The organism is Vibrio sp. 811, assembly GCF_033339195.1.
The window spans coordinates 57,672-115,342 of record NZ_JAWOUB010000004.1 but is presented as its reverse complement, the minus strand read 5'-3'; the positions used below and the strand labels follow the sequence as shown (position 1 = coordinate 115,342).

Annotated in this window: 45 protein-coding genes and 1 other annotated feature (2 of these 46 cut by a window edge); of the genes, 25 read left to right on the top strand and 20 right to left on the bottom strand. The window is 44.9% G+C overall.

Going from position 1 to position 57,671, the window contains the following annotated elements:
* Nucleotides 1-993: the 3' portion of a cell division protein FtsZ gene (gene ftsZ, locus R7Q46_RS09015; RefSeq protein ID WP_017633617.1), read on the top strand. The gene continues 246 nt to the left of window position 1, outside the view; 993 of the gene's 1,239 nt are visible here — the last part of the coding sequence; the start codon falls outside the window, past its left edge; it ends in the stop codon at nucleotides 991-993.
* A 101-nt stretch (nucleotides 994-1,094) separates the two neighbouring features.
* Nucleotides 1,095-2,012 (top strand): UDP-3-O-acyl-N-acetylglucosamine deacetylase, encoded by a 918-nt coding sequence (gene lpxC, locus R7Q46_RS09010; RefSeq protein ID WP_005381871.1) that lies wholly within the window; start codon nucleotides 1,095-1,097, stop codon nucleotides 2,010-2,012.
* A 113-nt stretch (nucleotides 2,013-2,125) separates the two neighbouring features.
* On the opposite strand, the gene R7Q46_RS09005 is transcribed toward lpxC, so the two are convergent.
* A complete protein-coding gene (locus tag R7Q46_RS09005; RefSeq protein ID WP_005381869.1) occupies nucleotides 2,126-2,584 on the bottom strand; it encodes a DUF721 domain-containing protein in 459 nt (152 codons plus the stop codon).
* Nucleotides 2,585-2,991: 407 nt separating this feature from the next.
* Between R7Q46_RS09005 and secA the strand changes: the two genes are divergently transcribed.
* From secA to carB, 5 genes are all read left to right on the top strand, one after another.
* Nucleotides 2,992-5,721: a preprotein translocase subunit SecA gene (gene secA / locus R7Q46_RS09000; protein ID WP_005387389.1), complete on the top strand. Its 2,730-nt coding sequence runs from the start codon at nucleotides 2,992-2,994 to the stop codon at nucleotides 5,719-5,721.
* Nucleotides 5,722-5,876: 155 nt separating this feature from the next.
* A complete protein-coding gene (gene mutT, locus R7Q46_RS08995) occupies nucleotides 5,877-6,275 on the top strand; it encodes an 8-oxo-dGTP diphosphatase MutT (RefSeq protein ID WP_005387387.1) in 399 nt (132 codons plus the stop codon).
* A 110-nt stretch (nucleotides 6,276-6,385) separates the two neighbouring features.
* A complete protein-coding gene (gene dapB, locus R7Q46_RS08990) occupies nucleotides 6,386-7,195 on the top strand; it encodes a 4-hydroxy-tetrahydrodipicolinate reductase (protein WP_005381860.1) in 810 nt (269 codons plus the stop codon).
* A gap of 481 nt (nucleotides 7,196-7,676) precedes the next feature.
* Entirely contained in the window at nucleotides 7,677-8,816 is a 1,140-nt protein-coding gene (gene carA, locus R7Q46_RS08985) for a glutamine-hydrolyzing carbamoyl-phosphate synthase small subunit (protein ID WP_017633620.1), read from the top strand.
* Between the two features lie 16 nt (nucleotides 8,817-8,832).
* Complete coding sequence (gene carB / locus R7Q46_RS08980) at nucleotides 8,833-12,066, top strand: carbamoyl-phosphate synthase large subunit (RefSeq protein ID WP_005381854.1); 3,234 nt, start codon at nucleotides 8,833-8,835, stop codon at nucleotides 12,064-12,066.
* A gap of 75 nt (nucleotides 12,067-12,141) precedes the next feature.
* Here the strand turns inward: carB and R7Q46_RS08975 are convergent, their stop codons facing one another.
* Entirely contained in the window at nucleotides 12,142-12,561 is a 420-nt protein-coding gene (locus tag R7Q46_RS08975) for a hypothetical protein (RefSeq protein ID WP_169644219.1), read from the bottom strand.
* Nucleotides 12,551-13,357, bottom strand: coding sequence for a hypothetical protein (locus R7Q46_RS08970; RefSeq protein ID WP_213871841.1), 807 nt, complete (start codon nucleotides 13,355-13,357; stop codon nucleotides 12,551-12,553). Before R7Q46_RS08970 ends, R7Q46_RS08975 begins: the two co-directional genes overlap by 11 nt.
* A gap of 249 nt (nucleotides 13,358-13,606) precedes the next feature.
* Here R7Q46_RS08970 and R7Q46_RS08965 point away from each other — a divergent pair, with 249 nt between their 5' ends.
* Nucleotides 13,607-14,386, top strand: a complete 780-nt coding sequence (locus tag R7Q46_RS08965; protein ID WP_017821480.1) for a TSUP family transporter — start codon at nucleotides 13,607-13,609, stop codon at nucleotides 14,384-14,386.
* On the opposite strand, the gene R7Q46_RS08960 is transcribed toward R7Q46_RS08965, so the two are convergent.
* From R7Q46_RS08960 to gltB (R7Q46_RS08915), 10 genes are all read right to left on the bottom strand, one after another.
* Nucleotides 14,328-15,182 (bottom strand): LysR family transcriptional regulator, encoded by an 855-nt coding sequence (locus R7Q46_RS08960; protein ID WP_213871842.1) that lies wholly within the window; start codon nucleotides 15,180-15,182, stop codon nucleotides 14,328-14,330. The two genes, R7Q46_RS08965 and R7Q46_RS08960, sit on opposite strands and share 59 nt — an antisense overlap.
* Before the next feature lie 128 nt (nucleotides 15,183-15,310).
* Entirely contained in the window at nucleotides 15,311-15,931 is a 621-nt protein-coding gene (locus R7Q46_RS08955) for a TRIC cation channel family protein (RefSeq protein WP_005387377.1), read from the bottom strand.
* A 69-nt stretch (nucleotides 15,932-16,000) separates the two neighbouring features.
* The gene (gene btuF / locus R7Q46_RS08950; protein ID WP_213871844.1) at nucleotides 16,001-16,822 is read right to left on the bottom strand and encodes a vitamin B12 ABC transporter substrate-binding protein BtuF; all 822 of its coding nucleotides are present in this window, start codon (nucleotides 16,820-16,822) and stop codon (nucleotides 16,001-16,003) included.
* Nucleotides 16,822-17,775, bottom strand: a complete 954-nt coding sequence (locus R7Q46_RS08945) for a cobalamin biosynthesis family protein (protein WP_318077450.1) — start codon at nucleotides 17,773-17,775, stop codon at nucleotides 16,822-16,824. Before R7Q46_RS08945 ends, btuF begins: the two co-directional genes overlap by 1 nt.
* Nucleotides 17,776-17,786: 11 nt before the next feature.
* Complete coding sequence (gene mtnN / locus R7Q46_RS08940; protein WP_318077449.1) at nucleotides 17,787-18,482, bottom strand: 5'-methylthioadenosine/S-adenosylhomocysteine nucleosidase; 696 nt, start codon at nucleotides 18,480-18,482, stop codon at nucleotides 17,787-17,789.
* A 63-nt stretch (nucleotides 18,483-18,545) separates the two neighbouring features.
* Nucleotides 18,546-18,974, bottom strand: a complete 429-nt coding sequence (locus tag R7Q46_RS08935; protein ID WP_017633627.1) for a DUF1499 domain-containing protein — start codon at nucleotides 18,972-18,974, stop codon at nucleotides 18,546-18,548.
* Between the two features lie 91 nt (nucleotides 18,975-19,065).
* Nucleotides 19,066-20,478, bottom strand: a complete 1,413-nt coding sequence (locus R7Q46_RS08930) for an FAD-dependent oxidoreductase (RefSeq protein WP_005381833.1) — start codon at nucleotides 20,476-20,478, stop codon at nucleotides 19,066-19,068.
* A gap of 20 nt (nucleotides 20,479-20,498) precedes the next feature.
* A complete protein-coding gene (gene gltB, locus R7Q46_RS08925; protein ID WP_318077448.1) occupies nucleotides 20,499-24,962 on the bottom strand; it encodes a glutamate synthase large subunit in 4,464 nt (1,487 codons plus the stop codon).
* A 448-nt stretch (nucleotides 24,963-25,410) separates the two neighbouring features.
* The gene (locus R7Q46_RS08920; RefSeq protein ID WP_237306508.1) at nucleotides 25,411-26,880 is read right to left on the bottom strand and encodes a glutamate synthase subunit beta; all 1,470 of its coding nucleotides are present in this window, start codon (nucleotides 26,878-26,880) and stop codon (nucleotides 25,411-25,413) included.
* Nucleotides 26,880-31,430: a glutamate synthase large subunit gene (gene gltB, locus R7Q46_RS08915; protein ID WP_318077447.1), complete on the bottom strand. Its 4,551-nt coding sequence runs from the start codon at nucleotides 31,428-31,430 to the stop codon at nucleotides 26,880-26,882. The genes R7Q46_RS08920 and gltB (R7Q46_RS08915) overlap by 1 nt, the downstream gene beginning before the upstream one ends.
* Before the next feature lie 550 nt (nucleotides 31,431-31,980).
* On the opposite strand from gltB (R7Q46_RS08915), the gene R7Q46_RS08910 reads away from it, so the two are divergent.
* The 4 genes from R7Q46_RS08910 (at nucleotide 31,981) to R7Q46_RS08895 (ending at nucleotide 37,764) form a co-directional block, all read left to right on the top strand.
* Nucleotides 31,981-32,940 (top strand): TIGR01212 family radical SAM protein, encoded by a 960-nt coding sequence (locus tag R7Q46_RS08910; protein ID WP_017633631.1) that lies wholly within the window; start codon nucleotides 31,981-31,983, stop codon nucleotides 32,938-32,940.
* A gap of 35 nt (nucleotides 32,941-32,975) precedes the next feature.
* Nucleotides 32,976-34,721, top strand: coding sequence for a diguanylate cyclase (locus tag R7Q46_RS08905; protein WP_213871851.1), 1,746 nt, complete (start codon nucleotides 32,976-32,978; stop codon nucleotides 34,719-34,721).
* Nucleotides 34,722-34,958: 237 nt separating this feature from the next.
* A complete protein-coding gene (gene arcB / locus R7Q46_RS08900; protein WP_005381826.1) occupies nucleotides 34,959-37,313 on the top strand; it encodes an aerobic respiration two-component sensor histidine kinase ArcB in 2,355 nt (784 codons plus the stop codon).
* 1 nt (nucleotide 37,314) lies between these two features.
* Nucleotides 37,315-37,764 carry a hypothetical protein gene (locus R7Q46_RS08895; RefSeq protein WP_054574283.1) on the top strand — a complete coding sequence of 150 codons (450 nt, stop codon included), beginning with the start codon at nucleotides 37,315-37,317 and terminating at the stop codon, nucleotides 37,762-37,764.
* An 85-nt stretch (nucleotides 37,765-37,849) separates the two neighbouring features.
* Here the strand turns inward: R7Q46_RS08895 and arcA are convergent, their stop codons facing one another.
* Nucleotides 37,850-38,566, bottom strand: coding sequence for a two-component system response regulator ArcA (gene arcA, locus R7Q46_RS08890; protein WP_005381824.1), 717 nt, complete (start codon nucleotides 38,564-38,566; stop codon nucleotides 37,850-37,852).
* A gap of 361 nt (nucleotides 38,567-38,927) precedes the next feature.
* Here arcA and R7Q46_RS08885 point away from each other — a divergent pair, with 361 nt between their 5' ends.
* Entirely contained in the window at nucleotides 38,928-39,335 is a 408-nt protein-coding gene (locus R7Q46_RS08885) for a DUF3293 domain-containing protein (protein ID WP_053306886.1), read from the top strand.
* Between the two features lie 64 nt (nucleotides 39,336-39,399).
* Nucleotides 39,400-39,882: a putative 4-hydroxy-4-methyl-2-oxoglutarate aldolase gene (locus tag R7Q46_RS08880; protein WP_005381822.1), complete on the top strand. Its 483-nt coding sequence runs from the start codon at nucleotides 39,400-39,402 to the stop codon at nucleotides 39,880-39,882.
* On the opposite strand, the gene R7Q46_RS08875 is transcribed toward R7Q46_RS08880, so the two are convergent.
* The gene (locus tag R7Q46_RS08875) at nucleotides 39,879-40,349 is read right to left on the bottom strand and encodes a hypothetical protein (protein ID WP_047102035.1); all 471 of its coding nucleotides are present in this window, start codon (nucleotides 40,347-40,349) and stop codon (nucleotides 39,879-39,881) included. The two genes, R7Q46_RS08880 and R7Q46_RS08875, sit on opposite strands and share 4 nt — an antisense overlap.
* A 423-nt stretch (nucleotides 40,350-40,772) precedes the next feature.
* On the opposite strand from R7Q46_RS08875, the gene thrL reads away from it, so the two are divergent.
* The 5 genes from thrL (at nucleotide 40,773) to R7Q46_RS08850 (ending at nucleotide 46,473) form a co-directional block, all read left to right on the top strand.
* Complete coding sequence (gene thrL, locus R7Q46_RS08870) at nucleotides 40,773-40,850, top strand: thr operon leader peptide (protein ID WP_074192076.1); 78 nt, start codon at nucleotides 40,773-40,775, stop codon at nucleotides 40,848-40,850.
* Nucleotides 40,786-40,905 (top strand) — a sequence feature (Thr leader region). It overlaps the preceding gene by 65 nt.
* A gap of 54 nt (nucleotides 40,906-40,959) precedes the next feature.
* Nucleotides 40,960-43,419: a bifunctional aspartate kinase/homoserine dehydrogenase I gene (gene thrA / locus R7Q46_RS08865; RefSeq protein WP_065274188.1), complete on the top strand. Its 2,460-nt coding sequence runs from the start codon at nucleotides 40,960-40,962 to the stop codon at nucleotides 43,417-43,419.
* Nucleotides 43,420-43,439: 20 nt separating this feature from the next.
* A complete protein-coding gene (gene thrB / locus R7Q46_RS08860; RefSeq protein WP_017635074.1) occupies nucleotides 43,440-44,396 on the top strand; it encodes a homoserine kinase in 957 nt (318 codons plus the stop codon).
* Nucleotides 44,393-45,673: a threonine synthase gene (thrC, locus tag R7Q46_RS08855; RefSeq protein WP_318077446.1), complete on the top strand. Its 1,281-nt coding sequence runs from the start codon at nucleotides 44,393-44,395 to the stop codon at nucleotides 45,671-45,673. Before thrB ends, thrC begins: the two co-directional genes overlap by 4 nt.
* Nucleotides 45,674-45,813: 140 nt before the next feature.
* Nucleotides 45,814-46,473, top strand: a complete 660-nt coding sequence (locus tag R7Q46_RS08850) for an NAD(P)H-dependent oxidoreductase (protein ID WP_318077445.1) — start codon at nucleotides 45,814-45,816, stop codon at nucleotides 46,471-46,473.
* 111 nt (nucleotides 46,474-46,584) lie between these two features.
* Here the strand turns inward: R7Q46_RS08850 and grcA are convergent, their stop codons facing one another.
* Nucleotides 46,585-46,962: an autonomous glycyl radical cofactor GrcA gene (gene grcA, locus R7Q46_RS08845; protein ID WP_005381814.1), complete on the bottom strand. Its 378-nt coding sequence runs from the start codon at nucleotides 46,960-46,962 to the stop codon at nucleotides 46,585-46,587.
* 326 nt (nucleotides 46,963-47,288) lie between these two features.
* Here grcA and nfo point away from each other — a divergent pair, with 326 nt between their 5' ends.
* The 3 genes from nfo (at nucleotide 47,289) to R7Q46_RS08830 (ending at nucleotide 49,808) form a co-directional block, all read left to right on the top strand.
* The gene (gene nfo, locus R7Q46_RS08840) at nucleotides 47,289-48,173 is read left to right on the top strand and encodes a deoxyribonuclease IV (protein WP_053304353.1); all 885 of its coding nucleotides are present in this window, start codon (nucleotides 47,289-47,291) and stop codon (nucleotides 48,171-48,173) included.
* A 289-nt stretch (nucleotides 48,174-48,462) separates the two neighbouring features.
* Complete coding sequence (ung, locus tag R7Q46_RS08835; protein ID WP_318077444.1) at nucleotides 48,463-49,143, top strand: uracil-DNA glycosylase; 681 nt, start codon at nucleotides 48,463-48,465, stop codon at nucleotides 49,141-49,143.
* 113 nt (nucleotides 49,144-49,256) lie between these two features.
* The gene (locus R7Q46_RS08830; RefSeq protein WP_005381807.1) at nucleotides 49,257-49,808 is read left to right on the top strand and encodes a hemerythrin domain-containing protein; all 552 of its coding nucleotides are present in this window, start codon (nucleotides 49,257-49,259) and stop codon (nucleotides 49,806-49,808) included.
* Between the two features lie 236 nt (nucleotides 49,809-50,044).
* Here R7Q46_RS08830 and R7Q46_RS08825 read toward each other — a convergent pair whose 3' ends face one another.
* The gene (locus tag R7Q46_RS08825; RefSeq protein WP_005381805.1) at nucleotides 50,045-50,230 is read right to left on the bottom strand and encodes a DUF3545 family protein; all 186 of its coding nucleotides are present in this window, start codon (nucleotides 50,228-50,230) and stop codon (nucleotides 50,045-50,047) included.
* Between the two features lie 721 nt (nucleotides 50,231-50,951).
* Here R7Q46_RS08825 and R7Q46_RS08820 point away from each other — a divergent pair.
* Nucleotides 50,952-52,385, top strand: a complete 1,434-nt coding sequence (locus tag R7Q46_RS08820) for an alanine/glycine:cation symporter family protein (protein WP_005381800.1) — start codon at nucleotides 50,952-50,954, stop codon at nucleotides 52,383-52,385.
* Nucleotides 52,386-52,495: 110 nt separating this feature from the next.
* Nucleotides 52,496-53,272 (top strand): peroxide stress protein YaaA, encoded by a 777-nt coding sequence (gene yaaA / locus R7Q46_RS08815; protein WP_151514425.1) that lies wholly within the window; start codon nucleotides 52,496-52,498, stop codon nucleotides 53,270-53,272.
* 109 nt (nucleotides 53,273-53,381) lie between these two features.
* Here the strand turns inward: yaaA and srmB are convergent, their stop codons facing one another.
* Together srmB and R7Q46_RS08805 are read right to left on the bottom strand one after the other, a co-directional pair.
* Nucleotides 53,382-54,605, bottom strand: coding sequence for an ATP-dependent RNA helicase SrmB (gene srmB, locus R7Q46_RS08810; RefSeq protein WP_262647679.1), 1,224 nt, complete (start codon nucleotides 54,603-54,605; stop codon nucleotides 53,382-53,384).
* 107 nt (nucleotides 54,606-54,712) lie between these two features.
* Nucleotides 54,713-55,432 (bottom strand): tRNA1(Val) (adenine(37)-N6)-methyltransferase, encoded by a 720-nt coding sequence (locus tag R7Q46_RS08805; RefSeq protein ID WP_104975862.1) that lies wholly within the window; start codon nucleotides 55,430-55,432, stop codon nucleotides 54,713-54,715.
* A gap of 330 nt (nucleotides 55,433-55,762) precedes the next feature.
* Between R7Q46_RS08805 and brnQ the strand changes: the two genes are divergently transcribed.
* Nucleotides 55,763-57,073, top strand: coding sequence for a branched-chain amino acid transport system II carrier protein (gene brnQ / locus R7Q46_RS08800; protein ID WP_005381792.1), 1,311 nt, complete (start codon nucleotides 55,763-55,765; stop codon nucleotides 57,071-57,073).
* 85 nt (nucleotides 57,074-57,158) lie between these two features.
* Here the strand turns inward: brnQ and fldB are convergent, their stop codons facing one another.
* Nucleotides 57,159-57,671 carry the 3' portion of a flavodoxin FldB gene (fldB, locus tag R7Q46_RS08795; protein ID WP_005381790.1) on the bottom strand. It continues 6 nt past the right edge of the window, so 513 of the gene's 519 nt are visible here — the last part of the coding sequence; the start codon falls outside the window, past its right edge — the gene reads right to left on this strand; its stop codon occupies nucleotides 57,159-57,161.

Sequence of the window (57,671 nt, the reverse complement as noted above, 5' to 3'; positions counted from 1 at the left end):
CTCGAAGACAGAGATCGAATTAAAGATTCCCTGACTGGCGCCGATATGGTGTTTATCGCAGCTGGTATGGGTGGCGGTACCGGTACTGGTGCAGCGCCTGTTATTGCTGAAGTGGCTAAAGAGCTTGGCATTCTAACAGTAGCGGTAGTAACTAAACCGTTTAGTTTTGAAGGTAAAAAGCGTTTGGCATTTGCTGAGCAAGGTATCGATGAGCTGTCTAAGCATGTTGACTCTTTGATCACGATTCCAAACGAAAAGCTACTTAAAGTACTTGGTCGTGGTGTAACACTACTAGAAGCTTTTGCAAGCGCTAACGATGTTCTTAAGAATGCCGTTCAAGGTATTGCTGAGCTAATTACTCGCCCTGGCATGATCAACGTCGACTTTGCGGACGTAAGAACTGTAATGTCTGAAATGGGTCACGCAATGATGGGTAGCGGCATCGCCAAAGGTGAAGACCGAGCTGAAGAAGCGGCTGAAATGGCAATTTCTAGCCCACTTCTGGAAGACATCGATCTAGCGGGCGCTCGTGGTGTTCTTGTCAATATTACTGCTGGTCTGGATATGCGTCTTGACGAGTTTGAGACGGTTGGTAATACAGTGAAGGCATTCGCTTCTGACAATGCGACTGTTGTTATCGGTACTTCTCTAGACCCTGATATGACTGACGAAATCCGCGTAACAGTTGTAGCGACAGGTATTGGTAATGAGAAAAAGCCAGATATCACGCTAGTTGCGGGTGGTAAAGCTAAAGTGGCACCGACGCCGCAAGCTCAACCACAGCAACAAGCAGCGGCAACGCAAGCTGAAGAAAAACCGGCACAGACCTTGCAAAATAATCAAGTGCAAGAGAAGCCACAGGTAACTCCTCAGCCGACAAACACTGCTCCTTCTTCTCCAGCTTCGTCGAGCCAAAGTTCTGCGGCTCCAAAGCAAGAAAAGGAAAGTGGTTATTTAGATATACCGGCATTTTTGCGTCGTCAGGCTGATTAATCTTTAACCCATAAATTTGACATGGCTCAAAATTATGGTAGCATTCACGGTCGACGTTACAGACGGCCGTGTTTTGTAGCAAATTTTTGAGAGGCAAGCAGATGATCAGACAACGTACTCTGAAAGAAATAGTGAAAACAACTGGTGTGGGTCTCCACTCTGGTCGTAAAGTCACACTTACTCTGCGCCCGGCTGCTGCAAATACAGGTATCATTTACCGTCGTACAGATGTAAATCCACCTGTAGATTTTCCAGCTGATCCAGCTTCGGTTCGTGACACCATGCTTTGTACTGCATTGGTAAACGATGAAGGTGTGCGTATTTCAACTGTTGAGCACTTGAATGCGGCACTTGCTGGTATGGGCATCGATAACATTGTTGTCGAAGTAGACGCACCTGAAATTCCGATCATGGATGGTAGTGCAAGCCCATTTGTATACTTGCTACAACAAGCAGGTATCGAAACGCAAAATGCGCCAAAACGCTTCATCCGCATCAAAAAGCCAGTTCGTTTTGAAGATGGTGATAAATGGGCAGAATTTGTACCATTTAACGGCTTCCGTATGGACTTCGAAATTGAGTTTAATCACCCAGCGATTGAATCAGACGAGCAACGTTTGCTGTTTGATTTCTCGTCAAAAGGCTTTGTTCGTGAGATTTCTCGAGCACGTACGTTTGGCTTTATGCGTGATATCGAATATCTACAATCTCAAAACCTAGTTTTGGGTGGTAGTTTTGACAATGCTATCGTTTTGGATGACTACCGTATTCTTAATGAAGAAGGTCTACGCTTTGAAAATGAGTTTGTGACTCACAAAGTGTTGGATGCGATTGGTGACCTTTACATGTGTGGCCACCCAATCATTGGTGAATTCCGTGCCTTTAAATCTGGCCACGGTTTAAATAACCAACTGTTACGTGCTGTTCTTGCAGATCAGGAAGCGTGGGAGTGGACTACATTCGAAGAAGAAGTCGGCTCACCAGTAGCATTCGCAGAACCAAATATGGTGCTTGCGTAAATACTTGGCATTAGAATTAATAAAAAACCAGGCTTATGCCTGGTTTTTTGCTATTTGGCTTTAATCTTCGACTTATCAATAACATTCAAGCTTTCAGCATATTGAAATAACGTTCACTTACGATCTTCCTTTTCTGCCATATCGGCTAATCGTTTTAAACGCTCCTGAATTTTAGGTGGCGCCATGTCGGCAATCGTCATTAATGACTTTGCTGCAGATTCTGTTAGTGGTGGACGCTTAGGTCTGTCGTCTTGTTGAAAGCGGTTTCTATATAGTGAAGGATTGATCCTCACTTCAACGCTCATCAGCTTGGCAAAGCCTTGAGTACGAAGTTTATTTAGGATCATGAGGCGATCGTAATCGATCTTCATTTTGATCGCGGCACTAGAGACATCGATCAATAGATGGCCGTTACGAACATTCGCTACTCGGCAATGATCGGCCGTCCCCATGGGTAAGACCTCTTGCAAAGCTTGGTTAAGCTGTAAGATTTCTCCAGCATGTTCTTGAATCTGCTTGAACTGTGACTCAGCAATAACATCTTCAGTCGAGGTTGGACGGTGATCACGCATAGGTAAAATCTAATTTTGTTGAGATATAGCTATTCTAGAGCAGCTTTCTATCAAGGTATAGTTTACATTAACGTCTTTAGCTTCAGTTTTACAATGTAGCAAGGTAAAAAGCAAAGTTTGCTCTGGATGGATTACACATATTGCGGTATGCAATATCGGCTAATCAGTCACCACTTTAAGTAAAAACTTCAGAGTGCTTCAAACAAATACGTCTATTTATGGTTGTATCGATTAAAAATCCTTACACTAAGCCACATTGTTTCAAAACTTAGCCTTGAAATATGGATGTTTGAACTCAATATCTTTGATAAATGATTTATCTCAGTATTCTTAGTTCCAAACTGGCAGAGACTGAAGGCATTATGAGTAGATCGGGAACGGTCTGAATAAAGAGAGATTCACGAAAAATGATAACTAAGCTACTGACAAAAGTGATTGGCAGTCGCAACGACCGAACACTGCGCCGCCTTAGAAAAATTGTAAAAGAAATTAATAACTATGAGCCAACATTCGAGGCTCTAAGTGATGAAGAGTTAAAAGCAAAGACGGTTGAATTCCGCGAGCGCCTAGAGAAGGGTGAAACTCTTGATAAACTACTTCCAGAAGCTTTTGCTACGGTTCGTGAAGCATCTAAGCGTGTCTACGGTATGCGCCACTTCGACGTCCAGCTTATCGGTGGTATGGTTCTAAATGCGGGTCAAATCGCTGAAATGCGTACGGGTGAAGGTAAAACGCTGACGGCAACGCTTCCTGCTTACCTAAATGCCCTAGCTGGTAAAGGCGTTCATATTGTAACAGTGAACGATTATCTAGCTAAACGTGATGCAGAGACAAACCGCCCTCTATTTGAATTTTTAGGTATGACTGTTGGCGTAAACGTGCCAAACATGCCTCCTCAAGAGAAAAAAGAAGCGTACCAAGCTGACATCTTGTACGGAACGAACAATGAATTTGGTTTTGACTACCTTCGTGACAATATGGCTTTCCGTAGCGAAGATCGCGTACAACGTGAACGCTTCTTTGCAGTTGTCGATGAGGTGGACTCAATCCTAATTGATGAAGCTCGTACCCCTTTAATCATTTCTGGTCCTGCTGAAGATAGCTCTGAGCTATACACCCGAATCAACCTTTTGATCCCGCATCTTAAAAAGCAAGACAAAGAAGACTCTGAAGAATATCGTGGTGATGGTCACTACACTGTTGATGAGAAATCAAAGCAAGTATACCTCACAGAAACGGGCCAAGAGTACGTTGAAGAACTGTTGGTGAAAAATGGTCTTATGGAAGAGGGTGACACACTTTACTCTCCGACTAACATCAGCATGTTACATCACGTGAATGCCGCTTTGCGTGCTCATGTGTTGTTTGAGCGCAACGTTGATTACATCGTTACTGACGAAGGTGAAGTAGTAATTGTTGATGAACATACTGGTCGTACAATGCCAGGTCGTCGTTGGTCTGAAGGTCTTCACCAAGCAGTAGAAGCGAAAGAAGGCGTTAAGATTCAAAACGAAAACCAAACTTTGGCTTCGATTACCTTCCAGAACTACTTCCGCTTATACGAAAAACTGTCTGGTATGACAGGTACTGCGGATACTGAAGCGTTTGAGTTCCAATCTATTTATGGCTTGGAAACGGTGGTTATCCCAACCAACAAACCAATGATTCGTAACGATATGCCGGATGTGGTGTACCGTACCGAAGCTGAGAAGTTTGCTGCAATCATTGAAGATATCAAAGAGCGCGTTGCGAAAGGTCAGCCAACATTGGTTGGTACAGTATCGATTGAAAAATCAGAACTTCTTTCTAACGCATTGAAGAAAGCGAAGATCAAACACAACGTATTGAATGCGAAATTCCATGAAAAGGAAGCGGAAATTGTTGCTGAAGCGGGTATGCCTGGTGCGGTAACTATCGCGACCAACATGGCCGGTCGTGGTACGGACATTGTGCTTGGCGGTAGTTGGCAATCAAAAGTGGAAGCTTTGGAGAACCCAACTCAAGAACAAATCGATGCGATTAAAGCAGAGTGGAAAGTGGTACATGATCAAGTACTAGATGCTGGTGGTCTACACATCATTGGTACTGAGCGCCACGAATCTCGCCGTATTGATAACCAGCTACGTGGTCGTTCTGGTCGTCAAGGAGATGCGGGTTCATCTCGCTTCTACCTATCTATGGAAGACTCTTTGTTACGTATTTTCACTTCTGATCGTATGGCGAGCCTTATCCAAAGTGGTATGGAAGAAGGTGAAGCAATTGAATCGAAAATGCTTTCTCGCTCAATTGAAAAAGCACAGCGTAAAGTGGAAGGTCGTAACTTTGATATCCGTAAGCAGCTACTAGAATACGATGATGTGGCGAACGATCAGCGTAAGGTTGTCTACGAGCTGCGCGACGAATTGATGAACGTTGAAGACATCAGCGGTATGATCGAGCAAAACCGTGAAGATGTACTAACAGCGGTTATTGATGAGTACATCCCGCCACAATCCCTAGAAGATATGTGGGACGTTGAAGGTCTGCAAGAGCGCTTGAAAGCAGACTTCGATCTTGATGCGCCAGTGAAGCAATGGCTTGAAGAAGACGATAAGCTTTACGAAGAGGCGCTACGCGAGAAGATCATCAATCTAGCCGTTGAAGTGTACAAAGAGAAAGAGGAAGTGGTGGGTGCGCAAGTACTTCGTAACTTCGAGAAATCGGTTATGCTTCAAACGTTGGATACGCTTTGGAAAGAGCACTTGGCAGCAATGGATCACTTGCGTCAGGGTATTCACTTACGCGGCTATGCGCAGAAGAACCCGAAACAGGAATACAAGCGTGAATCGTTTGAACTGTTTGAAGGTCTACTAGAAGCGCTGAAAACTGATGTGATTACTGTTCTATCTCGCGTTCGAGTCCAGCAACAAGAAGAAGTTGAACGTATGGAAGAGCAACGTCGTGCGCAAGCTGAAGAGGCCGCTCGTCGTGCTCAAGCGCAACACGCAGCAGCACAAAACCCTCTTTCTGAAGGTGAAGAATCTGAAGAAGGTTCAAGTCAGCCAATGGTACGTGATGAACGTAAAGTAGGTCGCAATGAGCCTTGCCCTTGTGGTAGTGGTAAGAAGTATAAACAGTGCCACGGCAAGATCGACTAACGTATTAGTCAGATAATTTTTTAAAGAGTCGCCTAGGCGGCTCTTTTTTTAAGCAAATTCTGTGGCTGTCGAATTTCATAAGTTTTGATAGCATCGGATAGTTTTAGAGATGCAAAGACCGTTGAAGTGTAACGGCTTGAGAGTTAGGAACCCCTATGAAAAGAATTCACATAGTCGCGGCTATTATTTTTAACCAAGACAAATCAAAAATTTTTATTACAAAGCGTCCAGACGACAAGCATAAAGGCGGGTTTTGGGAGTTTCCCGGCGGGAAAGTCGAGTCAGGAGAAAGTATTGAACATGCTCTAGCAAGAGAACTTGAAGAAGAAGTAGGAATTGAAGTTACTGAGCAAGCCCTTTTCGAGCATTTGGAATATGACTATCCAGACAAATCACTTAAGTTTGATTTTATTACGGTATCTAAGTTCAGTAATGAGCCTTACGGCCGAGAAGGTCAAGAAGGTCGCTGGGTTGAGATAAGAGAATTGGGTAACTATGCCTTTCCTGAAGCGAACGTGCCTATCTTGGAGCGTGTCGTAAAAGAGTTCGCTTAAGCCTGATGAACTTGCTTGTGGTAACCACGGTATGTTGTTAGTTTAAACAGATTAAGCGAAACGAGAGAACGAGAGCAAACCTCGTTATCCAGAGAAGGAGAGAAAGCGCAATGGTTCGTATTGCAATCGCAGGAGCAGCAGGCCGAATGGGCCGTAATTTGGTTAAAGCTTCACACCTTAACCCAGAGGCGACAGTGAGCGCGGGATCAGAACGACCTGAGTCCTCACTTGTCGGTGTCGATATCGGTGAACTTTGTGGTGAAGGCAAATTCGATGTGTTCTTAACGGATGATCTTGCTAAAGACGTCGATAATTTTGATGTAATCATCGATTTTACTGCCCCAGTAAGTACGTTGGCGAATCTTGAACTGTGTAAGAAGCATGGAAAGAGTATTGTGATTGGGACGACTGGTTTCAGTGATGCAGAGCGTGAACTAATTGACGAAGCCGCTAAGCAAGTGCCTGTTGTCATGGCTCCTAACTACTCTGTTGGTGTGAACCTAGTATTTAAGCTTCTTGAGAAAGCAGCCAAAGTGATGGGCGACTACTGTGATGTTGAGATTGTCGAAGCACATCATCGTCATAAAGTTGATGCTCCTTCTGGTACCGCTATCGGGATGGGCGAAGCCATTGCTGGTGCGATGGGCAACAAGCTGAATGATGTAGCTGTCTATGCGCGAGAAGGTATCACAGGTGAACGTACTAAAGATGAGATCGGCTTTGCTACAATTCGCGCTGGCGATATTGTCGGTGAGCACACAGCCATGTTTGCTGATATTGGGGAACGAGTGGAGATAACGCACAAAGCGACCGATCGTATGACGTTTGCTAATGGCGCCGTCAAGGCCGCTGTTTGGTTGAGTGCCAAACCAGCGGGCTTTTATACCATGACAGATGTTTTGGGATTGAATGAACTCTAAATACATAATTATTCGCCGGCGGTAGCCGGCTTTTTTATATCTATAGAATTATTTGTAAATGAAATGATTCTAACAGAAAGTATTTTGGTGCTTACTTTTGTTGTTGTTTTAGTTGTTTTGTGGGTGTTTTTGGTTTTAATGTCTAAAAACTAATATCTTTTTTGTTGAGTGAACGTTTGCGTGAAAAACTCATACTTTTTTGTGATCTCTAAAAAGTTCAAATTTGTAAAATTCATTAAACCTCTATGCCTCTGTATGTAATAGCATGTAAAAGTTATCTTTTTGGGCCTTACTGATTCAAAATGACCTTACTCGCTAGAAATTAATCATTTATTTTTGATTGTAGGTTGACAGGTTTCGAGTCCAACTTTAGAATACCGCCAATTTGTCTGAAATACCTATTTATGTAGATTTTATAGGTAAAGGAAGGCATGTTTGCAGTTTGATTTATTTTTTTTGCATTTTTATTCTGGAGGTTGTCTTGGGTAAATTAGCACTGTTGGTCCTAGAAGATGGGACAGTGTTCCGCGGAGTGTCCATAGGGGCAGATGGTCTTTCCGTTGGTGAAGTCGTTTTTAATACCTCGATGACGGGGTATCAAGAAATCCTCACTGATCCTTCCTATTCTCAGCAAATCGTCACTCTCACTTATCCTCACATTGGCAATACCGGAACCACTTCCGAAGATGAAGAATCCTCTTCCATTCATGCACAAGGCCTTGTGATTCGCGATCTTCCTCTAATCGCTTCTAACTTCCGTAACGAACAATCCCTCTCTGATTATCTTAAGTCTCAAAATATCGTTGGCATCGCTAATATCGATACTCGTAAGCTCACTCGTATCCTGCGTGAAAAAGGTGCTCAAAACGGCTGTATTGTTGCGGGCAACAACCTAGACGAAGCTTTGGCACTAGCGAAAGCAAAAGAATTCCCAGGCTTAAAAGGAATGGACCTTGCGAAAGAAGTTACAACAAAAGAAGCGTATCAATGGAAGCAAGGTTCGTGGACGCTTGAAGGTGGACTTCCAGAGGCGAAAGATGACAGCGAGCTGCCATACCACGTTGTCGCTTACGACTTTGGCGCAAAACGCAACATCTTACGAATGTTGGTTGACCGCGGCTGCCGCTTAACGGTTGTACCTGCAGAAACGTCAGCGGAAGAAGTTCTGGCACTAAATCCAGATGGCGTATTCTTATCGAACGGCCCTGGTGACCCAGAACCATGTACTTACGCGATTGAAGCAACCAAAGTGTTCCTAGAAAAAGGCTTGCCAATTTTTGGTATTTGTCTAGGTCACCAAATTCTGGCGCTAGCATCAGGTGCGCAAACGGTGAAAATGAAGTTTGGTCACCACGGTGCAAACCACCCAGTAAAAGATTTAGAGCGTAACGTTGTGATGATCACTTCGCAAAACCACGGCTTTGCGGCAGATGAAGCAACATTACCGGAAAACTTACGTGCTACTCACGTATCGCTATTTGATGGCTCTTTGCAAGGTATCCACCGCACAGACAAGCCAGCATTTAGCTTCCAAGGTCACCCAGAAGCGAGCCCAGGTCCACATGACGCGGCACCGCTATTTGACCACTTTATCGAACTAATCAAAAAACACAGCGCTTAATTCGGAGTAGTAGATAATGCCAAAACGTACTGACATTCAAAGTATTCTAATTCTTGGTGCTGGTCCGATTGTTATCGGTCAGGCATGTGAGTTTGACTACTCTGGCGCACAAGCGTGTAAAGCTCTTCGCGAAGAAGGCTACCGAGTTATCCTGGTTAACTCTAACCCAGCAACCATCATGACTGACCCAGAGATGGCAGATGCGACTTACATTGAGCCGATTCAGTGGGAAGTTGTACGCAAGATCATCGAGAAAGAACGTCCTGATGCAGTTCTGCCAACTATGGGTGGTCAGACAGCACTTAACTGTGCGTTAGATTTAGAGAAGCACGGCGTTCTCGCAGAGTTTGGCGTAGAGATGATTGGTGCAACGGCTGATGCAATCGACAAAGCGGAAGACCGTTCTCGTTTTGATAAAGCGATGAAGTCTATCGGCCTTGAGTGTCCTCGCGCAGATACAGCGAAGAGCATGGAAGAAGCTTACAAAGTTTTAGATATGGTTGGCTTCCCTTGTATCATTCGTCCATCGTTCACCATGGGTGGCACTGGTGGTGGTATCGCGTACAACAAAGAAGAGTTCGAAGAAATCTGTCGTCGCGGTCTGGACTTATCTCCGACCAACGAACTTCTTATCGATGAGTCACTAATCGGTTGGAAAGAGTACGAAATGGAAGTCGTTCGTGACAAAGCGGACAACTGTATCATCGTATGTTCAATCGAGAACTTTGACCCAATGGGCATCCATACGGGCGACTCAATCACGGTTGCTCCAGCACAAACACTGACTGACAAAGAATACCAGCTTATGCGTAATGCATCGCTAGCTGTTCTGCGTGAAATCGGTGTTGAAACAGGTGGTTCAAACGTACAGTTTGGTATCAACCCGAAAGATGGTCGTATGGTCATCATCGAGATGAACCCGCGTGTATCTCGCTCTTCTGCGCTAGCATCAAAAGCAACAGGCTTCCCAATTGCGAAAATTGCCGCGAAACTGGCTGTTGGCTTTACGCTAGACGAACTACAAAACGACATCACAGGTGGTGCAACACCCGCGTCATTTGAACCAACTATCGACTACGTCGTAACTAAGATCCCTCGCTTTAACTTCGAGAAATTTGCTGGTGCAAACGATCGTCTGACAACTCAGATGAAATCGGTTGGTGAGGTAATGGCGATTGGTCGTAACCAACAAGAATCTCTTCATAAAGCACTGCGTGGCCTAGAAGTTGGCGCAACTGGTTTTGATGAGATGGTCGATCTGGAAGCGCCAGATGCACTGACTAAGATTCGTCACGAACTTAAAGAAGCAGGTGCAGAGCGTATCTGGTACATCGCCGATGCATTCCGAGCGGGTATGTCAGTCGACGGTGTGTTCAACTTGACTCAAATCGACCGCTGGTTCCTGGTTCAAATCGAAGAAATTGTAAAACTCGAAGAACAAGTCAAGGCGGGCGGCTACGCAGGTTTGACCAAAGAAGTGCTTCGTCAGATGAAACGCAAAGGCTTCTCTGATGCTCGCTTGTCTAAATTGCTTGGTGTCGCTGAAAGTGAAATTCGCCGTGCTCGTGAGCAGTTTGATATTCATCCGGTTTACAAACGTGTGGATACATGTGCAGCAGAGTTTTCTTCTGACACGGCTTACATGTACTCATCTTACGATGAAGAATGTGAAGCAAACCCAACAGACAAAGATAAGATCATGGTTCTTGGTGGCGGTCCAAACCGTATCGGCCAAGGTATTGAATTCGATTACTGTTGTGTCCATGCATCACTTGCGCTGCGTGAAGACGGTTACGAAACCATTATGGTTAACTGTAACCCAGAAACGGTATCTACTGACTACGATACGTCTGATCGTCTGTACTTCGAGCCAGTAACTCTGGAAGATGTACTGTCTATCGCTCGCGTTGAAAAACCAAAAGGTGTGATTGTTCAGTACGGTGGTCAAACGCCACTTAAACTGGCTCGTGCTCTAGAAGCGGCTGGTGTGCCAATCATTGGTACTAGCCCAGATGCTATCGACCGTGCGGAAGACCGTGAACGCTTCCAAGCCGCTGTTGACCGTTTAGGTCTACTTCAGCCAGAAAACGCGACAGTAACAACGATGGAGCAAGCGGTTGAGAAATCGAAAGAAATTGGCTTCCCATTAGTTGTTCGTCCATCTTATGTACTCGGTGGTCGTGCGATGGAAATCGTGTACGACGAGCAAGACCTGCGTCGCTACTTCAACGAAGCAGTAAGCGTATCGAACGAGTCTCCAGTTCTGCTAGACCGTTTCTTGGATGATGCAACCGAAGTTGATATTGATGCTATCTGTGACGGTGAACGCGTCGTTATCGGCGGTATCATGGAGCACATCGAACAAGCGGGTGTTCACTCTGGTGACTCTGCATGTTCACTGCCTGCATACACGCTAAGTCAGGAAATTCAAGACAAGATGCGTGAGCAAGTTGAGAAGTTAGCATTCGAACTCGGTGTACGCGGTTTGATGAACACGCAGTTTGCTGTGAAAGATAACGACGTTTATCTAATTGAAGTGAACCCTCGTGCTGCTCGTACGGTACCATTCGTATCGAAAGCGACAGGCGCTCCTCTAGCGAAAATCGCTGCACGTGTAATGGCGGGTCAATCTCTAGAGTCACAAGGCTTTACTAAAGAGATTATCCCTCCTTACTACTCAGTGAAAGAAGTGGTTCTGCCGTTCAACAAATTCCCTGGTGTTGACCCTCTATTGGGCCCTGAAATGCGCTCAACAGGTGAAGTAATGGGTGTGGGTGCAACGTTCGCAGAAGCTTACGCGAAAGCAGAGCTAGGTTGTGGTGCGGTTTATCCTGAAGGTGGTCGTGCGCTACTGTCTGTACGTGAAGGTGATAAAGAGCGTGTTGTTGACCTAGCTTCTAAGTTAGTGAAACTGGGTTACCAGTTGGATGCGACACACGGTACTGCTGTAATTCTGGGCGAAGCGGGTATTAACCCACGTTTGGTAAACAAAGTACACGAAGGTCGTCCACACATTCTTGACCGCATCAAGAACAACGAATACACCTACATCGTAAACACGGCTGCTGGTCGTCAAGCGATTGAAGATTCGAAAGTTCTACGCCGTGGTGCACTGGCAGAAAAAGTGAACTACACAACGACACTGAATGCAGCGTTCGCTACATGTATGTCTCATACTGCAGACGCAAAAGCGTCAGTAACTTCGGTTCAAGAGTTACACGCTAAAGTGAAAGCGAGTCTAGACGCGTAACAGATAAAAATCAGTAAGCTCATTAATCAGGGCTTACATGACAACCTCATTGCCCGCTCATTTGAGCGGGCTTTTTTATATCGAGGTTTTTCTAAAATGAAGAGCATTAAAGTGTGCTAGGAACGATTGGTATGCTTCGCTTTTGAAGATCATTAAGCTAATGATGGCAAGCAATGTACCCAAAGATGAAGAAATAGTACTACCACTTGCTGCAACAAAATTAATGCTGCAAGTGAGAATGATAAAAGAGATAGTAAGTAAGTTTATTTTTGCAGCAATACTTAATCCTTTGCTTATTGTCAGAATGTTTGGAATGCATACAACAACAACCGTAATAGCTCCCAATGTAAGAAGGTAAGTATCTAGAGCAATGTGTTGAGTGAAAGAAAACCAGTCATTCCAAATGCTCAAGCTAATAGCCAGACCAATAGTCAATGCCAAGTATAAACATATACTTAGTGAGATGTTTGCTATGCTAATTGATTTAGTATTCAACTTTCAATTCCTCATAGATTCCAATTGCAAGATTTCTTAACTCTCCCGAATAACCACTTCCTACTATGCTAATTGAGCCTCCAATTGCATCTAGAAGCTGATGAGAAATGGATGCGGATATTGTTGCTTGCGAATACCTCTTAGGAATTTCTCCTGACAACATTAGCTGTTTACGAGCTTTATTCGAAATACTCGGAAGGTTTTTACGGATGATTTCTTTAGTTAATCTTGTTCTCTCTTGTCTGTTTAAGCCTTTTAGAATCTCGGGAACGCCTTTCTTAGTGGTTTGCTTAAGAGATTGAACCATTTTTATCGTTTGATATCCACTAGCGCCCGCTCCAGCTAAGGAGATGTAATCTAAAGCTTTAGTTGTATTTTGATACCACTCATTACTGTCTATATCCGATAATTTGTCTGGTGATTTAGATACCATACGGGTTCTTGCTACCCCAATCCAGCCAATCGCTGCACCAATACAGCTAATGCTCGCTGATAGAAGCTCTTGATTGAATCTTGATTTTGACTCTTCCTGTTTTATTTTTTTTGCAAATTCTTGAGATGATTGTAATTTTATCGGTTCTCGTAGAATGATAAAGGTAGGATTGATATGGCATGTGGATTTAAAGTCTCTTAAGCGTACAACGGTGAATTTGTTATCAATATAAATTACACCCGCACCGCTAGTCTCTGGTTTAGCGTCAATAACGCTGAATAGCTGATTAACATTCACTATCTGTTCGATTTTTAAGCGTAATTGCTGCTCTTTTATTGATGGTCGAGTTAGTAAGGCTTCCATTATTTTCGTTTTTTATCAGATTAAATATTTCCTATTAAGACAGCATTTTCTTTTTCTATCAAAATATTAAGAGGCTCTTGAGGTGAGGCTCTATATTTGGATGTAATTGATATTTTTAATGTATCATTCTCTAGATTTATTGACTGATGAAAATTAGGAATAGATTGGTGTCTTGACTTTCCATTGGTAGTTTTGTGAATAAGTGCTACCGTTTCTTCCTCTTTGATACCTCTTCAAAAAGGAAGTGTAGTGGAAATCACGGTTGAGATTTTGTTGGCCTTATTTTTGGTTGCGACTGCCGCAGGCTTTATTGATGCGATGGCTGGTGGGGGAGGGCTCATTACGCTCCCTGCGCTTTTGGCTGCGGGGTTGAGTCCGACTCAAGCTCTAGCAACCAATAAGTTACAAAGTTCGTTTGGCAGTTTCTCTGCTAGCTGGTATTTCGTGCGTAACGGTATTGTTAGCTTAAAGGAAATGCGTTTTGCGATACTCTGCACTTTTATAGGCGCTGCAATCGGTGCCGAGGCTGTGCAGTTTATTGATGCTAGCGTACTCACCAGTTTGATCCCTGTTCTTTTGATAGCCATTTCCCTCTATTTTTTACTCGCGCCAAGTACGCGAAAAATCGATGGAGAACCAAAGTTATCTGAAGCGATGTTTGCGCTATGCATTGGTGGCGGGATCGGTTTCTATGATGGCTTTTTTGGCCCTGGGACTGGATCTATTTTTACTGTTTGTTTTGTTGCACTAGGTCACTTTTCTTTGGTCGAAGCCACAGCTAGAACCAAAATCCTCAATTTCACGTCAAACATTGCGGCACTACTCTTTTTTATCTTAGCTGGGTTGCCAGTGTGGAAGCTTGGCTTAACTATGGCTGTTGGCGGTTTTCTTGGTGCTCAGTTAGGGGCGAAGGTCGTGGTAAGTAAAGGGCAAAAATGGATTCGTCCTCTAGTTATAGTGATGTCGATGCTTATGGCAACGAAACTTCTTTGGCAACAACATCAGCAATGGATTCTGTCAGTGCTTTAACTCGCTCGCTACGATATGTGCTGTGACGTAAGCAGATATGTATTGGTCGAACTAACTGATCTAGCTCTTCAAAGTCATAGCAGAACTTAGGTGTGATATTAAGTGTCGTTAGGATAGATTTAGGGATTAAAGCGGGAGCCATACCTCCCAAAGCCAGTTGTGCTGCCGCAGTATACGAATCCATTTCCATCAAAGGTTCGATTCCGTGTTTGGATAAAATAGCTTGTTGATATGTGTTGGCAGGGTTAGTTAGGTCATTGGTCAAAATAGCTTTAGGTAGTTGTGAAAGTGAATGTCGACTGACAATTGAGAAAGGTTCATCGGCGAGGTGAAGGCTCATTAATCCATGGTGAGGCGGTAAATAACCAGCGCAAAATCCCAGTGTCGCTTTACCTGATTTCACATTCTCAATAATGCGTGGCGTATGATTGGTCGATATTCGTATGTACTGATCATGGGCAAAGTGTTCTGCCATGATCATGCTGAGGTATCCCGCCACTAAGGTTTCAGAGCAGTCCATTTTGATTAAAGAAGTGTCTTCTATTTGTTGTTGATCGTAGATTTTTCCTCTTAACTCATTGAACGTGGGTTCTATTGTGTTTATGAGGGCAAGGCCATCGGAGGTCAGCTTTATGTGCCGACCATTTGGCTCTATCAATTTTTTTCCTAACTTCTTCTCTAGATTTGAAATACGTTTACTCACGGCAGACTGACTAATATAGAGTTGACTGCCCGTGCGGCTCATGGTTTTTTCTTTACTGAGGATAAGTAACGTTTCAATACCTTCAAGCAACATAATGATTAATGAAAGTTAGGAATGGTTGAGATAATTTAGCGAATTGCCCAAGAATTGGCGAATCAAATGAGCATAAATGAGAGGAGCCGACACTTGGTCGACTCCATGATGAGTGATGTTGTTGGTGTTTAACGGTTAATGGCGAAAGTTGGCAGGGATAGATGCCAACGAATCGCACCGAGACGTATAATGAGCGTTGAGATTACACCAGCGAGTAAAGCCGTTGAGTGGTCATAACCCATGTTTACCGCCATCGTATGGAAGATGCCGCCAATAATACATGCCGTAGCATAGACTTCACTTCTTAATACCATAGGAACTTCGCGAGCCAGCACGTCTCGTATAATGCCACCGCCACAGCCAGTAATAACCCCCATTATCACCGCGACCATCCCGGATGCATTGTAGGCGAGTGCCTTTTCTACTCCTATTCCCACAAACACAGCGAGACCGATGGCATCACAAACGGGTAATACCCACCATGAGAGTCGCTTGGGTCTTCGAATAACAAGCATGGTTAGTAGACACGTAACAAATATCACCCATAAGTAAGTCGTATCTGTTATCCAAAATACGGGAGTGGCACCAAGCGCCATGTCTCGGATTGTTCCGCCACCTATAGCAGTCACACTGCCGAGTACGATAACGCCGAATGGATCCATTTTTAAACGGCCAGCCAGTAATACGCCAGAGATAGCGAAAACAGCGGTACCGAACAAATCGATCATATAAAGCAGCATGGAGTCCATGTTACTTAGTACCTTTAAATAGTGTGAGAAAAAATGGGCGGAAATTGTACGGTATTTGCCACGAAATCGTTAGCGTTTTTGACGAACGCTTTTAAAGTGCTCACACACTTCCTTGATCGCGTTCAATGTGCGTGGTGTCGGACGGTTAATCCAATCAGAGTTTAGGGACCAGATGTGTTTGTTTTTAAGAGCAAGAAGCTCATTACTCCACTCAGCCCACATACCATCGTTACTCATTGCGTGACGAGAAGTAAAAATAACCTCTGGCTGGCGAGTAATGACTTGCTCGATGCTAACTTGAGGATAAGGCGCGCTAGATGTGGCGAAAATGTTCTCACCACCGCAAAAAGTAAAGACTTCACTTGGCCAGTTCTTTCCGGCGACAGTGATGATAGGCTTTTCACTCAACTGATAAAAGTAACGAACTTTCTCGTTCGTGTTGTACTGTTCTTTTAGTGTACTCAGCTGCGTTCTAAAATCTTCAGCGGCCTTTTTTCCTACTTGTGGAGTTTCGCTGTATTGGCTGAGTTGCTCGATATTATTGGCTATATCTTCTAATGAACCTGTATTGGAGTAATAGATAGGAACACCGAACTGTTTAATTTTCTCCAACTCTTTAGCTGGGTTTCCGGCTGGCCAAGCAATCACTAAGTCCGGTTGAAGAGCAATAATGCGCTCTAATTTAATTCCTTGATAATTTGAGACTCTTTCTAGCTGCTTTGCCTGTTCTGGATAATCGCTCATTTCGCTGACAGCAACAAGCTGGTCTCCTAGCCCTGCTGCAAAGGCAATTTCGGTGGCATGTGGAGCTAAACTTATAATGCGTTGAGCGGGTTGAGCGAAGGTCGCTGTCGAAACAAACAGCGTTAATGCGAAGCATAATTTATTCATCATAATCCTTGATAAATTATTCCTAAAAGCAAACTTTGGATTGCGATCCAAGCCAGGACGCGCCAAACGAGCAGCGTATGTATTTGTGAAAGGTGAATAGCCGATGGCGCTATGCGCCCACCGATTTTTGCGCGCTCTGCACGCACACCTTGATAGATAGCAGGGCCGCATAAAGACAGTTGTAGTTTGTGTCCGATAGTACATAACACCCAGCTAGGTCCTGGTAAGGGCCAAGACTTCGCTTGCTGTTGTATTCCAGAGAGCACATTACTTGTATTCTTTCCGGCAGCTAAAAGTATGGCAAAGAGACGAAGTGGAATAATATCCAGAGTAGCAACCAGTTGAATCACAGGTTTACCAAAGGGCAAATATTGGCGTCGGCTAGGGGACCACACTCGCGCTAATTCTGTTGTGAGTCGATACATTAACGCACCAATGCCACCTGTTAGTGCGTACCAAAATAGCACACCGATCACGTTGCGGCTGTATCCCATAATCAGTGTTTCTGAGCCAGCTTTACCTATGCCAACGATCGAGAGGTTACCAGTGTCGCGATTAAGATATGGTTGCAGTAATGCTCGACATTGGGCTTTGTCTTCCGAAGAGATACTTGTGACGAGCTGTTTCGTTAACGTTTCGCTGTTACGCCAGTCTAGCGCAAGGATCAATAGAACCAGTTCATATAAAGGGATTTGCCAAACAAGTGGCTTTACTGCAATCAGTAATATCAAGCAAGGAAACAGCATCAAGCCTAATGCAAGACTGCCTGAGATTACACTCTGTGAGTAATTGTGATTATTGTTCACTTTGTTAGCTAGCTGCTCTGCTAGCTTTCGCCATAAAGTGATGGGGTGCGCTGAATTGGGGATTGGCACTAGAAGGTGCAAGATCAGTGCGCCCCACATTATAAGGAGCGCACCGTTGGCATAAAATGACTGAAAAACTTCTTCCATGAATGAGTCGTTTACTTAATGAGTTCCAGCATTTTGAATACCATTTCGGAAGAGCTTTTTGCTGCTAGAGGTAGGAACTCATCAAAGCTCATTGGTGATTCTTTATCAGCGACATCAGAGATTGCACGCACAACAACAAACGGCGTGTTGAATTGGTGACAAGTTTGAGCGATAGCAGATGCTTCCATTTCTACAGCGATAACTGACGGGAAGTGTTTACGAATAAACTCTTGACGCTCAGCAGTACAAACAAACGCATCGCCAGTACAAATTAGGCCGCGAACCGCATGAGTGTTTTCCATTTGTGCTAGGGCTTTTTCGGCTAAGTCCATTAGCTTGTCATCCGCTTTGAATGCAGCTGGTTGACCGGCCATTTGGCCAATTGCATAACCAAAAGCGGTTACGTCTGCATCGTGATGACGAACTTCTGTAGAGATAACTACATCGCCAAGGTTTAAGCTTGAATCGAAACCGCCAGCAGAGCCTGTGTTAATCACAACGTCTGGTTGGTATTCATCAAGAAGGATTGTCGTGCCCACTGCCGCTGCAACTTTACCGATGCCCGATTGTAGTACGACGACTTCGACATCGTTAATTTGACCAGAGAAAAACGTACAACCCGCTTTATTTACAGTTTTGCAGTTTGTAATTGCTTGCTTCAGGATGGTCACTTCTTGTTCCATCGCACCGATGATACCAACTTTCATAACACTCTCTTTAAGTAAATATTTTAGTTGGCCGAGAGTATAGCACTCCCCGTTGGCAGTTTTCTATTTGATGAGCTTAGCTTGAGTGAGCTTTTCTCGTAATTGATCGGCGCGCTTTCTGTTTACGCCAAAGTCAGAGTAGCCCACACGAGATTCCGAGCGCACAATCAGTTGGTCTCCTGCTATTTTTAGTTCGAGGTCATCCACGAAGCGCATGATTTTAGATGTGCACTCGATACGAAGGTAGTTGCTTTCTTTCACCGCGGTTTTCGCGCCTGGCAGTTCAAGCGCAACTTGCTCAATAGCGTCGATGTTCGCTGAATCCACTAAGATGAATGGCGTTAGGTTGTATTTTTCTCGCGTGTCTTGGGTGGAGACGCAGTTTGGTTTGTCACCACAAGGTGATTGAGAACGATCCGTCATGGTTTTGACTCCTTGGCTACAAGCGGTTAAGCCGAGCAAAGTAATGGAAAGGAGAGCGGCTTTTTTCATTGGTTTTATCCCTTATCATAGGAATTTAATTATATGTAATAAAAGAAAAAAGGATCCAATAGTAGGATCCTTTTTGAGACGTTAACAGTGATTAAACTTCGAGGTAATCGAGAATGCCTTCTGCCGCTTTTCGTCCTTCATCAATTGCGGTTACGACAAGATCAGAACCTCGTACCGCATCGCCACCCGCGAAGATCTTTTCGTTGCTGGTCTGGAACTGGAACTCTTGCTTCGCTGGGGCTTTGATACGACCCCATTGATCCAAATCGACATCAAACGGTGCTAACCAGTCCATTTTGTGCGGCTGGAAACCAAACGCCATGATAACAACGTCTGCTGGTAGAACGTGCTCGCTGCCTTCAACGGGCTCTGGACGTCGGCGACCCGCTTCATCAGGTTCACCAAGTGCGGTTTTCACCACTTTGACCCCCGAGACTTTGCCTGACGCATCCACTTCCACTCCCAAAGGCTGAAGGTTGAACATGAACTTCACGCCTTCTTCCTTTGCGTTTTTTACCTCGCGACGAGAGCCTGGCATGTTGGCCTCATCACGACGATAAGCACAAACTACGTTGGAGGCACCTTGGCGAATTGAGGTACGAACGCAGTCCATTGCTGTATCACCACCACCCAGTACGACGACTTTCTTTCCTGCCATATCGATAAAGGGTTGGTTACTCTCAAGATCCATGACTTTGTAGGTGTTCGAAACTAAAAATGGCAGCGCGTCATACACACCCGGCGCATCTTCATTATCTAGACCTGCACGCATGTATTTATAGGTGCCAACGCCCAAGAAAACAGCATCGTATTCATCAAGCAGCTCTTGCATTTGGACATCTTTGCCTACTTCCATGTTCATGCGGAACTCGACGCCCATTTCAGTGAACACACGGCGGCGGTTTTCCATCACGCCTTTTTCAAGCTTGAAGGAAGGAATACCGAAGGTCAGAAGGCCTCCAATTTCAGGGTAGCGGTCAAACACGACTGGCTTAACGCCATTGCGCACTAGGATATCCGCGGCAGCCAAGCCAGCTGGGCCAGCTCCAATGATTGCAACCTTTTTATCGGTCCACTCCACCTTGGACATATCTGGCTTCCAGCCCATTTCAAACGCTTTGTCGGTAATGTACTTTTCTATGTTACCGATGGTGACGGCACCAAAGTCATCATTAAGCGTGCATGAACCTTCACATAGGCGGTCTTGAGGGCAAACGCGCCCACATACTTCCGGTAGGCTATTGGTTTGATGCGATAGTTCAACCGCTTCAAGAATACGACCTTCATTGGCAAGTTTTAACCATTGAGGGATGTAGTTGTGGACTGGGCATTTCCATTCACAATATGGGTTGCCACAATCTAAGCAGCGATCCGCTTGTGCAGTCGCCTGTTGTTTAGTGAACGGTTCATAGATTTCAACGAACTCGATCTTACGAACTTTTATAGGCTTTTTCGCAGGATCTACACGCTGCACATCGATAAATTGATAAACGTTCTGGCTCATGATTCAAACATCCTCCATGATTACTGTGCTTGAACACGCAGCTCTGCGACACTGCGGCTCTGGTGACCAAGTAGCGTGCGAAGATCTGCCGCTTGTGGTTTCACCAAATAGAACTTTGGAATCCATTCATCAAAGTTCGCCAAAATATTTTCTGCATGACTCGACCCTGTTTCTTCAAGGTGTTCCGCAATTAGGCCACGCAAATGTTCTTGGTGGATGTAAAGATCGGACAATGAGATGGCTTCGACAGACTCAGTATTAACTCGACCTTCAAAGCTTTGGTTCTCATCCAGAACATAGGCAAAGCCTCCAGTCATACCCGCGCCAAAGTTCACACCTGTCGCACCAAGAATGGCAACAATACCGCCAGTCATGTACTCACAAGCGTTATCGCCAGCACCTTCAATGACGGCTATCGTACCTGAGTTTCGTACGCCGAAACGCTCACCTGCTTTACCGGCTGCAAATAGTTTACCGCCGGTCGCGCCGTACAGGCAGGTGTTACCAATGATAGTTGCTTCATTGCATTTAAATGCGGTGCCAAGGTGAGGTTTGATAACCACTTTACCACCCGCCATGCCTTTGCCCACGTAGTCGTTCGCATCGCCCGTGAGGTAAAGCTCTACACCACCTGCGTTCCAAACACCAAAGGACTGACCTGCGGTGCCGTCAAGATAGATTTTGATAGGGGAAGCCGCCAACCCTTGGTTGCCATAGCGTTTTGCTATTTCGCCAGATAAGCGTGCACCAACAGAACGATCAGTGTTGATGACATTGTAGAAGAAACTTGCCGATTGACTGTTTTCGACCGCATGCATGGCATCATCAACAATCTTTTGGTTGAGTTCAGCTTTATCAAACGGTTTGTTTGGCTCTGTCCAAAATAGCGGATGACCCTCAGGTGATACTGGAGCTTCTAGAATATTGGATAGATCCAGCTTGGTCTGTTTCGCTGTAAATCCCTCTACTGCCTCAAGTAAATCGGTACGACCAATCAAGTCCGTCAGCTTTTCAACGCCAAGTTCTGCGAGTAATCCGCGCACTTCGTCTGCGAGGCCGATGAAGTAATTCATCACCATTTCTGGTAGACCTTTGAAGTATTCTTTACGCAGTGTCTCGTCTTGAGTCGCAACCCCAGTTGCACAGTTGTTGAGGTGACAAATTCGTAGGAACTTACAACCCATAGCGACCATTGGCGCAGTACCAAAACCGAAGCTTTCTGCACCTAAAATTGCGGCTTTAACTACGTCTAAACCAGTCTTTAGACCACCGTCTACCTGTAAGCGGATCTTATGACGCAGACCATTAGCAACCAGAGCTTGTTGTGTCTCTGCCAACCCCAACTCCCAAGGGCTACCAGCGTATTTTACCGAAGTTAATGGGCTTGCTGCAGTACCACCGTCGTAACCCGAAATGGTAATAAGATCAGCGTAAGCCTTGGCTACACCCGTTGCGATGGTGCCGACACCTGGCTCGGAGACGAGTTTTACCGAAACCAGCGCATTCGGGTTGACTTGTTTTAGGTCGAAGATCAGCTGGGCCAAATCTTCAATCGAATAGATATCGTGGTGCGGAGGAGGGGAGATCAGAGTCACGCCTTGTACCGAATAACGCAGTTTTGCGATTTCTGCGGTGACTTTGTGTCCTGGTAGCTGTCCACCTTCACCCGGTTTCGCACCTTGTGCCACCTTGATTTGCAGTACATCCGCATTAGTCAGGTAATGAGGCGTTACACCAAATCGGCCAGAAGCAATCTGTTTGATACGTGAGTTACGCTCAGTACCGAAGCGGCGAGGATCTTCACCGCCTTCACCCGAGTTAGAGTAACCACCAAGACGGTTCATCGCCGTTGCAAGTGCTTCATGCGCTTCTGGGCTAAGTGCGCCAATGGACATTGCCGCAGAGTCAAAGCGTTTGAACAGTTCAGTGCGTGGTTCTATTTGCTCAAGTGGCAGCGGTGAGTCTGATTTTCTCAGCGACATTAAGTCACGCAGCATGGCTACAGGGCGTTGATTTACCTGCTTAGCAAAGCTCTGATAGTCGTTACTTTCGCCAGATTTAACGGCCTGTTGCAGCGTGCCGACAACATCCGGGTTGTAAGCATGATACTCACCTCCATGGACGTACTTTAACAAGCCGCCATGATCAATCGATTTGCGTTTCGCCCATGCTTTACGAGATAAGTTTGTAAGATCTTGCTGGAAGTCTTCAAAATTCGCGCCTTCAATTCGAGTTGTGACGCCTTTAAAACACAGATCGACCACATTTTGGCTCAAGCCAACTGCTTCAAATAGTTGTGAGCAGCGGTAAGAGGCGATGGTTGAGATCCCCATTTTCGACATGATCTTGTACAGGCCTTTGTTGATGCCGTATTGGTAGTTTTGCATCACATCGCGGTAGTCTTTCTCTAGTGCTTTATCATCAATCAGTTTACCTAACGCTTCATAAGCAAGGTATGGGTAAACCGCAGTAGCACCAAAGCCAAGCAAGACAGCAAATTGGTGTGGGTCACGAGCTGTTGCGGTCTCAACAACAATGTTGGCATCACAACGTAAGTTGGCATCGATCAAGCGAGTTTGAACCGCACCGACCGCCATTGCTGCAGGAATTGGCAGCTTGCCTTTGACTAAAGCGCGATCTGAAAGCATGACTAGAACCGTGCCTTCACGCACCACTTGTTCTGCTTGCTCACACAGATCATCAATGGCTTGTTTGAGATCTTTCTGTTGTGGATCGTAGTTGATATCGAGAATGGTATTACGGTAATGATCGTCACTCAGCTCTAGTAGTTGCTGCATGTCTGAATAGAGCAGTACTGGAGAATCAAAGGTTACACGATGCGCGTGGCCATCGGTTTCACAGAAGACGTTCATCTCCTGGCCGATGCTGGTCGCCAGCGACATGACGTGTTTCTCACGCAGTGGATCGATTGGTGGGTTGGTGACCTGCGCGAACTTCTGACGGAAGTAATCAGTCACCAAGCGCTCTTTCGAAGAAAGAACCGCCATCGGGGTGTCATCACCCATCGAACCGACGGCTTCTTGCCCCATATCACCGAGGACACGCAATACTTGATCGACTTCTTCATTGCTCATAGCAAACTGCTTTTGATAAGTCTTAAGCAAGTCTTCATCAAAGCTGCGCTCACCTACTTGATCTTCAGGCAGCTGAGAGAACGGTGTTAGTTTGCGAACGTTGTTCTCCATCCATTCGCGATAAGGGTGACGAGATTTCAGGTCATTATCGATCTCGCTAGATTGCCAAAGCTTACCTTTACGAGTGTCGATGACGAGCAATTCCCCCGGACCTACACGACCTTTTTTGGCAACTTCATCTGGGGCGTAATTCCAAATCCCTACCTCAGACGCCAGAGTGATCAACTTGTCTTTGGTAATTACATAACGCGCAGGACGTAGACCGTTTCGGTCTAGGTTACAAGCAGCATAACGACCATCGGACAGTACGATACCTGCTGGGCCATCCCATGGTTCCATGTGTTTGGAGTTGAAATCGTAAAACGCACGCAAATCCGGATCCATGTCAGGGTGGTTTTGCCATGCTGGCGGCACAAGCATACGCATGGCACGGAAGATATCCATGCCGCCAGCTAAAAAGAGATCTAGCATATTATCTAGGCTAGACGAGTCTGAGCCTGTCTCGTTCACAAACGGTGCTGCAGTTTGTAGGTCAGGCAGCAGTGGTGACGAGAACTTGTAAGCACGAGCGCGTGCCCATTGTCGGTTACCTTCAATGGTATTGATCTCACCATTATGAGCAAGGTAGCGGAACGGTTGAGCTAATGGCCAACGCGGTTGAGTGTTGGTAGAAAAACGCTGGTGGAACAGACAGATAGCAGATTCCATACGTAGATCGGCAAGATCAAGATAAAAGCGCGGTAAGTCCGCAGGCATGCATAGGCCTTTGTACACCAAAACTTGAGTCGATAAGCTACAGATGTAGAAATCCGGATCTTCGGTGATTTGTTTCTCGATGCGACGGCGTGCGATGTAGAGACGACGTTCAATGTCGCGTTCGCGCCAACCTGCCGGTGCAGAGATAAAGACTTGCTGAATATTTGGAAGCGAGTTGGCCGCAATTGGACCGAGTACTTCTGAATTAGTTGGTACTTCACGCCAACCAGCCACAGTTAGCGTCTCTTGCGCCAGTTCTTTGTTGACGATGTCTTTAGCGAGTTGAGCTTTGACTGGATCTTGGTTGAAGAAAATCATCCCTACGGCGTATTGCTTGCCAAGGTTGAAACCATTTTCTTCGGCAATAAGACGTAAATAGGAATCGGGCTTTTGTAATAGAAGACCACAACCATCACCAGTTTTACCATCGGCGGCGATACCACCACGGTGAGTCATGCGGTCAAGTGCAGAAATTGCTGTACGTACCAGCTTGTGGCTTTGTTCGCCTTCCATATGCGCGATCAAGCCAAATCCACAGTTGTCTTTCTCAAGACTTGGATCATAAAGAGCCATTGCAATTCTCCCTTTGCTTATCCGTCATCCCGACAGATATATCAACACTGCTTACGTTGATATCGATGACTAACTATGCGTCATCTTTATAGCTTTATGTATAATTATTCAGTAAAAATTGTGAAATATTTAACATTTTTTGAGTGTTTTATTTTCATCAACTTCACAAGCTATAGCTTATTGTAAAAAAGGTCAAGTTATTAGTGGATCATCACGTGAATATACGATTTACCATTTAATAAGCTAAAATAGTTTAATAATTTCAAATAGATAGAAAATTGATTGTTACAAAAAAGTAACATTTGATTCTGTGAGAGATAAAAAAGACCAGCATAAAATGCTGGTCAAAATAGAAAGATTGGAAGGAATTGTTTTCTTTCTTCACCGATAGCCATCGATATTGCTGATGGCTATTAGGCAATTGAAAGAGCGAAGCATGACTGCTTCGTTAAGCAGAAAGCATCAGTGAATCTGCTTTTGCTTCTAGGTTTGTGCCACCCATTAGGTAATCATCGATAGCACGGGCACATTCGCGGCCTTCATTGATACAACGAACCACCAAAGATTGGCCTGTTCGCATATCACCAGCAGCAAATACACCTTCTTGGTTTGTAGCAAAACCTTGAGTTGCTACGTTACCACGATCATCTAGCGCGATATCCAGTTGAGCAAGTACGCCCGTTGGTTCAGGATGAAGGAAGCCCATCGCTAGGAATGCCATATCACATGGAATCACCCGCTCGCTGCCTTCAACTTCTTTAAAGCCTGGACGCTCGCCAGGTTTCGCCTCTTCCCAAACGATATCAGCCAAACGAAGACCAGTAACTTCACCTTTGTCGTTACCGATGAACTCTTTAGTTAGGATGTTCCAGTGACGATCAACGCCTTCTTCATGAGATGTCGAAGTACGTAGGATCATCGGGTACTGTGGCCAAGGCATATTGGCAGGACGCTTTTCTGGTGGAATCGGCATGATTTCCACTTGAGTTACACTTGCTGCGCCGTGACGGTTTGACGTACCTACACAGTCTGAACCGGTATCACCACCACCAATGACAACCACATGTTTACCTTTTGCGTGAATCTCTTCCGTTTTCAGGTCCATGTTATTTGCACGGCGGTTGTTTTGACCTAGGAATTCCATTGCGAAGTGAACGCCTTTGAGCTCACGACCCGGAACTGGCAAATCACGTGGAACTGTTGAGCCTCCCGTCAGTAGAACCACATCGAACTCTTGACGCAATTGTTGAGCATTTACATCAACACCGACGTGTTGGTTTACTTTAAACTCAATGCCAGCTTCTGCCATTAGATTGATCTTGCGATCAATGACTTCCATGCTCAGTTTAAAGTCTGGGATACCAAAACGTAGCAGACCGCCGACTTTCTCGTCTCGCTCGAATACCGTCACAGTATGACCAGCGCTGTTTAACTGCTCAGCAGCCGCAAGGCCAGCAGGGCCCGAACCGATGATCGCAACGGTTTTGCCAGTTCGAGAGCGTGGTGTTTTTGGTTTGGCGTACCCTTCACGATACGCCGTTTCCACGATGGTTTTCTCGATATTACAGATAGTGATTGGATCTTGGTTGATACCAAGTACACAAGCACTTTCACATGGAGCAGGGCAAACACGACCAGTGAACTCTGGGAAGTTATTGGTTGAGCTTAGAATGTTCCATGCTTCTTCCCAGCTATCACGATAAACTGCATCGTTAAACTCTGGGATGATGTTACCGATAGGGCAGCCGTTATGACAAAACGGCACACCACAATCCATACAACGAGAAGCCTGAGTATTGATTTTGTCACCAAACTCCTCGTTCAGGACGAACTCTTTGTTGTTCTTGATGCGTTCAGCTGGGTCGATCTTCTGTGGTAGTTCACGACCATGCTCTAAAAATCCAGTAGGCTTACCCATTATACGGCCTCCACTTGAGTTTCGTTTCCTTGAGACTGTGCTTCAGCTTTACGCTTTTGAAGAACCGCTTTGTAGTCACGCGGCATTACCTTAACCATAGAGGCTAGGCTTGCTTCAAAGTTGTCTAGGAAAGACTGAGCGACTTCACTTCCTGTGAATTGAACATGCTTAGTTAGCATGTCGAGTAATAGATCTCTGTCTTCTTGCTCGATTGGATCTAGGTCTACTAACTCTGGGTTCAGTTTTGACTCAAAGTCACCTGATTTATCCCATATGTAAGCCACGCCACCACTCATACCTGCGGCAAAGTTACGACCTGTTGACCCAAGGATGATGGCTGCACCGCCAGTCATGTATTCACAACCGTGGTCACCGACGCCTTCTACTACGACTTTCGCGCCTGAGTTACGAACACAGAAACGTTCACCAGCCATACCACGAATGAAAGACTCACCCGAAGTTGCACCGTAGAAGCACACGTTACCAACCACGATGTTGTCTTCCGCGACAATGCTTGATTTCGCATCTGGATAAAGTACTAAAGTACCGCCGGATAAGCCTTTACCCCAGTAGTCGTTCGCGTCGCCTTCCACTTCGAACTTCACGCCCTTAGCTAGGAATGCGCCGAATGACTGACCTGCAGAACCTTTGAACTTCACGTTCATTGGCTGAGGTAGACCTGCATCTTTGTACACTTTCGAGATTTCGTTCGACAACATGGTACCTGCAGAGCGGTCCGTGTTGACGATAGGGAACTCGGCATTCACCGCTTCGCCTTTCTCGAGTGCAGGAATCGCTGCTTGAATCAGCTTACGGTCTAGCACTTCTTCTAGGTTGTGGTTCTGTTGAGCTTGGTTGAATACACCATCAGCTTCACGTGGTTGCTCAACGTGGAGAACAGGAGACAGATCTAGGTTCTTGTATTTCCAGTGAGAAATGTCTTGGCGGATCTTCAGTTTCTGACCTTGACCGACCATTTCATCGATAGTGCGGAAGCCAAGCTCAGCCATGATTTCACGTAGACCTTGTGCCATGTATTGGAAGAAGGTAACGACGTCTTCTACGCGGCCATCAAAGCGCTCGCGAAGCGTCTTGTTCTGAGTCGCGATACCAACAGGACAAGTGTTCTTATGACACTTACGCATCATGATACAACCTTCAACCACTAATGCTGCGGTTGCTACGCCCCATTCTTCTGCACCAAGTAGTGTTGCCACTGCAAGGTCGCGAGGTGTCTTCATCTGACCATCTGCTTGAACCACGATACGGTTACGTAGACCGTTCTTCAGTAGCGTTTGGTGCGTTTCTGCCAAGCCAAGTTCCCAAGGAAGACCGGTATGGCGGATTGAAGACATTGGTGATGCACCTGTACCGCCGTCGAAACCTGCGATTAGTACAACGTCCGCTTTCGCTTTCGCTACACCAGAAGCGATCGTACCTACGCCTGCTTCTGATACCAGCTTCACGTTTACACGGCCTGCGCGGTTCGCGTTCTTCAAGTCGTAGATAAGCTGAGCCAAATCTTCGATTGAGTAGATATCGTGGTGTGGTGGTGGAGAGATAAGGCCAACGCCCGGAGTCGAGTGACGCGTTGCACCGATCCAGTCATCTACTTTATCGCCTGGTAGCTGACCACCTTCACCTGGCTTCGCACCTTGAGCCATTTTGATTTGCAGCTCTTCAGCGTTAGTTAGGTAGTAAGAGGTTACGCCGAAACGACCTGAAGCCACCTGCTTGATTGCTGAGCGTTCCCAGTCGCCGTTTTCTTTGCGTTCGAAACGCATTGGGTCTTCACCACCTTCACCGGAGTTCGATTTCGCGCCAAGACGGTTCATCGCAACAGCTAGTGTGGAGTGTGCTTCGTAAGAAATAGAACCGAATGACATAGCGCCCGTCGCGAAGCGTTTCACGATGCTTTCAATTGGTTCGACTTCGTCGATAGAGATAGAACCTGCTGGGTTCTTAATGAATTCTAGCTGGCTACGCAGAGTTACTGCGTTGTCACCTTGTTTATCTACGGCTGTCGCGTACTGCTTGAACTGATCGTAGTTCTTGTTGCGCGTAGACTCTTGCAGTAGAGAAATGGTTTCTGGGTTGAATAGGTGCTTCTCACCACGCTGTTTCCATTGGTAAACACCACCAACATCCAGCATTTGAATTGGGATTTCGCGTTGTGGGTAACCGATGCGGTGACGGATCAGCACTTCTTTGGCGATATCATCAAGGGTTAGACCTTGGATACGAGAAACTGTACCTGTGAAGTATTTGTCTACCACGGATTTGTGGATGCCCAAGGCTTCGAAGATTTGCGCACCATGGTACGACTGTAGCGTTGAGATACCCATCTTCGAGAAGATCTTCAGAAGACCGCCATTGATCGCTTTACGGTAGTTGTTGAACAGATCACGAGGGTTCGCTTCTGGATCCAACTTCTTCGTACGTTGAAGTTCAATGATGGTTTCAATCACTAGGTAAGGGTTAACCGCATTCGCACCGTAACCAAGTAGCGTTGCAAAGTGGTGCGTTTCACGCGCGTCACCAGTTTCAACCACGATGTCACACTTCGCACGTAGACCTTTACGGATCAAGTGGTGGTGTACTGCGCCAACTGCCAGCATTGCTGGGATCGCCGCGTGGTTTGAATTCACTGCACGGTCAGTGAGTAGGATGATTGAGTAACCATCGATAACCGCGTCTTCTGCGTATTGGCAGATACGTTTTAGTGCACGCTCAAGCTTGCCTTGATCTTCATTGGCTTGGAACACGATATCCAACGTTTTCGCTTGTAGGTGCTCGTTATCGATCGCACGCAGTTTTTCAAGCTCAGAGTTGGCTAGAACAGGCGATTCCAATTCTACTTTCTGACAGTGAAGTGGTGTTTCAGTCAGAAGGTTTTGGTCTTTACCCAAGTAAGTGTTCAGCGACATAACCATGCGCTCACGGATCGGGTCGATCGGTGGGTTGGTTACCTGTGCGAACAGCTGCTTGAAGTAGTTAGAGAGATGTTGAGACTGATGAGATAGAACCGCAAGAGGCCAGTCGGCACCCATTGCTGATAATGGTTCTTTCGCGTCATTCGCCATTGGAACGATGATTTCGTTCACTTCTTCAGTGCTTACGCCAAACGCTTGTTGGCGGTGTAGAAGGTGTTCTGGCTTAGGTTGGCTGAACTGGTTGCTCGCATCTGGCAGCTTCTTCAAGCTCAGTAGGTTTTCTTCTACCCACTTCTCGTAAGGCTGCGCTGTTGCAATGGTGTCTTTCACTTCTTCATCGGAGATGATGCGACCTTGCTCTAGGTCTGCAACGAAGATACGACCTGGTTGTAGGCGACCACGGAACTCAACGTTTTCTGGTTCTATATCCACAACACCAGATTCAGATGCCATCACTAGGAAGTTATCTTTGGTCACTGTGTAGCGAGAAGGGCGCAAACCGTTACGGTCTAGTGTCGCACCAACTTGAACACCATCAGTAAAACATACGGAAGCCGGGCCATCCCATGGTTCCATGATGTTCGCATGGTACTGATAGAACGCGCGACGCTTAGGATCCATGTTTTTGTTTTCTTGCCATGCTTCCGGAATCATCATCATCAATGCGTGTGGCAGGCTGCGACCAGACAGAACTAGGAGCTCAAGCGCCATATCGAAGTTAGATGAATCCGAGCTGCCTTCCTGACAGATTGGAAGAAGCATGTCGATTTCAGCCTGAGTAAACAGGTCTGATTCTAGGATTGCTTCACGGGCTTTCATCCAGTTCAAGTTACCGCGAACTGTATTGATTTCACCGTTGTGGGCAATGTAACGGAAAGGCTGTGCAAGACGCCATTTCGGGAAGGTATTGGTAGAGAAACGAGAGTGTACCAGTGCCAGTGCAGTCACCATGGTCGGGTTTTGTAGATCAAGGAAGTACTGAGGTACTTGCTCGGTCGTTAACTGACCTTTGTACACCAATGTCTTGTAAGACATGGAGTTAATGTAGAAGTCGTCACCAATGTTCGAAACGCTTTCTAGGCAAACACGTACAGTATAGTTACGAAGTACGTACAGTTTGCGTTCTAGTTCTTCAGGTGTGATGCCAGGGCCACCAGAGATAAACACATGCTCAAACTGAGGCTCTGTGCTTAGTGGGTCTGCACCGATCATTGAGTTATCGGTTGGTAAAACGCGGTAGCCGATAACTTCAAGATCTAGACGCTGTGCATTACGTTCTAGAATGTCACGGCATTGCTCGCGTTTGTATTCGTCTTTCGGGAAAAGAACGACACCAACACCATACCTTTCAAACGAAGGCAGTTTAATGCCTAGCTTAACGGCTTCTTCTAATAGGAATTCATGAGGTTTTTGTAGCAAGATACCCGCACCGTCACCGCTGCATGGGTCACAACCTTGACCACCACGGTGTTCCATGCGAGCCAGCATATCCAATGCTTGAGTCACTACTTCATGAGATTTACGGTTTTTAAGGTGAGCAACAAAACCGATACCACAAGCGTCATGCTCCAGTTCCGGAGTGTACAGACCCTGTGGATTTTGCTCTCTATCTACCATAGATACATCCTTCCAGTTCAATGTCGACGCAAAAGTACCAGGCAGCAAATACTACCTAGACTATTGATTACGTCTTGTCCTTTATATTTATTATCGCCACCGATCTAGGTTGACCGGTCTTGATTCCTTTCCGTATCTCGCAGGAAAAGTTTTGCGAGAAAAACAATCCTTGGTGGTATCCCTTTATTTATTATCACTATCTAGTGATTTATATAGGTAGGAGTGGGATAACACCGACAAATCCCGCAGTGTGCTTTGTAATAAAAGTCACAAAAATAACGGGGTTGTGTAAGCATCCTACAATTTTGTCACTTCAGAATGCAATGAAAAAGTCGGCGTTGTGCCCCAATTTTTCGTTTAATTATGCATTTTTAGTTTAACATTTACGCAACATGAACGATTTTTGTCTTTAATTATGCAAGTTTATTGATTTTGACCCGCATGATGGGTGTTTGAATTGATTAATATTGTGTGTTTTTTCTTGCAGGGATGTAATTTATTTACACAGATCGTAGTGAGATTGATTACGATTTATTGTTGGTGAGAATTTATGCAGTTACATGAGTTGGTCAATACAATCGGCCAAGATCTTCAGCGTCGATACGGTGAAAAGGTTCATAAGTTAACATTGCACGGTGGATTTAGTTGCCCTAACCGCGATGGCACGATTGGGCGGGGAGGATGTACATTTTGCAATGTGGCTTCGTTTGCAGATGAAGAAGTCCAGATAAAAAGCATTCACGAACAGTTAAAAGATCGCGCAGGTGAAATTCACAGAGCGAAGAAATATCTCGCTTATTTTCAGGCCTACACCAGTACCTATGCCGAGGTACAAGTTCTCAAAAACATGTATGAGGAAGCACTAAAGGCTGCAGACATGGTTGGTCTTTGTGTGGGGACGCGTCCTGATTGCGTCCCTGATGCGGTATTGGATTTACTGTCGGGCTATGTACAGCAAGGTTATGAAATTTGGCTAGAACTAGGTCTTCAAACCGCCAACAATGACACCCTAAAACGTATCAATCGTGGTCATGACTTTGAGTGTTATGCCGAAATCACTAAGCGTGCGCGAACACTTGGAATCAAGGTTTGTACTCACTTAATTGTGGGTTTACCCAAAGAAACCCGCGCCGAAAATATTGAAACGCTGCAAAAAGTGTTGGCCGTGGGAACGGATGGCATCAAGTTACATGGCTTGCATATTGTCGAAGGTAGCACCATGGCGAAAGCTTGGCGTGCTGGAAAGCTAGAAGCCCCTGAATTAGAAGAATATGTTGCGATCGCCAGTGAAATGATTCGTATGACACCACCAGATGTGATTTATCATCGCGTTTCATCAGCAGCCAGGAGGCCCACGTTATTATCGCCTCTGTGGTGTGAAAACCGTTGGCTAGCGATGACGGAAATTGGTCGAGATCTCAGTGCTCATGGTGCTCAAGGGAGTCTTACGGGTAATACCTTTATCTATACTAAACCGGAATTAATAGCAGATCGCTCAATAAATAACTGATATATTTTAACCAGTGTTCTTTGAAGGTTTAAACGATGGATCAGTTACTCAATTGGCTTTGGGGTGGTCAAGGCGGTTATGGCTATGTCGTCTTGTTATTAATCGCAGGCGTGTGCGCGTTAGCACTGATCTATTTGCACTTTCAGACATCACTTAAGCAACTAGTAACGGATTCTCCCTATCCAGTCATAGTGGTGGACTCTAGCCATGCTCAGCTCTTGCTATCTAACCAGGCTGCGATGCAGTTATTAGGCATTCGCTCTTTGGGAACGGGGTATTTGTATCCTGCTTTATTCGATATTCATGAGCTTGAGCAGTTTCTCGATCGCTTCTCTAGTCGTCATTTTCGTCAGCAGGCTTTTGAGTGGCGACTATCTGATAGTGAATCTATTAAAGTGGAGCTGTCAGGCAGAAAGAGTTTATTACGCAATCATCGAGTTTGGATTCTTTATACTCAGCCATATCAAGCCACTCACCAAGAGCAGCAACAAGAACTTGCCCAATTAATCATCGCACGTTCGGCATTAGACTCACTTTCAGAGCTGATTTGTACCCAAGACCGCCAAGGCAATCTGTTAACGACCAATCGAGCATTTGATCAATTCTGGCAAGGGCGAAGGGAAGAAGCTTGCGCATCCAAGGCCTTGGGTAAGATAACCAGAAAAAGCGAACGTAAATGGACAACGGATCCACAAGGTCGAAGTTGCTTATTGGAAGTCAATCAAAACTCTCTTGTTTCGCCGAGTGGTGAGCTTATCGGTACGCTGTCTATTAGTCATGACGTGACTGAATGGCACAAGATGCAACAGAATCTGCGAGATGAAATGGAGCGTCGCAAAGATACGGAGGTGGCGCTAGCGCAAAGAGATACTATCTTACAAACGATTCTGGATGCCAGTCCGGACTCTATTGGTATTTTCAATGAGAACATGGTCTATCAAGCGTGTAATCAGCCTTTTGTTAAGGCGTTAGGCATTTCAAAAATTTCTGATTTGATAGGTAAGCGCCTCCAAGACGTGATTCCTAAAGAGATGTACGCGCGCTTAGCAGACAGTGACTTAGAAGCATTACGCCAGTTAGAGCCAGTTCGATACATAGATAAAGTCGTGAGTAGTGATGGTAAAAGTACGTGGTTTGATGTGGTGAAATCGCCTTTTAAAGATAAAGCATCAGGAACGAATGGTGTGCTGATCATGGCGCGTGATATTTCTGAGCGTTATCTTGCAGAACAAAAGTTGGAAAAAGCCAACCTAGAGTTAGAAAAATTGAGCTTTATGGATAGCTTAACTCAAGTATCGAACCGACGCCGTTTCGACGAACAACTGCAGGTATTGTGGTACCACCATGCTAGAGAAAAGCTGCCGCTCACCATCATGTTATGTGACATCGACTTTTTCAAAGATTACAACGACTGCTACGGTCACCAACAAGGTGATGAAGCGTTAGTCAGTGTCGCTACCGTGTTTACACAAGTCATCAATCGTTCTTCGGATTGTGTTGCGCGTTATGGTGGCGAGGAGTTTGGTTTTATATTGCCGAATACCACCACGGAAGGTGCGCGCAACGTAGCGCAGCGTATTCATGAGAAAATTCTACAGCTTGATATGGAACACGACAGTTCAGAAGCATCTGAACGCCTTACCGTCAGTATCGGTCTGGTCTCTTACATTCCTCAGCATGGTGATGAACCCGAAATGGGCATCGCTATGGCTGACAGTGCGTTATACCAAGCTAAAGCTGATGGACGTAATCGCACCTGTATTCACCCCAGTTCTTGCTAACGCTTTGTGACCGCTTGCTCTAAGTTGATAGCTGATTGTTTAAATCACCGTATTAAACACGTTAAACTTACAGAAGCCTGTGCGCTCGTTGGTTTATCTTTCTATCTCGTGTCACAAGCGCAGATCGCACCGTGTGTTTTTCACTAATCAAACAGACCTAAATTGCGTTAGGTCGAGTGCATTTACCTGTTTTTCATCATCGAATGGCGCTATCTAGCCACCACCATGGAGTAGTTAATGAAACCCATGAAAAATCTCGCCCAGTATTATGTCGACTTGCTAGTCAAACTGGGGATTGTTCGCTTCTCTATTTTGCTAGCCCTTGCGCTGGTGGCATTAGCTGTTGTGGTGCAGGTAGGGATTACTTTAGCTCTTAAAGGGCGAGTGGATGATATCGACATTGTCCGTTCGGTGTTTTTTGGTCTATTGATCACCCCTTGGGCGGTTTACTTCCTCTCTGTGGTTGTCGATCAACTAGAAGAGTCTCGCCAGCGTTTAACTAAGCTGGTGTCCAAACTGAAGGACATGCGTTCGCGAGATCAAGAGTTGAATTACCAACTTCAACAAAACATTGAAAAGCTTAACCAAGAAATTGAAGAGCGTATTAAAGCGGAAGAAGCGCGTGAAGAGGCGATGCAAGACCTCGAAAATGAGGTATTCCAACGCGAACGTACTCAATTAGAGTTGGCAGAACGTACTGCATTACTGCGTTCATTTATTGATGCCTCACCAGACTTAATTTACTACCGCAATGCGGATGGTGTTTTTTCTGGCTGTAACCGCGCGATGGAAGAGCTAACGGGCAAGAAAGAGCACCAGTTAGTCGGATTAAGCCCTTGGGATGTGTATAGCAAAGAAATCGCCGAGCATATCGTTGATACTGACCAAAAGGTTTTTGCCGATAATCAAGCAATTACTTACGAGCAATGGCTCGAATACCCAGATGGTCGCAAGCATTACTTTGAGCTGCGTAAAGTGCCATTTTACAGCAAAGATGGCCGCCACCTTGGTCTCGTTGGGTTCGGTCGTGATATCACTGAACGTAAGCGCCATGAAGAGTCGTTAGAGAAAGCAAGCCGCGACAAAACTACCTTCATCTCAACCATCAGTCATGAGCTGCGAACGCCGCTGAATGGCATTGTAGGCTTAAGTCGTATGCTTCTAGATAGTCCGTTGACAGAAGAGCAGCGTAAACACATGCAGACCATCAATGTGAGTGCGATTACTCTAGGTAACATCTTCAACGATATTATCGATATGGATAAATTTGATCGCCGTAAGTTAGAACTATTACCTGCGCCACTTAACTTCGAAGACTTCGTCGCAGAGATTGAGAGTATCTCAGCTCTGATGGCGGAACAAAAAGGGTTACGCTTTGACTTAGAACGTTTAAGCGACTTGCCAAAAGCAATTGAAGTGGATGCAACCCGTCTACGTCAGGTGATTTGGAACTTGGTCAGCAACGCAATGAAGTTCACCAAGGAAGGTGGCGTTGTGATGACAGTGAGCGCGGATGTCGAAGACGATTTTGCGACCATTATTATGGAAGTGGAAGACACAGGTATTGGTATCCCAGACGAAGAGCTAGATAAGATCTTTGCGATGTACTACCAAGTGAAATCAGGCAAGGACAACCTGCATGCGGTCGGTACAGGTATTGGTTTGGCGGTATCTAAGCAACTGATCAATATGATGGATGGTGACATTACGGTTACCAGTGAGGAAGGCTTTGGTAGCACTTTTACTGTATCGATCCACGTTCCGATTGTTGAACTAGCTGAGCCAGTCATTGATGCGAAACGCGACAATGTGCGCCTCAACATATTTATGGTCGAAGACATCGAGCTTAACGTAACTGTGGCTAAATCGTTACTAGAGAGCCTAGGGCACTCTGTCACCGTGGCAATGACGGGCCAAGAAGCGTTAGTGAACTTTGTGCCAGAAAAATACGACTTAGCGTTGTTGGATATCCAACTGCCTGATATGACGGGCTTTGATGTCGCCAATTATTACCGCAAGCATTATAACAATCTTCCTCCATTGGTCGCCTTAACTGCTAATGTAATGAAAGATCGTCGTGAATACTTAGATAACGGCATGGATGATGCGATCAGTAAGCCGCTGGCAGTGAATGCTATTCAGTCAGTGATTGATAAATTCTTCGCTCACCAGTTAGAACAACCTAAGGAAGTGGTGAGCGGTCCCGAAACAGTGGAAGAGCCAGTGCCTTCTCCTGTGATTGAGACACATTTGCTCGATATGGATATGTTAGAGTCTTACGTCGACATTGTTGGTGCAAAACCTGTCTACGACAGCATAAAAATGTTTGAAGATATGATGCCAGACTATATCGATGTCTTAGATTCGAACATGACAGCGAAAGATCAAGATGGGATTGTTTCTGAAGCGCATAAAATCAAAGGTGCTGCAGGTTCAATTGGCCTGAAACGTATCCAAAGTGTGGCGCAAAAAGCGCAATCGCCCGATATGCCTGCATGGTGGGAAAACATTTCAGACTGGGTTGAAGAGATCAAAAATGAATACCAAAACGATATTCAAGTCCTCAAAAGTTGGTTGGAACAAAGGAAATAACATGAAAAGAATCGCACCATTGGCGTTAGTCATGGCATTGATGGCAGGCTGTAGTTCCGTTCCAAATGTGAATTGGCAACAAAACAGTCAGATTACGATTAATGAGGTTAATGTTGAGCTCAAAAGTAATTTATGGGTGAACCTCATGCCGAATATTGGGGACGTGGAAGAGCAAAGTATTCAAGGTGCACTTTACCTCGAAGGAGATCAGTTACTTCCTGCAAATCTAACGGCAGAAGCTCTTATTATTAAACAGGGGCAAAAAGAGTGGTTGGTGGACAGTGCGTCTTTAGATACTCGAACGCACAGTGAAAGCCGATGGGAGGTGGCGTTCTCGTCTCACATTGATGTGAACACAGAAAAATCGGTTGATATCGCAGTGCTTCTAGACGATGCGGGTAAACAGCGTTGGTTAGTCGAAAAGTACGTGAAGATTAACAAGGTTTATTAACCGCAATGATGTTGCATTAGTCGTTAGACCTAAAACAAAAAGGGCTTGCTCAATGAGCAAGCCCTTCGGATATTAGCGGTTAAATCTAGTCTTCTAGATCGCCACAGAAGCGGTAACCTTCGCCGTGGATAGTGGCGATGATTTCTGGCGTGCCTGAAACAGACTCAAAGTGCTTACGGATACGACGAATCGTTACGTCTACAGTACGGTCGTGTGGCTTAAGTTCACGACCAGTCATCTTCTTAAGAAGATCTGCACGAGTTTGAATCTTACCCGGGTTCTCACAGAAGTGCAGTAGTGCGCGGAACTCAGAGCGAGGTAGCTTGTAGCTATCACCAGCAGGGCTTACTAGAGAGCGGCTGTTGATGTCTAGTACCCAACCGTTGAATTCATACTTTTCTACCGAGCGCTTCTCTTCTTGCACCGCGTTAGAGCTCATTGAGCGACTAAGTAGGTTACGTGCACGAATAGTTAGCTCACGTGGATTGAATGGTTTAGTGATGTAGTCATCTGCACCAATCTCAAGACCTAGGATCTTGTCTACTTCATTGTCACGGCCTGTCAGGAACATTAAAGCAATGTTCGCTTGCTCGCGTAATTCACGCGCTAGTAGAAGGCCATTCTTGCCTGGAAGATTAATGTCCATAATAACCAAGTTGACTGAGTTATCAGACAACACTTGGTGCATCTCTTCACCGTCACTGGCTTCAAAAACAGCGTATCCCTCTGCTTCAAAAATACTCTTAAGAGTGTTACGAGTTACTTGCTCATCTTCAACGATAAGAATCTGCGGGGTTTGCATTGGCGGTACCTAAATTTGTGACAAAATTGTGCTAATAGAATAAATTCTAGGCAAAAATATAACATACAGGTAATGTGATTTTGATAATAAATCAAGTTGATCAAAAAAACACTTCTTTCAGTTATCCGCCCTCCATGGAATTTTGCCAACTCACCAGTATCCAATGGCGACGTTTATTCTAAAGGGCTTGTTTACCTTTCATTTCCTGCTTTCAGTGGGGCCTGAAACGTAAACACCCTAAGATATTGAGCGGATTTTATATTGTTAACAGCATGCTAACAATGCTCAAATGTTAATTCCATTCAGTTTGTTGATTTATATCAATTGATGAAATGTAACTGTTATTAATCGTTTAAGACTTATGATAGAAAAAAGTAATACGAACATAGACGCATCGTTATGGAATGCTTATTCAGAATCTTTTTTCAGATTCGAAGCCGAGTGGCGTGTTTCAAACTATGCTGTGATAACCGCTTGGAACCCATACAGTAACTTGAGGTCCAAAGAAGAGAACAGCATAAACAATCACGCGTTAGAAAAACAGCTACAGCACGTTAATTACGCGCCTGTCACGGTAGGTGATAGCGCTTTTACATGGTATGAGGAAAGCTTTGCCGTCGAGTTGTCGCCAGAGGTAGCCGTTGAATTGGCGAATGACTTTCAACAAAACGCGATTTATTACGTCATTAATGACCAACTTTATCTTATTGCGTGCTCGCAGCCGAAAGTTTTTCATACGTTAGGCTCCATTAAGCCTCGACTCGTATAGAAGGTATAGAAAAGGATACTGCTCACTGAAGCATCGCTTGGGTGAGAAAATTCACGGAGGAAATATGAGAGACATTACACCCGATATTTGTGACCAATTTGAAGACCAAGTGAGCTTGCTTACTTTACCATTGCAGAACTTTGGTCAACGTAGCGCTTTTTACGGTGAAATCGTTACGGTGCGCTGCTATCACGATAACTCGAAAGTGCGTGAAGTACTGGGCGAAGATGGAACGGGTAAAGTATTGATTGTTGACGGGCATGGATCGTGTCAGAGAGCATTACTCGGCGATCAATTAGCGATACTCGGAATAGAAAATGGGTGGGAAGGCATCATTGTCTATGGTGCAATACGCGACGTAGCACAAATATCTCAAATGGACATTGGCGTTCAAGCTCTTGGCACCAACCCGTTTAAAACAGAGAAGCGTGGGATAGGAGAGGTAAACGTAACCTTAACGATGCAAAACCAAATCGTTCAACCTAAGCACTACGTTTACGCGGACTGGAACGGTGTATTGATTTCTAAGCAAAAGCTGGACTTCTAAAAACGAAAGCCTAGACCAACTTCAAAGCCTTGTTGCCAATCTTGGTAATCAAGAGTCGCGTGAAGATCCAGTTTATCGGTAATTTTTACGCGACTTGAGACTTCAGCCGCGAGGCTACTGTCGTCTTGGCGAATACCTTCCGCTGTCTCGTTCTTGTAAGAGCGAACTGTACTTTTCAGCGTGACACGATCATTAAAGTGATAGCTGATCCCACTCAAAAAACCACTTTGATTTTGGGTAGGAGAGTTATTGACTCGTGCACCGACATAAACGTCTACCGAATCAAAAAGTTCGTAAGCGTAACCCGTATCGATATTCCAAACATCAAAACTGTCAGACTGATAACTGTCGCTGGAAATGAATAGTTTATGAGGAGAAGGGGATGTTTTACCTGGAAGCGGCGGAAGCTCGTTTGCTAGACAAACACCAGGCACAAAAAACAGCAACAGAAAAAGCCATCTTTTCATGTTCACCACTCCTTGTGTCAACTTTTTTATTAGTATGCGCCCAAAGCTTCTCACTATTAAAGCATAGAATATGAAAGCTAGCTCACCTATTTTCTAAATAATTCGATCCTATGAACATAAGTCACAGTTAAGTTGTTGTTATGTGTCACAACCCTCTCGAATTATTTGATCGTACGTTTTATGGCAAAGATCAGACTAGTTATTAGATAAAAAACCGAACTGGTGATGATGGTTAAGTCCTTTACAAAAACTAACTGTAGATTTTCAAATGATCAATAATGTGTAATTAACTATAAATATCAATGGCATTGATTAGCAGAAATCTCTGAAAGATGGAAAAACAAACAATTTTTTGTTGACTATGTATCAGAAACTCGGTAAACGTAGAGTTAAGCAAACACAATTAACGTTGAATATTTATTTATGCCATCTAACAGCCTAGTAGTAATGACCACGACCATTATTATTACCGACACGACACATGTTGGGGCAGGCTGCTGAGCGAAAGAAATTCACAAAAAAGGCCTGTATCCAACAAGATACAGGCCTTTTTTTATGCTTTTTTTATCCAGAATTTAGACAAATTTAAGAAGATATACCGGAGGAAGGGATGCGAGTATTGAAGTTTGGCGGATCATCACTAGCTGATGCAGATCGCTTTTTGAGAGCGGCAGACATTATTGCCAATAACGCTCAACAAGAAGAAGTAGCGGTTGTTCTTTCCGCTCCTGGTAAAACAACAAACAAATTGGTTGCGGTCATTGAAGGCGCATTGCGCAATGGTGAAGCAGAACTACAAATCAAAGAGTTGGAGGAGTCGTTTAAAACGCTCTTCACTCAAATCCAAGCAGTACTACCCAATATCGATGGTTCAGCTTTCGATAACCAAGTGAAAACTTCTCTCTCTCAATTACGCCAATTCGTTCATGGCATCAATCTTCTTGGCATGTGCCCAAACAATGTTAATGCACGTATTATTAGCAAAGGCGAACGCGTTTCGATTCAATTGATGAAAGCGGTGTTAGAAGCCAAAGGCCAGCCAGCACATCTTATCGACCCAGTTGAATACCTATACGCAAAAGGTGATCACCTTGAAGCCATGGTTGATGTAGATGTTTCAACGCAAAACTTCCGCCAAAACCCTCTTCCTCTGGGCCATGTGAACATTATGCCTGGCTTTACCGCAGGTAACGAGAAAGGTGAATTGGTAACACTTGGTCGCAATGGCTCTGATTATTCAGCGGCGGTTCTTGCGGCGTGTCTGCGCGCAGATTGTTGTGAGATCTGGACTGACGTAGATGGTGTATACAACTGTGACCCTCGTTTAGTAGAAGATGCTCGCCTGCTTAAATCTCTTAGCTACCAAGAAGCGATGGAGCTTTCTTACTTCGGTGCTTCCGTTTTGCATCCGAAAACCATTGCTCCTATCGCGCAGTTCCACATCCCATGTCTGATCAAAAACAGCTTTAACCCACAAGGTGCAGGAACTCTGATTGGGCAAGACACTGGTGAAGACAATCTGGCGATCAAAGGTATCACGACGCTAAACGACCTAACCATGGTTAACGTCTCCGGCCCAGGTATGAAGGGTATGGTTGGCATGGCAAGCCGCGTATTTGGCGCAATGTCTTCCGCTGGTGTGTCTATTGTTCTTATTACTCAGTCTTCTTCTGAGTACAGCATTAGCTTCTGTATTGAGGCAGAAGATAAAGCAAAAGCGCAACAAGTACTGGCCGATGCGTTTGAGTTGGAACTGAAAGATAGCTTATTAGAGCCGGTCGAGTTTATTGATAATGTTTCAATCATAACGTTGGTTGGTGACGGCATGCGTACATCGCGCGGTGTTGCATCTCGCTTCTTCTCATCTCTTGCTGAAGTGAACGTAAACATTGTAGCCATCGCACAGGGCTCATCTGAGCGTGCTATCTCAGCCGTGATTCCTGAAGATAAAATCTCTGAAGCGATCAAAGCGTGTCACGAAAACCTATTCAACTCTAAGCACTTCTTAGACGTATTCGTGGTTGGTATTGGCGGCGTTGGTGGTGAGCTGGTGGATCAGATCGAGCGTCAACAGGCGAAGCTTGCGGAAAAAGGCATCGTGATCCGCGTGTGTGGCTTGGCAAACAGCAAAGGTCTTCTGCTTGATAGTGAAGGTCTTCCACTCGATCATTGGCGTGATCGTATGTCGGCAGCGACAGAAGAGTTCAGCCTAGCGCGTTTGATTTCTTTGGTTCAACGTAACCACATCATCAACCCAGTATTGGTTGACTGTACATCAAGTGAAGATATCGCGAATCAATACGCTGATTTCTTAGCTGCTGGTTTCCATGTCGTTACACCAAATAAAAAAGCAAACACAGCAAGCATGGCTTACTATCATCAGCTTCGCGATGTTGCGCGCAGCTCTCGTCGCAAGCTGATGTACGAAACAACTGTGGGGGCGGGTCTACCGGTAATCGAAAACCTGCAAAACCTAATCTCAGCGGGTGATGAGCTAGAGCGCTTCAGCGGTATTCTTTCTGGCTCTCTGTCATACATCTTCGGTAAGTTAGATGAAGGTATGAGCCTAAGTGAAGCAACTAATATCGCAAAAGAAAATGGTTTTACTGAACCGGATCCTCGGGATGATCTTTCTGGTATGGATGTCGCGCGTAAGCTTCTGATCCTAGCTCGTGAAGCAGGCATGTCTCTAGAACTAGAAGACGTTGTGGTTGATCAAGCACTGCCACCAGGTTTTGATGATTCTGGTAGCGTTGATGAATTTATGGCGCGTTTACCTGAAGCAGACGCCTACTTTAAAGAATTATCTGCAAAGGCAGCGGAAGAGGGCAAAGTACTGCGCTACGTTGGTGAAATTAATGAGGGCAAGTGCACAGTAAGCATCGCAGCGGTGGATGAAAACGATCCAATGTATAAAATCAAGGACGGTGAAAACGCACTGGCATTTTACAGCCGTTACTATCAGCCAATCCCACTAGTGTTACGTGGCTATGGTGCAGGCACCGAAGTAACGGCTGCGGGTGTATTTTCTGACGTGATGCGTACTTTAGGTTGGAAACTAGGGGTATAACAATAATGAGTTCAAGTGATATGGATGTAGTGGTTTATGCCCCAGCATCAATTGGTAATGTAAGCGTTGGCTTTGATGTGCTGGGGGCGGCCGTGTCTCCAGTGGATGGCACACTATTGGGTGACCGTGTATTGGTGAAATCTGGGGCTGATCCGTTCAGCCTTAAAACGGCGGGTGATTTTGTTGAGAAATTGCCAACTGAACCAAAAGAGAACATCGTCTACGACTGTTGGCTCGTGTTTGCTCGTGAGTTAGACAAAAAAGGCGTTGAGCTAAAACCACTTGAGATGACGCTAGAAAAGAACATGCCAATTGGCTCTGGTTTAGGCTCAAGTGCATGTTCTATCGTCGCTGCATTAGATGCATTGAACCGATTCCATGGACAGCCACTTAACGAGACAGAATTATTGGCGCTGATGGGAGAGATGGAAGGCAAGATCTCTGGTGGTATTCACTACGACAACGTTGCGCCATGTTACCTTGGTGGTGTGCAACTGATGCTTGAAGAGTTGGGTATCATCAGTCAAGAAGTGCCTTGCTTTGATGATTGGTACTGGGTGATGGCGTATCCGGGTATCAAGGTATCAACGGCGGAAGCGCGTGAGATCCTACCATCTCAATACCGCCGACAAGATATCATTGCTCATGGTCGCCACCTTGCGGGCTTTATTCATGCGTGTCATTCTGGTCAGCCAGAACTTGCTGCAAAAATGATCAAAGACGTGATCGCAGAACCGTATCGTGAGAAACTGCTTCCAGGTTTTGCGAATGCACGTCAATACGCAGCGTCTGCGGGTGCATTGGCAACCGGTATTTCTGGCAGTGGTCCGACACTGTTCAGTATTTGCAAAGAGAAAGATGTCGCTGAGCGAGTTGCTCGCTGGTTAGAACAAAACTACGTACAAAACGAAGAAGGATTCGTCCACGTTTGTCGTCTAGATAAGCAGGGTTCGAAAGTAACAGGAAGTGAGCTATGAAGCTTTACAATATAAAAGAAAATGATGAACAAGTTTCCTTTGGCCAAGCCGTTCGCCAAGGGTTAGGTCGCAATCAAGGCCTATTTTTCCCATCGGAATTACCAAAATTTGAAGATATCGATGCGCTGCTTGCAGAAGACTTTGTCTCTCGTAGCACTAAGATTCTATCGGCGTTAATTGGAGATGAACTTACAGAGGAGCAAGTGAATGCTCTTGTTGATGCTGCATTCCAATTCCCTGTGCCAATTAATCAGGTCAAAGACGGTGTTTACGCTCTGGAACTGTTCCATGGTCCAACGCTTGCATTTAAAGACTTTGGTGGTCGCTTTATGGCGCAATCTCTTGCTGCGGTTTCGGACGGCGGCAAGATCACTATTCTGACTGCAACTTCCGGCGATACTGGCGCAGCCGTTGCGCATGCTTTCTACGGTATGGAAGACATCAACGTTGTGATTCTTTACCCGAAAGGCAAGATCAGCCCACTGCAAGAGAAGCTATTCTGTACGCTTGGTAAGAACATCCATACTGTCGCGATCGATGGAGACTTCGATGCGTGTCAGGCACTGGTTAAGCAAGCTTTTGATGATTCTGCACTGCGTGAAGAGATCGGTCTGAACTCAGCAAACTCAATCAACATCAGCCGTTTGATGGCGCAAATCTGTTACTACTTTGAAGCAGCTGCGCAAATGAGCAAGCAAGAGCGTGAAAACCTAGTCGTGTCTGTACCAAGCGGTAACTTTGGTAACCTAACTGCTGGTCTACTGGCAAAAGCGCTGGGCTTGCCTATCAAACGCTTTATCGCTGCAACTAATGCCAATGACACGGTTCCTCGCTACCTAGAAACAGGTAAGTGGGAGCCAAAACCAACGGTCGCAACAACATCGAACGCGATGGACGTGAGCCAACCAAACAACTGGCCTCGTATCGAAGAGCTATGCCGTGTGAAAGAGTGGGGCTTGGAGACGCTAGGTAAAGGCGCAGTATCTGATGAGCAAAGCGCACAGTCAGTAAAAGATCTATACGCCATGGGTTACCTGTGTGAACCGCACGGTGCTATTGCTTACCGAGTGCTTGAAGAACAACTGCAAGACGGTGAAACCGGTCTGTTCCTATGTACTGCTCACCCTGCGAAGTTCAAAGAAGTGGTGGATGATATTCTAGAATCCGATATCGAGCTTCCTGCGCCACTAGCGAAGCACGCTGCGATGGAGCTGCTATCGGAAGAGCTCGACGCAGACTTTGACGCATTGAAACAAGTACTGCGCCGCGTGCAGTAAGCTTCAAAGTATAGATAAGTATCAAAAACAGAAATAACGAGAGGTGAATGAGTAATCATTCACCTTTTTTATTGTCGGTAAGTTTTGACTCTCTTTATGATTGAGAAACGAACTTAACTAAATGAGATGGAAAGAGAAGCATGCATTTTTTGATTTTTCTTGGCTCAGTGAGAAACAGCACGCCACCACGACCAGCCCGTTTAGGAATGCGAGTCAGTAAAGCGTGTGAAAAACTCATCGCGTGTCAACATTCGCAACATACGGTCGAAATCATCGACCCTTTGAATTACGACTTTGGCGATGTGTTTAAGCCCGAGTTTGCTTATCACCGCTCTAAAGTTCCGCAGCACCTAAGTGAGCTGGCAGACAAAATCAAACAGGCCGATGGGTATGTGATGGTTAGCCCGGAATATAACCATTCGATGAGTCCTGCTTTGGCGAACATGCTTAACCATTTCGGCAGTTCGCTGTTTTCTTACAAGCCGAGTGCTATCGTGACCTATTCTGCCGGACAATGGGGTGGTGTTAGAGCTGCTGTTTCTATGCGTACCTTCTTATCTGAACTTGGATGTCTACCTGTCTCTGCGATGATCCACATTCCGAAAGCGCAAGAAGTGTTTGATGAACAGGGCGTTGCTGCGGATGAGTCGGAGCAGACGCAGTGGGACAACTATATGAATCGCACTATGCATCAAATGATTTGGTGGGCAGAAGGGGCGTCACTGCAAAGAGATAGGCTTGATCCAACCTCTTTAGCGCAAGCGTTTCAGAAAGATCCTTCGCAAAGAAATGCACCTTAGAGGCGAGTTGCTTTCCATTATAGAAAGGGTTTAGAAGGATTCTGAAACAAAAAAAGCTTGGTCATTGCAGACCAAGCTTTTTAAATTCTAGCGAGCTAGTTTACTGAGAGATTATAGAGTCTCAGTAAAAGTACGAGCGATTACATCACGTTGTTGCTCTGGAGTTAGCGAGTTAAAACGTACTGCGTAACCAGAAACACGAATAGTTAGTTGTGGGTATTTCTCTGGGTGTGCAACTGCATCTTCTAGTGTTTCGCGTTTAAGCACGTTCACGTTTAGGTGTTGGCCGCCTTCGATACGAGGAGCAGTTTCGATTGCAACTTCACGGCTTTCGTATTCACCTAGGTCGCTGATTGCGATAACTTGGTCTGCTTCGTAGCCAGCAGTTGCAGCAACACAACGAGCTTCATTTTTTTCGCTATCTAATAGCCAGATAGAGTTTAGTAGGTCGTCGTTTGCCGCTTTTGTAATTTGGATACCTTGGATCATCACTATCTCCTAGACCACTTACGTGGTGATTATTGGTGTTAATTTTCGAATTTTCGTTGAGCTGAGTATTATATAGCTAATATCCACTATTTTAATATTGATTTAAGTCAAAAAACAACCAAAAGCATTATTTTTATCAAGGTAATTTTATTGAGTTAAATCAATAAAACCTTTGAAAACAAACTAATTACAATTTATTTGATAATATAAAAAATATTTAATAACTAATTTTGTTGTAAATTTACAACAAATTGAGATTAAAGTTTAAACTGGTTAACACAACTATCTGTATTTAGGTAGCAATACTGAAAGTCTAAAGTGATTAAATGACAAACATGAAAAACAAGCTTGGGAATAAACTCATTGGTGCACATGTCTCTGCTGCTGGTGGGGTCGATCAAGCTCCGTTGAGAGCTCGTGAAATTGGCGCGAATGCATTCGCACTATTTACAAAAAACCAACGCCAGTGGGTGGCGAAGCCTTTAGAAGCAAAAACCATCAGTGCGTTTAAAGCGAACTGTAAAATGCTGGGTTTCGGAGCAGAACATATTCTTCCCCATGATTCTTATCTGATTAACTTGGGTGCGCCGGAAGAAGAAAAGCTGAATAAATCCCGCGCGGCATTTATTGATGAAATGGAGCGTTGTAATCAGTTAGGGTTGACTTTGCTTAACTTCCACCCGGGTAGTCACCTAAAGAAAGTCTCTGAACAGGAGTGCCTCGCAACGATCGCCGAGTCGATCAATCTTGCGCATAAAGCGGTGCCGAATGTGATCGCTGTTATCGAGAATACGGCAGGTCAAGGCACTAACTTAGGCTGGAAGTTTGAGCACCTTGCTGAAATCATCGAGCAAGTGGAAGATAAAGATCGTGTCGGCGTTTGTATTGATACCTGCCATACCTTTACGGCTGGTTATGACTTACGTACAAAAGAAGATTGCGAGCGCACCTTTGCAGAGTTCGACCGTATCGTAGGTATGCACTATTTAAGAGCAATGCATCTAAATGATTCAAAAGTAGAGTTTGCCAGCAAAGTAGATCGCCACCATTCTCTAGGTAAAGGAGAGATCGGGTGGGATTGCTTTGAGTACATCGCAAAAGACCCTCGTTTTGATGGTATCCCTCTGATTTTAGAAACAATTGATCCAGATATTTGGCAGCAAGAGATCGACACGTTGCGTCAATTCCATTTAGCGGCCATTGCCAGTTAATGGCGTAACCACAAAGTTGGCACCTTTCTTTCTTAGTCATTGAACATCAATCTCTGAATTAGCAAAGAAGGATGCCAACATGTCTCGACCACTCTCTTTTACTCCTTATGCTTACACTCGTCGCGTGCTTCGCTTACCGATGCCTAATCGTCACATTACCGGACGGGGGCATTTTCGAACGCCACAGAAGCATTAGTCTTTTATTACTTGTCTCAAGTTCGTGGTAAGTTTTTGTTTGTTTGAGTTTCGCTCGTTAGAATAGAAGCAAAATTTAGGACAGGAACTTTCCATGAATCAGTCACCCACTTGGCACGATGTGATCGGCGAAGAGAAAAAGCAGAGCTACTTTGTAGACTCCTTGAATTTTGTTGAAGCCGAACGCGCCGCAGGCAAAGCTATTTTTCCTCCCGCAAAAGATGTCTTTAACGCGTTTCGTTTTACCGAGTTCAAAGACGTTAAGGTCGTGATTCTAGGACAAGACCCATACCACGGCCCAAATCAGGCGCATGGCCTGTGTTTCTCTGTACTTCCTGGCATTAAAACGCCACCGTCACTGGTTAATATGTATAAAGAGCTGGCGCAAGATATTGAAGGTTTCCAAATCCCTCAGCATGGTTTTTTGCAAAGCTGGGCTGAACAAGGCGTATTGTTACTCAATACGGTATTAACGGTGGAGCAAGGTAAAGCGCATTCACATTCAAAGACAGGTTGGGAAACGTTTACTGATCGAGTGATTGAAGCCATTAATCAGCATCAAGAAGGTGTAGTGTTCTTGCTGTGGGGTTCACATGCACAGAAGAAAGGTCGTTTTATCGATCGCAATAAGCACCATGTGTTAGCTGCCCCACACCCATCGCCACTTTCTGCACATCGAGGCTTTTTCGGTTGTAAGCATTTCTCTCAAGCAAACCAGTTGCTTACATCACAAGAAAAAGCACCAATTAACTGGCATTTGCCATTAACGGTATAAATGAAGAGACAGCGATCATGGATGGTATGATCGCTGTTTTTTTGAGCACGCTCGAGGCTGATAGTAAATTTCTCATGTACACTTACTAAAAGTAGGTGTTAAGGAGAGACGCTATGATGATCGAAAGAATTCGACGCGAACATGGTTATATGGTTCGTCTGTTGGCGATACTGCGCCATAAGCTTAATGAGATAAAAAAAGAACGTGTAATCAACTATGCGTTAGTAAGCGAAATTGTTGATTACCTCTCTAATCATTCGGAGAAAGTACACCACCCGAAAGAAGATATCCTCTATCACCACTTTCTTGAACACTATGGTAAGCAACAAACCATGGAAAATTTAGAGAAAGAACATCTAGAGTTAGCGAGTAAAACCAGAGAGTTTTCATCCGTGATAGAGATGATCCTTCAGGATGCTGTTGTGCCACAAGACATGTTTGTCGCTCACCTAGAAGATTTCATAGAATCGCAAAGGCACCACTTGGAGCTAGAAGAGCGAAAAATTTTGCCTCTCATTGAAGAGTTGTTTACCACAGAAGATTGGCAGCATGTCGAGAGCTTATGGAGCGTCAGTGAGGATGACCCTGTGTTTGGTGACACGATTGCTGATCGTTATAAGCAGTTGGCCGAACGTGTTCGTCAAAGTGATACTGAATATGTTTAAGACTGAATGATGAAACCTGAGCGAGCGAAAGCCGTCTCTCGGGTTTGTGAGATACATTTCTTATTTATTGGGAATCAACCGAAAATTTAGTGTGCATATTTCTCGGCAAAAAGTACGGAAGATTCTCATTGAGTAATAATGGTATTCATACTTAAACCTTGGTACATAAACTCACGGTGTTTACGGTCACTGTAAACAAAAAACAAAAGGCACCTGTAAGGTGCCTTTTGTTTGAATTAGAGTTTAATGTCTTCCAAGTTATAATCGGTACAGACATCAAGTTCGCGCAGCTCTTTAAGCAAATTGCGTCTGTCGTTCATCTCTTCTATTTCACGCCACTTTCGCTTTACTGGTTTGGCACGAGATTTGGTTGTTGAGGTAGTATCCAGATTAAAAATGTCATCTAGTTGAAAGCCTTCCATAAGCCACCTTTACCTTTCTTAAGCTAAACTGTTGTAACCAGTCCTTGTGGAGTTTTTTAAGTACCACAATAGCCGTGAGAATAACCATGATATATTTCGCATTTGTGTCGGTAGCATGACATTTTCGTGCAAAAATATTCTCAAAATCACACTTTTTATTGCAACGATGTGGATAAAAAATGCACAAACGATCTCAAGAAAACGATTAAATAGAGAGATTTTCTATGTTAATTCGATTTGATGAATGGGTGCACTGCGCAAAGGTTAAAGTTGCATAAAATCAGTTTGATGAAATAGTGTTCAATTAGATGGTAAGTCACTAGCGTAAATTTATGTAACACCTTGTGAATACTAGCTTGTTCTTGTTTATACGGTTTACCATTCCATTTAATGAAGAATAATTATTTATGTTGGTGTTTGGTAATTGAAATGTTGCGCAGTTTGAGTGTTAAGTCTTCTATTTATGTTATTTTTTGGTGACTTTATAGTGAAAAATAACAATGTTATTCTTATTGTTGCATATTGATTTTTGCGCTCCTAGGTTGCATTATCCGCCCGTCAAAAAATACGCTGGTACGTAAAATGGATGCATGAAGCGACGTTTACGATTCTAGATTGCCCATAAACATTACTTAAAAAGCTAAGCACACTTTGACACTTAGCAGGCAATTTGGTGGATGGCTAGGACGCATAGACTGGCGCAACTCACTTTGAGGTACACATGACAGACTTAATCAATTTGATGAACGATCTCCTCTGGGGCTCGATTCTGGTTTATCTTCTTGTTGGTGTTGGTATTTACTTCACCGTTCGATTAGGGTTCATTCAGTTCCGCCATTTCGGCCACATGTTCTCTGTTCTTAAGAACAGCCGTAAAGCAGACAAAGCTGGTATTTCCTCTTTCCAAGCGCTTTGTACTAGTCTTGCTGCACGTGTTGGTACAGGTAACATGGCGGGCGTTGCAGTTGCATTGACTGCGGGTGGTCCTGGTGCGATCTTCTGGATGTGGCTGATTGCAATGCTTGGTATGGCAACATCGTTTGCTGAGAGCACACTGGCGCAGCTATACAAAACCAAAGATGATGATGGCAACTACCGTGGTGGCCCTGCCTACTACATGGAAAAAGGCCTGGGCATGCGTTGGATGGGCGTGTTGTTCTCAGTTTTCCTAATCATCGCTTTTGGTTTGGTATTCAACGCCGTACAAGCTAACTCAATTGCCAATGCAATGAGCAACGCATTTGGTTGGAATAACCTGTATGTTGGTATTGCCGTTGTTTTACTGTCTGCAATTGTTATTTTCGGTGGCATCAAGCGTATCGCAAGAGTAGCTGAGATGATCGTTCCGATCATGGCACTACTTTATCTAGCCCTAGCGCTGTTCATCATGTTCTCTAACCTAGAGAAATTACCTGATGTATTGATGCTTATCTTTAAGAGTGCATTTGGTCTGCAAGAAGCAGCAGCAGGTGGTCTTGGCTACGCAATTGCACAGGCAATGATTAACGGTATCAAGCGCGGTCTATTCTCGAATGAAGCAGGTATGGGTTCTGCACCTAACGCGGCAGCTTCAGCAACACCTTACCCACCACACCCAGCGTCTCAAGGTTACGTACAGATGCTAGGCGTGTTCATGGATACGATCGTTATCTGTTCTGCAACAGTGGCTATCATCCTGATGTCTGGTGAGTATGTCGGTCAAGCAACAGAAGTGACGGGTATCGAGCTAACTCAGCGTGCATTGAGCTCACAAGTTGGCGATTGGGGCGGCATCTTTGTTGCTGTGGCAATCTTCTTCTTTGCGTTTACTTCAATCATTGCAAACTACTCGTATGCTGAAACGAACTTAATCTTCCTAGAGCACAATCATAAAGCGGGCTTAAGCATTTTCCGCGTTATTGTTCTTGGTATGGTGATGTTTGGTGCACTAGCTTCGTTACCAGTCGTATGGTCGCTTGCTGATGTCTCTATGGGGCTGATGGCGATAGTTAACTTAGTGGCTATCATCTTGCTATCTGGCATCGTGATTAAACTGGCCAAAGATTACAACCGCCAGCTTGGTGAAGGCAAAGTGCCAACATTTGATGCGAATGATTTCCCAGAGCTGAAATCTCAGCTTGAAGAAGGCATTTGGTACAACGATAAAAAAGACTAAGTGAGCTATCACTCATAGTTGAAAGCTATTAGTACGATGTAAAAAGCCATGCAGACAATGCATGGCTTTTTTTGTACCCTATTAAAAACAAAATTAGAGAAGGGAAAGTCATGCTTATCGTAGTTTCTCCAGCGAAGACTCTTGATTACGAGTCTCCGTTAGCGACAGAAAAATTTACTCAACCTGAGTTGGTCGAATACTCAAAAGAGCTTATCGATGTATGCCGCAAACTGACTCCTGCTGATGTTGCCTCTTTAATGAAAGTGAGCGACAAGATTGCCGATTTAAATGTGGGCCGATTCCAAGAGTGGAGTGAAACGTTTACCACGGAAAACTCACGACAAGCCATTCTTGCATTTAAAGGTGACGTTTACACAGGGCTAGACGCCGAAAGTTTATCTGAAGCGGACTTCGAATATGCTCAAGATCATCTGCGTATGCTATCGGGTCTCTATGGTTTACTAAAACCACTTGATTTGATGCAGCCATACCGTCTTGAAATGGGTACCAAGCTTGCAAACGACAAGGGTACGAACTTGTACCAGTTTTGGGGCAACGTTATTACGGACAAGCTTAACGAAGCGATTTCTGCTCAAGGTGATAATGTCCTTATCAACCTTGCATCAAATGAATACTTTAAAGCGGTTAAGTCAAAGAATTTAGATGCGCAAGTGATCACGCCAGTATTCAAAGATTGTAAGAATGGTCAATACAAGGTCATCAGTTTTTACGCGAAGAAAGCGCGCGGTATGATGGCGCGTTACATCATTGAAAACCGTGTTGAGAGCGTGGCAGACCTGACTAAGTTTGATACGGCGGGTTACTACTTTGTGGAAGATGAATCGACGCCAACAGAGTTAGTATTTAAACGCGAAGAGCAAAAATAAAGCTGATTGAGACGTAATCGACGTTAATCTCTATCAGCACAAACGAAAAAGGGTTGGCATTGCCAACCCTTTGTTATTTTCTAGCTTGAGCTACTTGGCCCCAACAAGATTACTTCTTCTTAGCGGTTTTCTTTTTCGCTACTTTTTTCTTGTCGTCTTTTTTCTTTTTCTTCTTAAACACAGGCTTTTTGTGTTTAGGACGCATCTCTTTCACGAAACGCTCTTTGATGTCTTCTTTCACGTAACGTGCAACGCGATCCATCATTGGTTGGTCGTGTGCTTCTACGATTGAGATAGCGTTACCTTTCTTACCTGCGCGAGCCGTACGGCCGATACGGTGAAGGTAAACATCAGCCGTGCGCGGCATGTCGTAGTTGATAACGTGTGATACATCCGGAAGATCGATACCACGCGCAGCAACGTCCGTCGCGAGCAGCACATTCACAGTTCCATCGCGGAAGCGAGAAATCGCATTGTTACGACGATCTTGCGGCATTTCACCTTGAATCCAAGAACATGGAATCTGTGCGCTTTCAAGCTGCGCTCGTAGCTCAGCCAAACGCTCACGAGTCTTTAAAAAGACGATAGTGCGCTCAGCTTGCTGAGTAATAATGTGTTTTAGTAATTCCAGTTTGTGTTCTGCATCATCAGCACGGTGGTACCACTGAGCAATTTTCTTACGCTCACGCAGCGGTGATTTTGCGTCGATCTCTGCAGGGTCATTCAACAGATCAGCGGTAAAGCCTTCTACGCCTTTCCCTTCTAACGTTGCTGAAAACAGAAGGGTTTGCTTACGCCAGTGACATTCGTTAGATAGGCGATCGACAGTAGGAGCAAAACCCATATCTAGCATACGGTCTGCTTCATCAAGGATTAACCATTCGATTGCACGACAATCAAAACGTTCTGCATCAATGTATTCTTTTAAACGGCCAGGTGTCGCAACCACAATGTCTTGTGTTGTTGCAAGGATGTCGGCGTGCTCTTGGTACTGAACACCACCAGTGATGGTGAAAATGTTGAGTTTGGTATTTTTTGCCAAAGCACGTGCTTGATCGGCAATTTGCATCGCCAGTTCGCGAGTAGGCGTTAGGATCAAAATACGCGCAGGCCCAGGCTTACGACGAGGGAAGTCTTGCAAGTATTGCAATGCTGGCAGGACGAAGGCGGCCGTTTTACCAGTTCCTGTTGGCGCTGACGCTAGAATGTCACGACCGTCCAACGCTTGTGGAATCGCTTCTGCCTGAATTTTTGTTGGGCGTTCGTAACCCATCTCTTCAATGGCTTCAAGTAGGTTTTGGTCTAGATCAAGTTCAGCAAAGGTTCTGATCACAATGAGTTCTCCACAAGCAAAGCTTGGTTAATGGTTCGCCACAACAGCATAGAATACAAAAAGGTCGCACATTATAAAGTGATTGGTGATAAGGATCACATGTTATTTCACATCTTAAGATAAAACTCGCGAGTTAACTGGATGAAATCATCACTATAGCCGTCATTTGAACGGATAATTAAATGTGACGTTTGCGAATCGCAAGGTCGTTTTGACAGTTCAAATAACAGTCGGTGTACTGGTTTCTTTTCTGATGGTTGCACACGACAGATCCTCGATAGATACCAACCTTGGTTTAATGCTAGCTCAATGAACTGCTCGCCTTCGGTGATTGGCAAAACAAAACTAGCTCTCCCTTCGTCATCAAGCAAATGATAGCAACGCTGTAGCAATGCGTTATGGCCTAGCGTATCAGTGTGCCTCGCGGTTGCACGTTGACTGTGTTTCGATTGCTCGCCGCTGTTGAAGTAGGGCGGGTTACAAATGATGCGTTGGAATGGATGTGTCGGCGTAAAGTGCAGTATGTCGGTGTGATGCACACTTACACGATCTGACCAAGGAGACTGGGCCATATTTTTTTGCGCGGCAGCAACGGCTGTTAATTCGATATCGACCGCGGTTATTTGAGCTTCCGTAAAGCGTTGAGCACACATCAGGGCAAGCAGGCCAGTGCCAGTCCCAATATCGAGAATTTTAGCGTCGTTAGGGCTTTGAATCCAAGCACCAAGCATTACCCCATCTGTGCTGACTGGCATACCACTCTCGCCGCCCTCAATACAAAATTGCTTAAAATTGAAGCCTTTAGTTTTCAGTTTTTTGTTCTTCATGATTGTTTTATATTTGCTCAATAATTAAGTGGATTGCTCTATTGTTTATTAATTGTATAGATTGTTGTTTTGTTGGTTATTAAATTGTATTGTTAATTGATCGAGATAAAGAACTGGTCTGTTATTTGGATCTGGTTATATCCACTGCTTTTAAGTTTGAAAACTAAATTAATATGGTGTTTTTTTCTTAAAGGTTGCCAAATGATGAGTCTTTCGTCATTATGCGGCGAAAATTTTATAGATTGAACCACGTGTACTTATTGACTTTAGGTATACAAAAAGTGGTCTACGCATACACAACATTCATTAATTAAAAGACAAGGGTTATCTGTGAAGCAGACGTTAAAACTAACAGATATTATCGCAGTAGGCTTTATGCTATTTGCGTTCTTTTTAGGTGCGGGCAATATTATCTTTCCTCCTCTAGCGGGTCAGCTAGCGGGTGAAAACTTAATGCCAGCTATGTTTGGTTTCTTGCTAACAGCGGTAGGTCTACCTCTTATTACTATCGTTGCTATTGCTGTTGCTGGTGGTTCTTGGGATCACTTGACGCAAGATCTTCCGAAAAAAGCGGCAGTTCTTATGGCAGCACTGATTTTCATCATCATTGGTCCTGCGTTTGCAGCGCCTCGTACTGGCCTAGTGGCTTACGAGATGGCGGTGAAACCTTTCTTCCTTGAGGCGTCACAAACGCATCTGACAGCGTTCTCAGTGATCTTCTTTATCGCAGCGATGATGTTCTCATGGTTCCAAGGCCGTTTGATCGATCTTATCGGTAAAGTACTGACACCAGCATTGTTCGTTGGTTTGATCATTCTTGCTGTCGCTGTCTTCCTTGATCCTCAGGGCGATATGATTGGCGCGCACGGTGAATATCTAACGCAGCCTCTGACCAAAGGCTTCTTAGAAGGCTACAACACAATGGATACGTTCGCGTCATTGATGTTTGGTATGCTGATGGTTGATGCACTGCGCGGTAAAGGCATTACTGAGCGCTCTGCAACTACTAAATATCTGATCTATGCAGGTTGTATTGCTGCTGCTGGTCTTGCGTTTGTTTACATCTCACTATTTTACTTAGGTGCGACGAGTGCAACGGTTGCTGCTGGTGCTGATAATGGTGGCCTAGTGCTTAGCCAATACGTTCAAGCGTTGTTTGGTCCATACGGTCAAATCGTTCTGTCTGTCATCGTATTGCTAGCGTGTCTGACAACCGCGATTGGCTTGATTTCTGCGTGTTCAGATTTCTTCAGCTCGAAAACACCACTGTCATACAAGCAATGGGTACTGATTAATGGTTCTGTTTGTGCATTGGTTGCAAACGTTGGTCTTGCACAGCTGATTTCTCTGTCAGTGCCAGTATTGTTTGCGCTGTACCCTGTGGCGATTGCGTTGGTTGCACTAACATTTGTGCGCAGCAAACTGCCAAATCCACGTTTTGCTTACCGCGCGGTACTGCTTGTATCTCTGTTGTTTGCGTTGGTTGATGCGGCAAAAGTATCGGGTATTGATGTTTCTGCGTTTAACATGTTGCCACTATTCGAAGTCGGCATGGGTTGGGTGCTTCCAACATTTGCGGCTATCGTGTGCATGTTCTTCATCGCGAAACCTCGCCCAGAGCTAGCACAAGAAACCGCGTAATCACTTCGCGTTATCAAGATAATAAAAAGCCCGATGAATTACTTCATCGGGCTTTTTACTTTTTAATGATGACGTGTTTGCGCTATTAAAGCGTGTCGTGGAATTCCACAAGAACTTGTTCACACCATTTTTCGATGCGTTCATCACTCAGTTCGTACTGTGAGTCTTCATCTAACGCAAGTCCAACAAACTTGCTGCCATCTTCGATCAATGCTTTCGATGCTTCAAATTCGTAGCCTTCATTTGGCCAGTAACCGATAAAGGTTGCGCCTGTGGCTTGCAATTCATCGTGAAGTAAGCCCATCGCATCTAAATACCACTCTCCGTAACCTTCTTGGTCACCCAGACCAAACAGCGCTACAACTTTGCCTTTCAGTGGTGTGGTCGCGATGTCTTGCCAAATCGCGTTCCAATCTTCTTGAATTTCACCAAAATCCCAAGTTGAGATGCCAAGGAGTAATAAGTCGTAGTCCGCCATTAGTGATAACGGTGTCTCTTTCACATTGTGAATGTCGACAAGGTCTTCACCAATAAGGGTACGAATTTTCTCTGCTGCCATTTCGGTGTAGCAGGTCGTTGAGCCGTAAAAGAGTCCGAT

Coding starts and splice junctions, on each gene's coding strand:
- thrB (WP_017635074.1), top strand. CDS start 43,440: ATGGATGTAGTGGTTTATGCCCCAGCATCAATTGGTAATGTAAGCGTT.
- grcA (WP_005381814.1), bottom strand. CDS start 46,962: ATGATCCAAGGTATCCAAATTACAAAAGCGGCAAACGACGACCTACTA.
- gltB (WP_318077448.1), bottom strand. CDS start 24,962: ATGGCTCTTTATGATCCAAGTCTTGAGAAAGACAACTGTGGATTTGGC.
- R7Q46_RS08820 (WP_005381800.1), top strand. CDS start 50,952: ATGACAGACTTAATCAATTTGATGAACGATCTCCTCTGGGGCTCGATT.
- R7Q46_RS08805 (WP_104975862.1), bottom strand. CDS start 55,432: ATGAAGAACAAAAAACTGAAAACTAAAGGCTTCAATTTTAAGCAATTT.
- R7Q46_RS08935 (WP_017633627.1), bottom strand. CDS start 18,974: ATGAAAAAAGCCGCTCTCCTTTCCATTACTTTGCTCGGCTTAACCGCT.
- arcA (WP_005381824.1), bottom strand. CDS start 38,566: ATGCAAACCCCGCAGATTCTTATCGTTGAAGATGAGCAAGTAACTCGT.
- thrC (WP_318077446.1), top strand. CDS start 44,393: ATGAAGCTTTACAATATAAAAGAAAATGATGAACAAGTTTCCTTTGGC.
- btuF (WP_213871844.1), bottom strand. CDS start 16,822: ATGAATAAATTATGCTTCGCATTAACGCTGTTTGTTTCGACAGCGACC.
- R7Q46_RS08885 (WP_053306886.1), top strand. CDS start 38,928: ATGATAGAAAAAAGTAATACGAACATAGACGCATCGTTATGGAATGCT.
- R7Q46_RS08850 (WP_318077445.1), top strand. CDS start 45,814: ATGCATTTTTTGATTTTTCTTGGCTCAGTGAGAAACAGCACGCCACCA.
- yaaA (WP_151514425.1), top strand. CDS start 52,496: ATGCTTATCGTAGTTTCTCCAGCGAAGACTCTTGATTACGAGTCTCCG.
- R7Q46_RS08880 (WP_005381822.1), top strand. CDS start 39,400: ATGAGAGACATTACACCCGATATTTGTGACCAATTTGAAGACCAAGTG.
- R7Q46_RS08955 (WP_005387377.1), bottom strand. CDS start 15,931: ATGGACTCCATGCTGCTTTATATGATCGATTTGTTCGGTACCGCTGTT.
- R7Q46_RS08970 (WP_213871841.1), bottom strand. CDS start 13,357: ATGGAAGCCTTACTAACTCGACCATCAATAAAAGAGCAGCAATTACGC.
- R7Q46_RS08930 (WP_005381833.1), bottom strand. CDS start 20,478: ATGAGCCAGAACGTTTATCAATTTATCGATGTGCAGCGTGTAGATCCT.
- R7Q46_RS09005 (WP_005381869.1), bottom strand. CDS start 2,584: ATGCGTGATCACCGTCCAACCTCGACTGAAGATGTTATTGCTGAGTCA.
- R7Q46_RS08875 (WP_047102035.1), bottom strand. CDS start 40,349: ATGAAAAGATGGCTTTTTCTGTTGCTGTTTTTTGTGCCTGGTGTTTGT.
- mutT (WP_005387387.1), top strand. CDS start 5,877: ATGAAAAGAATTCACATAGTCGCGGCTATTATTTTTAACCAAGACAAA.
- thrL (WP_074192076.1), top strand. CDS start 40,773: ATGCCATCTAACAGCCTAGTAGTAATGACCACGACCATTATTATTACC.
- nfo (WP_053304353.1), top strand. CDS start 47,289: ATGACAAACATGAAAAACAAGCTTGGGAATAAACTCATTGGTGCACAT.
- dapB (WP_005381860.1), top strand. CDS start 6,386: ATGGTTCGTATTGCAATCGCAGGAGCAGCAGGCCGAATGGGCCGTAAT.
- carB (WP_005381854.1), top strand. CDS start 8,833: ATGCCAAAACGTACTGACATTCAAAGTATTCTAATTCTTGGTGCTGGT.
- R7Q46_RS08830 (WP_005381807.1), top strand. CDS start 49,257: ATGATGATCGAAAGAATTCGACGCGAACATGGTTATATGGTTCGTCTG.
- R7Q46_RS08895 (WP_054574283.1), top strand. CDS start 37,315: ATGAAAAGAATCGCACCATTGGCGTTAGTCATGGCATTGATGGCAGGC.
- R7Q46_RS08910 (WP_017633631.1), top strand. CDS start 31,981: ATGCAGTTACATGAGTTGGTCAATACAATCGGCCAAGATCTTCAGCGT.
- R7Q46_RS08825 (WP_005381805.1), bottom strand. CDS start 50,230: ATGGAAGGCTTTCAACTAGATGACATTTTTAATCTGGATACTACCTCA.
- secA (WP_005387389.1), top strand. CDS start 2,992: ATGATAACTAAGCTACTGACAAAAGTGATTGGCAGTCGCAACGACCGA.
- R7Q46_RS08960 (WP_213871842.1), bottom strand. CDS start 15,182: ATGTTGCTTGAAGGTATTGAAACGTTACTTATCCTCAGTAAAGAAAAA.
- mtnN (WP_318077449.1), bottom strand. CDS start 18,482: ATGAAAGTTGGTATCATCGGTGCGATGGAACAAGAAGTGACCATCCTG.
- R7Q46_RS08920 (WP_237306508.1), bottom strand. CDS start 26,880: ATGGGTAAGCCTACTGGATTTTTAGAGCATGGTCGTGAACTACCACAG.
- ung (WP_318077444.1), top strand. CDS start 48,463: ATGAATCAGTCACCCACTTGGCACGATGTGATCGGCGAAGAGAAAAAG.
- gltB (WP_318077447.1), bottom strand. CDS start 31,430: ATGGTAGATAGAGAGCAAAATCCACAGGGTCTGTACACTCCGGAACTG.
- lpxC (WP_005381871.1), top strand. CDS start 1,095: ATGATCAGACAACGTACTCTGAAAGAAATAGTGAAAACAACTGGTGTG.
- R7Q46_RS08945 (WP_318077450.1), bottom strand. CDS start 17,775: ATGGAAGAAGTTTTTCAGTCATTTTATGCCAACGGTGCGCTCCTTATA.
- thrA (WP_065274188.1), top strand. CDS start 40,960: ATGCGAGTATTGAAGTTTGGCGGATCATCACTAGCTGATGCAGATCGC.
- R7Q46_RS08905 (WP_213871851.1), top strand. CDS start 32,976: ATGGATCAGTTACTCAATTGGCTTTGGGGTGGTCAAGGCGGTTATGGC.
- arcB (WP_005381826.1), top strand. CDS start 34,959: ATGAAACCCATGAAAAATCTCGCCCAGTATTATGTCGACTTGCTAGTC.